This window comes from Enterococcus quebecensis, assembly GCF_001730365.1.
Taxonomy (GTDB): Bacteria; Bacillota; Bacilli; order Lactobacillales; family Enterococcaceae; genus Enterococcus_L; species Enterococcus_L quebecensis.
Map to the genome: position 1 here is coordinate 346,029 of NZ_MIKB01000013.1, position 41,130 is coordinate 387,158.

The following is a 41,130-nucleotide window of genomic DNA, read 5'->3' on the forward strand; positions in this document are numbered from 1 at the left end:
ATATGCACTATCACAAATATTTACGAGCATCACCATTAAAACTACCGTCAGGCAATACTTAATTGTTTTAAAAAATGTCATCTATTACTCTCCATCTAATTTTCTGCACTTGGAATATCTGCTAATTTCCAAGAGATTGTTGCCGTGTACTCTCTCCCTGCCTTAGCAGTGTTAGGTAAAATATCCAGTGTAATTTTTTTATTTACCCCTTTTTCACTTTTCCATCTTGTTGCCCAAACCCCTTGACCAGCGTTTTTATCTGCTGTCATTACTTTTTGTAAATCCTTGTTCAGTGAAACAGAATGGCTTATGGGCGGAGCCGCATATTCAGAATTGTATTCCTGGATATCTCCTTTTTGTATCGTTAAATTAGCACCACTTAATAAGTATCTTTTTTGATCTTTTGATGTTGGTTCAGAAACAAAATTAGATATTTTTGCATAGAGTGCCCAGCCGCCTAAGTTTCCTCTTAAATCTGACACTTGAATATATGGATTAGAATTGATTGCGTATTCTTCTTGATACAACCCACTTCTAATTACTTTCCCAAAACTAAAATTTGGTACTCGATCAATTTTTAATAAGCCCGAACTGTTCGTACCGTTGTTTGTTGGATCTTCTGGATCTTGACCAAACGATGGGGGGACGGGACTCTCTTTCCCTTCGATAATCACTGCATCAACATCAGATTTTAAAACGTCGTTGTTTTTTGCCAAACTAGTTTCTGCTACAAAGACTGATGATCCAAATAAACTCACTAAAGCGACTTTTAAATATTTTGATTTCACTCTTATCTATCCTCCCATTTTTGATTTACCAACAAAAAATCCTTATCTCAGTTTTAATTTGGTGTATTAGCTAATGTCCAGTTCAGTTTTCCAACATAGCTTGCTTTACGTGCTGTATTAGGAATAGATAACTGAACACCAGTTGTTCTTGTTGGCTCTTGTTTGTCCGCATATCTTTCAAAAATATTTGTATAACGGCCCATCCCTTTACCTTCATCTGCTTTGAAAACTATGCTTGATAAAGTACCTGAAATTCTCGCTTCTTTTCCGACTGGTGTATTTTCAGGACGGATAGACGCACTTTTTGAAGTGACTTCAGCTGTTGGGATTGTTAATTCCCAGCCTTTTAAATCTTCCCCATCATTTTCTCCACCTTTGACTTTAAATGAATCCATTGATACTTTGACATTCCAGCCAGTACCATTTCCTGTAACATCCACTACTTCGATACCATACGCTTTATCTTTGGCAATTGTTGCAGCTCTTGTTTCTCCTAAAGGAACAGATGGATAATTAAAATCGGAAACTGCCTTGATAATGAATTCTCCATCACGTGGTGTTTTATCTGAAATTTCTTCTTCAGTTGGCCCTGATCCTGTTCCTGCATCAACATTTACCGTTATATCGGATTTTAACTCATCAGCTTTGGCTGCAACTGGTAATAATGTTGCACCAAAAGTGATTGTTATCATTAAAATTGTTATTCTTTTTTTGTTCATAAAAATTCCCTCCGTCACTATTTCTCTATTCAACAGCTTACTACGACAACTTCCCTCAAGATTAAAATATTCCGTATTATGTTTTTTTATTTTTTATATGTTTAACTTAAATTGTATCTTCTAAAGACCAGCTAACAGTACCTGTAAATTGTTTACCATTCGTGTCATCTTTTTGACCAGAATTTACAGCTAACTGAACATTTCTAATTTCAGCAGCAAATCCTTTACTTCCAGGTTTTGTTCCTACCATGATATCTGAACTACCTGTAGCTCCAGCTACTAGAGATACTTTAGTAACACCAGTCACTTTATCTTCAGTATATTGTTTTAAATCTGGTAAGCTTGAAATAGTTGTTGGCAATTTACCTGTTTCTTTATCTCTTTGATCTGTTAAATCAAAAGTAGAAATACTTGCTGAATTCATAGTCATTGTTGAAACTAATTTTTTAGTTGCATCTGTTGTACTAACCAGATCAGACAACTTAGCAGTCAATTTCCAGCTTGTTTGTTGATCTGCATCACGATCTTCATATACTGCGATGTATTGTTTTTCTTTTAATTGTTGGTAGTATACAGAGCTAAGTGCGCTTGCTTCATTTTCTGTACCAAATTTGAACGCAGTTGGTTTGTTGATCAAGCTTAATGCTTCATCATACGGTCCAGGGATGATTGTATTATCATCGTCATTGCTAAATCCAATACCTACTCCTGTATTTGCTTCTCTTTCCGCTGCTTGAGCTGCTTGTGGCAATAATACTGCACCAATTGATAGACCTAAAACGAGTGTTCCTAATAATTTTTTATTCATTTATTTTCTCCTAACATATTTTATCTTTGAGGAAGTTACCGTAGTAAACTGTTGAAAGAAAAATGATTTTTAACTCAGATTAAAAATATTGATTTGTTTTTGAATATACATAAATACATAGATCAGCAAAAGAAAACAGATGATCGAAACGGCTAACAAAAGCCAGTTTACTAGTATTTTTGTTTTTTTAAATTTTAGCTTTTTTAATAAGATATTGTCTCTATTCAAGGAGAAGAGAAACATTCCTAAAGAAATTGCGCTACATGCGCCTAATATATATAGCCAGATATAGACTTTCATGACAATTATTCTCCCTTAATCAAACTCAAAGCGACTCTTTTATTTACAAACGGATTAATAGTTACCTATCTTAATTTGTTTCTCTAAAATGACTGCAAAACTAATCACGATTAGAATCATTCCGCTTATCAAAAACGTCAGTTGCTTTACTGTTTCCCCAGTATTTGGAAAACTGACGCGTTTATTGATTGGTTTGCTTTTATCGGCTGTAAGTGTGTTATCACGCAGAGGCGGTGTCACATCTTCTGTTTCTTTAAAAGTGATCCCAACTTCTGCTTCTCCGGCTTCATTAGCAAATACAGATGGTGCTAAAAAGATTGTTAGACTGAAAAAGAACATTATTGTGATCAATCGTTTATATGCTAGTTTGTTAAGACTCGGATTCATTGGATTCACTCTTTCACTCGTTTATTTGCTTTACGCTTAACTTGTTCTGCCTTCTTTCGTTTAGCTTTCTTCGCTTTTCTTTTTTTAGCACGCTCTTGAACCATTTTTTTCCACCGTTTATTTCTAATTGTCAAAATAACAACTACCAATATAAATGAACCTATAGCCAAAATAACAACATAAGGTAACCAATCAGGTGATTCTACTTTAAAAACGGTCTCTTCATTCATTTTCTTCGCTTTTTCTGCTGAAACGCTGAAGTCTTTTTCCCATTTCCAATCTTCTTCATTATTTTGTGCATGAACATTTAGTGTATATTCACCAGGATCGATCGCATCGATGCCCCAATCTACTGAAAATTCATACGTACTATTTGGCGCCATTCGAGCGTTATCCACTGTTTGTTTTTTTAAAATGTTTTTTGATCCTTTTTTACTGACTGTCGCCTCGATTTTTAAATTATCGGCTATTTTAGGTTCTGGATTATGTATAACAGCTGAAACTTGCTTACGCCCAAGTTTTAAACCTAGTTTTGCTGAGGCCAGCTGTAGATTTTTAGCATTTTCGTATTCTTCTCCTGTTTCTGTAGTAATCAAGCCAATTTTGTATTGATACTTACTGGAGATTGTTTGTTTCTTTGTTTTCTCTTCCTCTTCGACAGATTGGAAAACAACTGCACCTAGTTTGATTCCTTCGTAACTGTCTTTGGGTGGAGTCACAGACAATTCAACAATTTTTTCTTCAAAATTTTCTAACGTGATTTCTGGAGCCTCAACATGAACAAATTCTGTTAGTGGATGCTTCAAGCTTTCATCTAATTCTTTTGTTGGTTTGTCATATTCAATATTCCCCGTTGAACCTGTTGTTCCATTGGCTACAAAAATATTGATTTTCAGCGGATCTTTTTGTGTCGATTTCACTTTCACCTTCAGTACTTGTGTCTCTTGCGGTTTTGTTTCAATAAAGAAATAAGATTTGTTCGTTTCAATTTGTGTATCCGGTCTAATCGCTTGAACCACAAAACCTAGCGGATCTGTCTCTTTTTCAGCCGCAATCGAATGAATAGGAGATATGAACAGTGGGAGACAAATAAATAGAACCAATCTGTAATAATTTATAATTTTTTTTAACTGCACAATAATCTTAACTTCCTTTCTTAGTTCTTTAATGATAGAACTACATTGTTTTTTGCTTACGTTATTCATATTTGTTTATCAATGAACTCATTCATAGTACAATTAGCTTATAACAAATAAAACAACAAGCAAGCGCTTACAAATTACATTTCACATTTTTATTTATTAATTTTATTTTTACGGAACAAAAAAATGTCAAGTAAGCGTTCTCTTGTTACATATGCGCTCTTTTTCATTTTTAATCTATTTAAACCTTTCTTTTTCTATCATTCTATTCTAGAATATATTAAAATTATTTATTTTTAATTTTTAACTTTTTTAGGAGGAAAAAATATTGACTTATAATACAACAATTTATGTAGTTGAAGATGATAATCTTTATAGGAAACGTATTATTCATTATCTTGAAAATTATCATTCAAGCCATTTTCACTATAGAATATCCCCTTTGGATAATCACTTACTCTTTATGGAAGAGATCCCAACACTTAACATTTCTGACAATGATATTTTCTTTTTGGATATTGATTTAAAGACGCAGTATTCTGGAATTGATTTAGCTAATAAAATCAGACAGGTTAATTCAAAATGCAATATTATTTTTCTGACTAGTTTTGAAGATAAGGCCATTTCGATTATCAACAGTGATATCTTTCCACTTGGATATCTTGTAAAGAACCCAGTTGACTCAACTGAACTAAAATCAACAATTGAAAGTGTTCTTATGAAAGTTGAAAGTTTGACCAAAACAGCCTGGAGGCAAGATCAAGATATCGCAACTTTTATGAATGGATATGACTCAATTTATATTAATTGTAAAGATATCTTATATATTGAGTCACTGAAAGGATTAAAAGGTCGTGTACTGATTAAAACACTTACGGAAGAACTGATTATAGAAGGAAAAATCGGTAAAATAAAAAATAATTTAAAACAAGGATACTTATTTTCTGCTCTTCAATCTTACATAATTAATCTTGAAAATATCACATTAATCAATCGAAAACATGGCACCATTACTTTTTCAGGTGATCATGAACTTTTTGTAGGAACGAGAATCATTGATAAAGTAAAAAAAGGATTACAGGAGTATCAATATGTTGGATAAACCTTTTTTCATTTCGTTGATTGCACTGAATTTTTTGCAACTTCTTTGGTTATTTGCTTATAAAAAAATTCTATCTTTTAGAGAAACGATGTTGCTCAGTGTTATTTTGATTGTTCAGATCATCGTTGGATGGTTGATAGATGATCATTTTATTCTTTTACTTTTGATTCCTTTTTTTATTCTACAATTTTTATTTCCTGCAAGAAAAGTAAACAACTGGATAATTCCAGCTTTATTTTTAAGCTTTGAAAACGCGATTGTTTTGCTCTCATGGCTTGTGACTTTAGATTTTTGGGATATTTTATTGATCAATCATCAGATATCTCCTGAAACATACTCAACATATCTAAAATTCTTTATTTTTCTGCAACAATTCGTTTTCTACTTGCTTTTGATTTTTGCGAATTATTTAAATAAACGGTTTAAAGTCACTGCAACACTTCATCTTTTACCTAAAAAATATCGCTTGTTGTCTGTTTTACTCTTATTTTTCTTATTTACAACAATTGTACTCCAACAACTTAGTGTTTTAGAAGGCTATCCAGCTTCTTACTTCTATAGTACTTTTATGGTTATTTGTTTCACTGCTTTTCTCAGCTGGAATATTCTACTCGTAGTTAAGCAACAAAATGAACAACAATACATTGCTATTCTCAATAAAAAATATGAACAAGATAAAGAAAAAATTGAACGTTCTAATGAATTTCGTCATGACTATAAACAGCTTTTAATTGGACTCACTTCTTATTTAGAAACAAACGATACACAACAAGCACTGGGTTTACTTCATACGATTATTGATTATTCTAATTCACTACTTACACCGAATTTATATAAAACAATTGCTGTAATCAATAATCCTCCCATTCAAGGTCTTTTGACAAGTTTTCTTAAACGTTGCTCAGAAACTGATATCCAGTTAAAGATTCAAATCACTGAAAAGTTAACAAATATTGATATAAACATCGTTGATTTCATTCGTTGCTTTTCTATTTTATTAGATAATGCTTATGAAGCAGTTCAAGAAACAGATACTAAGCTGATTGAAGTAACTATTACAGGAGATTCACGGTTTGTTAAAGTCACCGTAAAAAATACGTATAAAGAAGTGAAAGATATCTCTTTTCATTCTTTTTTACAAAATAATTTTTCAACCAAAGAAAACCACCAAGGAAAAGGTCTTCATATTTTTGCAAAATTGATTGATAAATACAAAAAAGCAAGTTACCAAATTTCAAAAAAAGAAGACTATTTTATCGTTAGTTTTTCAGTTCCTAAACTAACCAAACAATGACTTTTGACCAAATAAAAAATGTAGGAAAGTGATTTTTACTCACCTTTCTCTACATTTTTTTATTGTCTTCAGGAGTAAATCCCCGTGGTTGCTTCTTCACTCTATTTCAATCAATCATTTTCTGTTTACTATCTATAATTTGAGACTTTCAATACTTTTTGATATGATGAAACAAACCTACGTTTTTTCTAAATTAAGGAGGATCCTGTGCGATGGAACCCTATCTAGCAACCCAGTTATTTGCTATAAATTATCTCCAACTTATTTGGGCGTTGCTCAATAGAAAATATATTGATAAGAAACAATCAATCACTTTGTCCATGCTATTAATTTTAATAATAAGTATTAGTTTTTTTATTAGAACACCCTACATTTTTATGCTATTATTTATTTTTTATGCGACTTCAGCAATCTTTATCCTGCGATATACAACTAGCTGGATTTTAATGGCACTTACGCTTTTTTTGATCAATTCCTTAACCATTCTTTCTTGGCTATTCACTTATGATCTTGTGAATTTTCTATTTCAATTACACTATCTTAATGCAGATCAACGGCAATTTCTTGTTCCTTTTTCATTACTTGGACAGCAAGTGTGTTTCTTTTTACTGATTTTAGGGGTGAAAAAGATTGATAAAATGTATCTGATCTCTGATTCCATTTTACATATTCATAAAAACTATAAACTTCATTCTTTGATCGCTCTTTTTTTTCTTATTCTTTTTGCTTTGATTAAACAACTTGCGATTAATTATTTTTTTGTAGAATCTTTCTTTTACCTTACATTTTTATTACTCACTTTAAATCTAATTGTTTATTCTACTGCTTATTTATATAGTAAATATTATCAGCAACAACTAAAAAAGGATGTTTTATTTGAACAATATAATCAAGAACTAGAAAAAATCACTATTTCAGATGAATTTAGACACGACTATCGAAATATTCTTTTAAGTTTGGCTGATTATATTGAAAAAGGGGAAACAAAGGAAGCACTGAACTACATTTCTTCTATAACTGATTATTCAACAGAGCTTCTAGAGGACGATCCTTATGCTGAACTGAGCAACATCTCGATTCCATCGGTTCAAGGTCTCTTGATTTATCTGATTGAATCTTGCAAGAACGAAGAAATCCAACTTCATCTTTCCATACCGGATATGATTACTGAAAAAGATATTTCCATTCGCTTAATTGATTTTATCAACTGTTTATCTATTCTGATGGATTTTTCTGTAGAAGCAACAACGACAAAAAATTTATATTTATCAATAAAAAAGATAGAACAGCAGCTTATTTTTAAAATAGAGAATACGCTAAAACAACTACCAGCGAACCCAGCAAATTCTAAAAGTCATTTCAAAAAAAAGAAAATCAATACTGTAAAAAAAATCCTCAATCAATATAACGAAGCCAATTTCTTCTTTCATTCCGAAAACGATGATTTCATAGTGGAATTCTCCCTCCATACAACTAAATAAAAAATACGAGATGTCGTTATATGAATAGTTTGGATAACACTAGGCAGAGACAAAACTGATTATGTGTTTCTGTATCAAATAGTAGCGTTCTTTGATTGATCGTTTCATTTTTAACCCTAAAACACTCGTCCTGTTGATTAACTTTAATCTTATAAGGGACGTTTTTTTTCTGTCCCAAAAAATCAAAAAAAGTGGGCAATAATCATTTTTCTTGATTATTTTCCCACGCTTTTATTCTTTAATTTGAAAACTCTGCATTCAACCAACGTTACCAGAAGCCATCACTCGATGTCTTTGCTCCCGCTTGTATTGTTGAATGATTTTTAAGGCTCGTTTTCTCGTTTTTCTATTGGTACACTTCAATCGTCTACGTGCACTTGAAAGATCTTGTTTTTCCATCCAATCACCCCTTTATAATCTTTTACCAGCTTGCTTTGTGAACACCAGGAATCTGTCCTTGGTGTGCTAATGTTCTAAAATTGATTCGTGACATGCCGAATTTACGCATATACGCTCTTGGTCGTCCATCAATCAGATCACGATTTTTCAAACGATTCGGATTGGAATCTTTTGGTAATTTTGCTAATGCTTCATAGTCTTTATTCGCTTTTAATTCGATACGTTGTTCAGCGTATTGTTCAATCAAATCATGTTGACGTTTTGCTTTGGCAATTTTTGATTTTTTAGCCATACTCGAATTCCTCCTATTTTTTAAAATTTAAGAAACTATACCCGATGCAAATCGTAACAATTACGATTTGAACCTTTAAAGAATAACACTAACAGAAGTAAATTTCAAGTATTCTTTCTTTAAATACATAAAATAATGCTGTCTACTTTTTTATACTAATAAAATTATTTTTTTTGATCAATCCTCACTCATTAGTGTATCAATCAGTGACCACGTCAACGGAGCATGGTATTTACCTGTTTTAGTATAAGTTGTAATGGATAATTGGATTGGTGTTTGTTCATCCATAAAACTGATATTATAGGCTCCTAAGCTTTTATCTTTTCCAACAAAAAGATCTGTTTGATTTGTTTTCGATTCATTTATAATAACTTTTTTTCCTTCTGGCAATTTACTTGGATCAGTATTTTTACTAACTACACCGTCTTTAGGAAAACTAAATTCTAACCGCTAGGTATATGCTTCTGAATTTTCTGAAGATGTTTCCAAAAAGTCTGTCATTGAAACTTGAACCGTCCAGCCTCCCCCTGTGCCACAATAATCAGGAATTTACAGACTCTTTTATTTTTTTGTACACCTTTTTCGTAATTTATTGAACTACTATTTTTGACCCTCGATTAATCAGAACTTAAAATTTGCAACTAGTTTATAAACTTGAAGACAGAAAAAATTTAATAAAACTAAAAAAGCTCGCAATAAAACAGGAAAAATGTTTTATTGCAACCCTTTATCTTAATAAACAACGGTAAAAATATAAACCCTTCACAGATAAGCGATTTGATTCCAATTCTCTTTATCTCTTAATCTATTTTAAGTTTCAAACTATCTTACGCTTGTTTCTGTGTTAAACTACCTAACTTTAAACATATATCCTTTAGATCGAATCGTTTTAATAAATCTTGGCTTCGTTGTGTTTTGTTCGATCTTACTTCTTAAATGGAAAACTGTATTGGCGATGCGATAATTCTTATCTTCAATATCCGTTTCACTCTCCCACAAAGTTTCCTTGAATTCTTCATAAGAAATCGCTCTTCCTGGATTATTATATAAAATCTCCATAGCCTGAAATTCTTTTTTCGTTAAAGAAATTTCCTCTGCTCCATCAATAATAACACTCAAATTATTCGGTACTAAAACAAAATCTAAAATTGGTCCAGAATTATCTTTTTTCAGGTTATTTCCTACTAATTGTTTGTTCACATTTAATCTTGCCAGTAGGTTATTTAATGTAATCAATAATTCTTCTGGTTCTATTTTATATGAAAAACAAACCTCTGCTCCTAATTGTAAATAAACAACATTCGCATGAGAATCATCCTCTTTTGAGAGAAGATATATTGGTACTTTGATGTTCTGAGTGAGTTCAATCAGCCAACCACACGTTGTTGGCATATCTTCCTCTTCTATGATAATTGCATCAACCTGTGTTTCTCTTGATATCAGATCAGTTCTTTCTATCAGTGTAACTTCCCAACCTTTTTTCTTTAAAAAATTCATATGGATACCTTCGGAGGATTCATCCGAAGTTAGAAAACCAATTGTATACATTCTGTTCTCCTCCTATTAATTCAATTCAATTTTATTTCATTGGTCCATCAACTAGCGACCAGGTTATTTCTGCTTTATAGACTCCCGTTTTTACATAAGTGGGGATTGATAAGCTGACAGCATTTTCCACAGTTGTTTGATCAGTCATAAAGACATCTGTATAATCTCCCAAACCTTGATCTTTTTCGGCTGAAAAAACCAATTGATTTGTATTTGCTGTTGAAATGATTACTTCATTTGTTTTCGGCGGGTTCTCTAAATCCCCCTCTTCGCTAGTAATCGTTCCTTTTGGAATTTTCAAACGCCAACCTTTAAGGATCGTTTCTTTGTTTTCTCCATCTTCTGATGAAAAATCAGTCATTGTAACTTGAACGTTCCAACCACTACCTACTCCTCGTTTATCTATGACTTCTAAACCAAGGTGTTCGCCTGGTGCTACATAGGCTTTACCTGTCTGACCTAATTGAATTTGATTAAATAAAAATGCTGAGACCCCATTTAGCGTAAAATCATTCGGATCAGCAACTACCTCAACAGTTACTCTATCTGCTCCACCTGTATCCACCACAGGAAATAGATAGTCGTATTTATCTTGATAAACTATTTTATTTTTTTCTGATAATTCATTCATAGCTGCCCAAAGCTGCTGCTTCAATTCAGATTCTGATGCTGTTTTTAGCTCTTCTTGACTATTTATTTCCGCTGCTAATGCATCAATTTTCCCCCTTAAGATCAATTCCGGGTCATTTTTTAATTGCAGATTTTCCAAACCTCTAGTGGTCATTTTTAAGTCATTTGTGTTATTCGCTTTATAAATGATATTATCAGTACTTAGTAGACGAGTTCTTGTTTCTGCATGGAAGATTTTCACTTGGTAGCCAGGAGCAAAAGGAAACGTATCTTCTCCTAACGTATTTTTTGTTCCTTCTAACTCTTTACTATAAATGACCTTCCCTGTTGGATCACTTACTTGTATACTGATGTATTTTTCTCCAGCATAATAGGTATGAGGATCTTTATTTATCACTTTAAAACTTGCTTGTTGAAGGTTTGAATTTGTTTTAAAAGAAGCGGCAAGTACATTTCCTAACCCTTGAAATCGTATTTCTTGGTTCAATAATGTACTGGTATTAATTTTTTTTAATGTAATCGTGTTGGTATTTTCTTTTTCTTTGATATACATATAATGTTGATCGAAGGTATAGCCAAGTTTTAGACTATCCACTAACTCTAAGGTATAGACTCCATTTGGTACATCATCAAAACGGATCGATGCGTCTTGAATCACTTTTTCTTTAATAATCCTTTTGCCCTCTAATAACCGAATTCTTTTCCCTGTGATTTGCTTAAGATCATCTATTTTCACATTCACAGTAAGTGATCCGACCAATCCCAATGGGGCGATGGTTTGATTATCTACAAGCTCAAAATTTGAATTGATCATAATCGGCCCATCAATGCGTTTTCTTGCAGTATCTAGTTGATCTTTTGGCATCACATCCACTAAGGAAGCCACCGCCGGATATCGTCTAGAACGATTTACTTCCCCTTGTCTAGTACTGGTTTTCATTTTCCAGCGATCTAAGGCTGGAGTAAAATCAAATCCACTTGTTTCACTATAATATTTATTCATCAACTCAGGAAGTGGATAATTTGCAGTATTAAATCCAGATTGTTGGGCTAATAAACGGTATCCTTGATACATTTTGGCATAAGCTTCTTTACCCGCTTTTTGTTTTAACATAGTCAATAATACTAAACGTTCTCTAAGGTTTAGATCGTCAACATACCCTTTTTTATCAGTCACTATTTTTTGATATAAGCCAGCATCAATTTGCGTTCTTTTACCAAAGTTAAAAAGCCAACTAAAATTATCAGCAGCTTTTCCAAATCTTTCGTACTGGAATTGCGCTGCCAATAAGTTATTTGATACTTCTCCAGTATAAATCCCTACATTATCAAATCCTGCCTGATACCCATGACCAATTTCATGAAGCGGGCCCCAACCTCTTTTTTCCAACCACATATCCGCACTGTTACTAGTGTTAGCCGTCCAGTTTACATTATAATACGCCCCTCCTGGACCACTGGCATCAGCTTTTAAGAAATAGCGATTATCGCTCTTTTTATTTACTGGCGAAGAGTCATCCAAACCGATATATTGATCAAACGTAACAAGTATGTCATCTATATGTTCAATTAGCTCATCAATCGTTTTAAAATCTTTAAGATTTCTGACTAATTCTTTATCTCTTTTAGGTAAATAAAGCTGAAATCTTGTTCCTTTAATCAATGCGTAATTGCCATCAGCTTTGTCCCAGGTAGCAAAAAAATCAACAGGATTCCCATGTGATTCATAAATCGCCAATTTTTTTTGTGGGCTAGTAGCAACAATTTCATATTCTATGGATGCGTTTGTTTGACCATACGGTGTAGTAATAAAAGGAGTAGTCACAAAACTAGAAGAAACTTCTACCCATTGTGCCCCAACTTTTTTAGATACTTCCTCTTTAGAATCATTGGATAATAACCACACAGTCAAATCCCCTTTAAAAGAAGGATTTGTTTGTCTGATTTTCAATGTTGTATTTTCTCTTAACATAAATCCTAAATCTTGGCGGTCATGATATCTTCCTTTGGTGATTCCTGCTTTAAACAACCAAGTGGGTTCTTTTATAGCTGGAATTTCTAACGTCTGCACTTCTGCGGAAGCTAATTGAGTTCCAGAGAATAACATCATGAAGAAAAACCAACTTATTATATAGACATATTTTTTCATTCTCTTTCTCTCCTTAAGTAATAAAAGTAAAAAATGTTCTTTTTATTTTCTGATTACTTCAATATAATTTTTTTTACACTAGATTATCTACTTTCTTCGTGTTTTCTTCTTTGGTAATTAGTTTATAAACTTGATGACAGAAAAAGTATAATAAGTCTAAAAAGCTCGTAACAAAACTGAAAAATATTTTATGTCGAGCTTTTTATCTTAATAATAATGGTAAAAAAATTCAAAAATAAGCTCTTTTCTTTCAGTTGCCTTTACCTCGTATTCTATTTTAAGTTTCAAACTATCGCCATGCGTTTCCGAGTTAAACTACCTAACTTTAAACATGTATCCTTTAGATCGAACCGTTTTAATAAATCTTGGCTTCGTTGTGTTTTGTTCAATTTTACTTCTTAAATGGAAAACCGTATTCGCAATGCGATAATTTTTATCTTCAATGTCTGTTTCGCTTTCCCATAAGGTTTCCTTGAACTCTTCATACGAAATCGCTCTTCCTGGATTATTATATAAAATCTCCATTGCCTGAAATTCTTTTCTTGTTAAAGAAATTTCCTCTTCTCCATCAATAATGACAGCCAAATTATTCGGCACCAACACAAAATCTGAATCTAATCCAGAATTATCTTTTTTCAGATGGTTACCTACTTTCACCTGCTGTTTATTTACAGTTACTCTTGCTAGTAAGTTATTCAATGTTATTAAAAATTCCTCTGGATCTATTTTGGATGAAAAACAAATCTCTCCCCCTAATTGTAAATAAACAACATTCGCATGAGAATCATCCTCTTTTGAGAGCAGATAAATGGGTACTTTGATCTTCTGAGTAAGTTCGATCAGCCAGCCACATGTTGTCGCCATATCATCCTCATGTATAAGAATCGCATCGAACTGTGTTTCTCCTTCTATTGGGTTAGCTTTTTTTATCAGCGTAACTTCCCAACCTTTTTTCTTTAAACAATTCGTATGGGTACCATTCGTCGTTTCTTCCGAAGTTAAAAAGCCGATTTTATACATCTTGTTGTCCTCCTATTAATTACATCTTATTTTGTCGGTTCGTTGATCGTTCAATACGTGCCCAAGTAAAATCCACATTATATTTGCTAGCCTTGGCATAGATTGGAATGGGGCATTTCCGATGAAGTTTTATTATACATACATAGAAAAATCCATCATCGCTACTTGACAATCAAACTGCACTATTTTCACTTTATCGATAGGCTTACACGCTGAATCGTTCACTGGTTACTAAAGACGCTTGACCTGCCACGCTAATTTTTACTTGATTACTTCTTAGATGAGTCAGCTAATGCTAAATTTTACTGAACCAAGTGGTTTGATTATTTCTTTACTTTTTAGTTAAAATGTATAATGTGATTTAAATTGGTTCTATAACCTTGTATGTATATCAAAATTTATTTTATAAACGTACGTTTTTATGTTTGAGTTTTTTATAATAAAAATATTCCCAGCTCTAATTCGAGCTAGGAACATCCTCTAGCGTCCAAAGAACACTGCCTTCATATTTATCTAAATAGTTTGAACCATTCATTTTATATTGTAAGCCTTGTTTATCATTCCAAGTACTTGAAATGGGAATGACTTCTTTGTCCGAGTCACTTGTACCAGTTTCAATGACGATTTTTTGACCAGATATAATTTCTTTTTCAATACCTTTACTGTCACTGTACGTGTACGCACCTTTAAGATCTCTTAAACTTGATTTCAAAGGACTTGGTGTTAAACTCAATTGCCAATTTCCCTTATCACGATTATCAAATACAGCAACATCTCCAGTTAATTGAACCGGTTTAGTCAAATCTGCACCTAACGGGATAGTGAATGACATCGCTGTTGGAACGCTGTCTAATTTTAATTCAGCAATTTTTGAACTAATTTCAAATTGATTATTGGGATTTAGCTCTGCTTTATCCAGTATTATCTTATAAGAAATACCTTTAGTATAAGGAATAGAAACAGATTTATCTGCTAAACCTTCGTATAAAACATCATCTGACTCACCATTTTTAATTGTAAAGGTATGTCCAGCGTATAATGCTGAATTTTTCCCTTTCGATAGAACTTGAAGTGCAAAATTACCTTGATCGGTTTCATCAAACGGCTTGATGCTTGCTAAATTACTATCACTTATATTAAGAGCAGCCTTCCCTACTAATTTCAGTTCCTCACTTCCTTTAAAGAAAGTATTAGCAAAATTTTTCGCTACAGCGCTTGTTAAGAAGCTTGGTAGCTCAGCTGAATTATAAGTTAATTGTGTATTGTTGATATTCAGAACTTTAAATCCATCGCTTAAAGTCACCAGATTCCCTACAAATTGATTATCATTCAATCCTAAAGTACTAAGATTTTTCAATTTGTTTAGTTCAACTGGTATTGTTCCAGTCAATTTATTATTAGATAAATCCAATGTCTCTAGATTTGTTAAACTTGTCAAACTATCAGGGAATGGTCCACTAAACGAATTTCCAAAAATTTGCAAATCTTTCAGATTAGTCAAACTTCCTAACTCGGTAGGTAGATCACCTGTCATTTTCTTGTTTTTCAAATATAAAAGATTTAAATTTTTCAGCGCTTTTATATTTTTAGGAATATATTGTCCAGAAAAATCACCGGTTGTTCCAGTATTAAGTTGGGTTATTTTATCTAAATCTTCCATATATACATCTTTATCAATTTGCTTTGGACTCAGTTGTTTGTTTATCTCATCAATGATCCAAGCTTGATTTTCAAAGAAGCTTGACGTAACTGGTTGAGGCATAACTGTTACAGGTACAGATATTATCGCCTCGACTCCCTTCATTCTTGTACTCTCAATTTTCACATCAACTGAGGTTGCCCCACTTGTGTTAAAATCTTGGGCTTTGACAAAGCCAACGACCCTTGCAGTATCAATAGATAGAGAACTTTTTAGTCCACTTACTAGCTTAGACGCATCTAAATCTTTTGTTGAACTTCCAAAAGCAACTTTCTGAGAGATTGGATTTGCCGAAACTGTAGGGATTATTTGTGCGGTTCCTTTTCCGGAAACCGAGTTTACACTAGCAGCCCCTTTCAGCCTTGTATTGAAAGCACTTATCGAAAAATTCATCCTACGGTCTTTTTCATTGTATACAGCCAAAGCAGAAGATTCAGAAATGCCTGTATTACTAACTTTGATACTGACGTTACCGCTTTGCAATGTTTTTAATAATGCGTTTGGAAAGACTACTCCTTTTCCGCCAGTAGATAAATTCGTAATCCTTGTTTGACTAGTAATGTCTGTTCCCCACTCATCCAATACTTTAATTGATGATTTTGCAAAAGATGAAAAATTCCCTCCATCATCCTTTAAATTAATAGTTAAGCTATCCGGAAATAATGAATCATAGGTATCAACCAATCTCTGAGTGATTGTGTAATCCGCTTGAAGCGTAGAGAGTTCTGAACCTTGGATATTTGGTTGTACATAAGTAGGTAATCCTAGTGACTTTACCTTCGCTGAAAATGGAACAAGTTCTGATGTATAGGCAAATCCATTATACCAACCAACTCGTAAAGGTACACTATTATCTTGTATATAAATATAATCTGCCCAATCCCCTACAAAATTATTCATACTACGACGAGGAACCTGAATTCTCATCATTTGCCTAGCACTTAATGAAGAAGTAGCCTCTACTAAAGTTGCTGCTTTAGTGCCAATCCTACTTAAAATAACTTTTTTTAATCCAGGATTTAATTCAATAGAATCATACGTTTGACTATTTTCATTTTCATATAGTCTAGTTAGTAAAGAACTTTGAGGATACTGGAGGTAAACATTTGATACAGGTGCTTTTGTATCTTGATAAACAAGTTGAAGGTCAAAAAAACCATCTTTAGCAAAAGAACTTGCGGCAGCAGCATTAATGCTCCCCGAACTTGTTAGACGAATTTCCCCATAAAATTGACCTTTTATAAGCATAGTCATCTTTAAACTTAGCTTGCGTCCGGCATAATCTCCAACATTTTTATAATATAAAGTGTCACCTTTAGTGATTGGATAGCCACTGTTCAAGCTTTTAAAGGCTTGCTCTCCTTTTTCATTTACGATGTCCTTCGGTATTTGTTCAAGTGTTCCTTGATATTGCGGCCGTATTTCCGGCTTATCTGGAGTAAAACTCGTTCCCCTAACAACAGTCCCTTGTTCATCAATTTCCATAAAATAACTTTCAAGATCAGCTGCTAAGGTCTTTTGAGTATTAAACAGAAATAAAACTGTAAGAAGTACACTAAAAATCAGCATTGACACTGATCTGCGCTTTATTTTCATGTTTCATCCTCCTTTTTATATTACTGTGTATCAGATTTTGTTTTCTTTGCATTTTTTTTTCGTTTTCTAGCTTTTCTTTTTCTTTCAAGTTCCAGCTTCTTTTTCCTTGAGTTATATAAGTAAATCGTGAAAGCTATAGCAAGAATTACTAAAAGTACCACTCCTGCAATAATCCCGCCGATTGCCCAATAGTTTGGTTCTTTTTTAACTTCAATTGCTTCTTCTGTTAATTTCTTCGCTTCTTTGCTATTGATTTCAAAATCTTTTGAAAACTTCCACTCATTATCACTTGTATTGGCAACTAACTCTAAAGTATATTTTCCAGCCGTTAGCTCCTGATTATCCCAACTAATTGGAAAATCAAAGTTTGAGTTTGGTGCCATTGCCATACCTTCTTTGGTCGTTTGGTGGATAACCTCTGTTGAGCCTTTTTTGCTTACTTTTGCTACAACTCTTAAATCATTCACAAAAGTTGGCTGTGTGTTTTGTAAATTAGCAGTTACGGCCGTTCTATAGTTCAGTAAGCTTGGCTGAATCGTATTCAATTTTAATTCAGGAGCGACAGGATCATCTTTTTCGGTTAATTGAATACCAACGACCATCGCATATCTATTGGTGATTTGGACGCCGCCTTCTGATTTTTTATCCTCTTCATCTGATTCATCTTTATAGACGTAGAATCCGCCGACGATTTTACCAGCTAGTTCTTCTTCTGGCATTTGTAAGCTAAAAGAAACCTCTTTTTTCTCTTTAGGGGCTAACGTTACTTTTTGCTCTTTGGATAAAATTTTAGTGAGAGGGAATTTCAGTGTAGAGTCTATTACCTTATCTTTTTCACTAAAATCAACTACACCATTTTGGTTCGTTGTTGCCACATTTGGAATGATATTTAAGGTAATTTTTTTGTTCCCAGAATTTGAAACATTCAGAGTTAGCTCTTGTTTTTGACCTGGTTTCATTCGTAAATCAAAGTAGGTTTGGCTTTTATCTACTTGATTTTCTGGGATATTAGCACTAACTGAATATTCCATATCAGCCGCTGAAACGGATGTTCCTATAAAAAATAATGTAATTAAAAATAAACTATAAATCGTTGTTTTGACGTTACGCATCGTTTTTCCTCCTGTAGTAAATGAGCTTGGGCTAACCTAAAACTTTTGAGACACCCAACTTTTAAAACAGATGTTTTAACGTCTGTGGTGAATAAAAAAACAATTAGTTTATTTAAGTGTGATCAATAGTTAGAAAATAAGGTGGGGTGAACGCAGCTTACATCATAGATGTAAAGCAACTGTTTTCTTCCACCATCTTAGATAGAACCCTTCCTTATTTCCTTAGTATCAATCGATTTTTGCCTTGCTCTTACTCATTTTTATTTCCCAGGTGCGTCTTGAAGCTCCCAGTAAATTGTTGTTGTATAAGTTGTATTAGCTTTAGCTGTACCAGCTAAGATTGCTAATTGGATATTCTTATTTTTTGCATCTGCATCCGCTTTTGTCCATTTTTGCATCCAAGTACCTTCGCCAGATTTTGCATCTGCCATCAAGATTTTTTGGTTTGTAGCTGTTAAGGATACATCAAAACCATTTGGTGCAGTGATTACTTTCCCTGAACTTGCTGATACAACAGCACTATTATTTAATGATAATGTCGCACCTTTTAGTTCATCTTTGTCTGCACTTGTAAATGGATCAGCTTTGGCATAAAGTGTCCAACCAGCAGAAGTTCCTCGAACATCTGTTACCTGAGCATACGGATTTTCATTCATCGCATATTCCACTTGATCAGAACCGCTGATATTTACGTCACCAAATTTTATGTTTGGTACACGATCAATTGTTAATCGACCTTTGTTTCCTGTTCCTGGATTTTCAGTCTCTGGGTCAGTCGGATCTTCTCCTCCACCTGGCGGATGAGTTTCTTCCTCGCTTCCTGCCAACATTTGAATGTTGATTGATGAAGCTGCATCTGATGCTTTTTCTGCCTGCACATTTGTATTAAAGCTGCCAACAGCTAATACACCTAATACTAGTGATGAAAACAAAACTAGACTTTTTTTCATTTGTAACTCTCCCTTTTCTTAATAAATTATTTTACTGGTGCGTTCGCCAATGTCCAAGTTAAATCAGCTTTATATTTACCTACTTTTGCATAGCTAGGAATTGTCAAACGAACACCATCTGCTGCTGCAGTTTTGTCATCCATAAAGACGTTTGTATATCTACCTAACCCTTTATCTTTTGCTGCAGAAAATACATTTTGTGCTGTACCAGCAGTATCAAGCGTTACAGCACTTGTTTCTGGAGCATTTGCTAAATCTCCTGCTTTACTTGTTACTGTTCCTTTTGGAATTTCTAGTTTCCAGCCTTTTACGATAGTATCAGTATTCCCATCAATTGTTGATGAAAAGTTTGTCATCGCTACTTGGACATTCCAACCAGCACCCGTTCCACGGTTATCAGCAACTTCTATCCCTAATTTTTTATCAGTTGCAACTGTTGCAGTACCAACTTCACCAATTTTGATTTGTCCAAAGGCAAAATCAGAAACGGCATTGATAGTAAAGTCTCCTGTTCCTGTTCCTGGTCCAATTGGTTCTTCTGGCTCACCTGGATCGACTGCGCCAGATTTAGTTACTTCAACTTCTGCTTTAGTTGTTTTTTCTGTTGCTGTATCTGCTGCAAATGCGCTTTGTCCATTGACAAATAAAAGTCCTGCCAAAGCCACGCCAGCTAATAAATTAATTTTTTTCATTTTTGTTACTCCTTTTCCTTTATCTGATTATTTTGTTCCTGTTGGGGTATCAATCAATGTCCAAGTAATTGCTGCTTCATAATTACCAACAAGATTTCCTCCTGGAATTGTTAATTCAACGTCTCCTGCCCAATCATTGACCCAAGAACCTAAACCTGTATCTTTTGCTGCTGTGATAAGTTGTGTTTCAGCTGTTCCAATCACTGTTCCTTGTGCATTTGAGGCTGTTGGAGCAGCTTCTGTATCTCCACCTGCAGTTGTTATGAATGTTCCTACAGGAATCATTACTGTAGCACCTTTTAATATTTTTTTATCATCTGTTTTATCTTTAAAATCACTGATTTTTGCTTGAACATTCCAACCAGCACCTGTTCCACGTTTGTCTGTTACTTGAATTCCTAATGTTTCTCCAGCTGGAATTGCTGCGTTCGCTTTTGTTTCACCACCTGAAATAGTTGCTGAACCAAAGTTAAAGCTAGAAACAGCATCAATTGCTAATAGTCCTTTTTGACCTGTAGGTGGAGTAACTGGTTTATCTTTATCAACAGGAGGGTTTACCTCTGGATTTTCTGGATCTTCTGTTTTAAATTCAAATGTTGCTTTACTATCAAATGGTACTGTGCTTTCTGCATGAGCTGCTTGTGCACCCATTGCAAGTGATGTTAATACGATTGCGCTTGTTAAAATAATTGTTTTTTTCATTTAAGTTTCTCTCCTTTTATTTGTTTCCTGGTGTATCTGAAATTGTCCATGTTAATTCCGCTTGATACTCTCCAACTAATACATCTTGAGGAATCGTTAATTCAATTTTATCTTTTCCAAATTGATTTATCCATGCACCAGCACCAGTTCCTTCTTGTGCTTCAAAAACAGTTTGTGCTTTCTCGTTTACTTCCGTAATTTCTCTTGTTGATGGTGCTGTAGAAGCAGTTGTTCCACTTGCTTTGGCTGTTCCCAATGGTAAGTGTAAAGACGCACCCTTCATAATAACTTTCGCATCTGCTTTTTGTTTAAATTCTGTCATAGATACCTGAACGGTCCAACCTTTAGCTGTTCCACGGATATCTCTAATTTGAAGACTTGGATCTTCATTTTTTGCAGCTACTACTTTTTCTTTACCAGTTAATGAAACTTCTCCAAAATCTAGTGGAGAAACATATGTGATCGCTAGAAGTCCAGTATTTCCAGTTTCTCCTGTACCGCCGCCTTCTTCACCGGGCTCCTTTTCATCACCAGGTACTTCAGGTTCGCCAGGTGTATTGTCGTCTCCTACTTTTAAGCTCACTGAACCAAATGATGTTGCATCTTTCTTCCCTTCGTCGTCTCCAGATGTACCATCTACTGCAAATGAGACACTTGGTGCTGCAATACTACCTAATAGTACTGTTGTTAATAACATTGATTTCCATAATTTCATTTTTCTTCCCCCTAGTTAAATACTTTGATGCACTGATGACAATAAGTATTCCAATTATTAAGTAGCCACTCGCTATCAACATAATCATTTTTACTTCACCAGTGTTTGGCAACCTTTTTCCTTGACCAAGACCTAAGTCACCTAAGATTTTTCCCTGATTTTTGGAATCATCATTGCTTTTTGGTGGCGTATTGTCATGGACAAATGTTATGCTTGCTTGACTACTTGCTTGATTGCCGACATTTTGTTCTTCTGCATTACCAGTCTTCGGACTAACACTCAAACAAATAAATACAAGCAATAATACAAGTAATCTATTTTTCCCCATAGAACTCCTCCTATATTTAATCACTCGTATTAAAATAATCCTTTAATACTTTTTAAATAATACCTATACTTTAAATCTATTGAAATAGAATGTAAGCGGTTTTTTATTCATATTATGTTTTTTCAAGAAAAATAATCGATAAATACTTCTTTTTATTGGAAAAATATCTTATCATGTATTAGTATTGTATGATTAAAATTTATATATATATATTAAGGAGATCTAAAATATGACATTACGTTCAAAAGTGTATATAATAGAAGACAATTACGAGTATCGAAAAAAAATTCTTCAATCATTAAGTGATTATCAGTCTAATTTCGTTGATTTCGATATTTCTTCTATGGATAATCACTTACTTTTTCTAAATTATTTACAAACATTATCAATATCAGATACTGATATTTTTATTTTTGATATCGATCTAAAAACTACTTTTACAGGAATTGATCTTGCTAAAGAAGTCAGAAAAAAAAATGATAACTGTTCAATTATTTTTTTAACTAGTTTAGAAGACAAAGCTATTTCTATCATTAATAGTGATATATTCCCAATTGGCTATATTGTGAAAGACTGTTTCTCAGCAAAGAATCTGAATAGCTCAATGCATAAGTTATTAACGAAAATAGAACATCATCTAAAAGAATTCTGGACAGACAATCCTGATATCGTTACGTTAAAAAGTGGTGCTGAAAATATCTATATCAATTGCAAATCTATCCTTTTTATAGAATCTATCAAAGGGGTTAGGGGTCAAATTCTGATCAAAACAGTTTCGGAAGACATCATCCTCACAGGTAATATTGGTAAAATAAAAAAACTTTTACCTCAGCCATATTTAATGACTTCTCTACTATCTTATATCATCAATCTATCTGCGATTACATCATTAGATAGAGCAAGTGGCATAATCACTTTTTCAAATGGTCAACAATTACATGTGGGTATTTCAATTATTGATAAAATAAAAAAAGTTTTATAGGGGTCTGACTACATTGGATAAAACTATTGTTACTTCAATACTAGCTGTTAATTATTTTCAACTTATTTGGTTTGTTACATATAAAAAGCTTCTGACTAAACAAGAAAGCTTTGTTTTAACATTTTTAGTTTTATGCCAATTTATTTTAGGGTTCCTTCTTAGTAACGCCTATGTCGCTTATTTTCAATTGCCGTTCCTTTTTTTACAGTTTATTTTTGCTGCTAAACGATTAAATAATTGGTTCACACCGGCCTTATTAATCAGCTTTGAACTTTCTTTGGTCGTTCTTGCTTGGATTCCAACTCTAGATACTTGGGATATCTTGCATTATAATCAGCAAATTTCTTCTGCAACTTACTTTAACTATTTCTATTTTTTCATTTTTTTACAGCAGCTTTTACTCTTCTTGATTCTTATGCTAATGAATTATTTGTGGAAACGATTCTTTCCTAAAAATACTCCTGCATTCCTTCCAAAAAAATATAAACTGTTGTCTCTCATTCTTTTGCTATTTTTGTTTTTAGCTGTATCAATTAAACAAATCAATGTTCTAAGTGGAGATACTTTTTCTCTCATGTACAGTCTATTTATTATCGTTGGGTATACTATTTTGATCACTTGGAATCTGATGATTGTGTTTAAGGCTAATAATGAAAGACAATATATCTCACTCTTGTCTGAAACCTATAATCGTGAAAAAAATAAAATTAGTCTTTCTAATGAATTTCGACAAGATTATAAAATGTTTCTACAAAGTTTAACAACTTATTTAGAAGCTGGTGATCAAAAAAAAGCGATTGAGTTATTACATAGTATCATTCAATATTCAGATTCGTTGCTTACTCCGAATTTGTTTCGAAAAATTTCTATGATAAATAATCTACCTATCCAAGCGCTATTGACTAGTTTTTTTAATAAATGCCTTGCTGCTGATATTCAATTGAATTTGCATATAACTGAGAGTTTGACCAATGTGGATATGAATATCGTCGATTTTATTCGATGTTTTTCTATTCTATTAGATAATGCCTATGAAGCAACAGAACAAACCGCTGCACCTTCTATTGAAATATCCATAACTGGCACAATGGATACAATAACAATTGAAGTAGATAACACCTACAATAATAATACTCAAATTTCCTTCTCTTCTTTTTTACAAAATAATTTTTCAACAAAAGAAGGTCATCAAGGAAAAGGGTTGTACATTTTTATTTCTATATTAAAAAAATACAAACAAAGTAGTCATAACTTTACAAGTAAGAATGACCACTTTATTGCTAAATTTACGGTTCAAAAAAAGAGAGCATGAAACAAAAGTAAAAATACTTTTTCACAAAAAGAACCGAATAAATACTTTTGTTCTACCATCGCTAGTCTACAGTTGAAAAGGAGATTTTTATGGAAAAATATATGTTATTCAGCATGTTAATTTTGAATTTTTTACAATTCATTTTCCTTTTAAAAACTAAACAATTTATCTCTCGGCGGCAAATGATTGTTTTAGTCCTTTTACTGATTTGTCAGTTTCCTCTCTATTTAATGTTTCACGAATCATACTTATTATTGGCTCTTTACTCTCTCTTACAGCCTATTTTTATTCTCCGTAATTTAAAAAGTTGGTTGGCAATGGTTCTTTTTCTTTATTTAGAGAATTCATTGGTTCTTTTTTCTTGGCTGTTTACCAATGATCTATTGACATTCTTACTTAGATTAGGAAAAATTTCAGATTCTCTTTACCAACAATTATTGCCCATTTCATTGATTGGGCAACAATTGTTACTTCTCCTATTAATATTGATTGCAGAAAAAATGGATCAAAAATTCAACATATTCCATGCTATTCTACAACTCCAAAAAAGTTATAAAATGCCGGCCATTTTATTGACGATTCTTTTTTTTGCTCTAGAAATTTTTAAACGTGTTGCTGTTTACCTTGGTTCTTATATTGATTTTTACTATATTTCATTTCTATTAGCAACATTAAGTATTATTTTGTGCTCCATCGCTTATTTCTATAGCCACTACTACCAGCAGCAAGTAAAGAAAAATGTCTTGTATCAACAATATAATAAAGAGATGGAAAAAATCACGATGGCAGATGAATTCAGACATGATTATCAGAATATCATGCTAAGTTTGATGGGATATATCGAAAAAGGGGATCTGGATAAAGCTTTGACCTTCATTTCTTCTGTTGAAGATTACTCTCAAAATTTACTAGAATTTGATGAATATGATCAAGTTAACCATTTAACCATACCGGCTGTTCAAGGGTTATTGATTCATTTTATTGAAGCTTGTGAAGAAAAAAATATTCAACTCAAGATTTCGATTCCTCAAATGATTCAAGAATCTGATATTTCGATTCAATTGATCGATTTTATCCGATGTTTGTCAGTTGTTCTTGACTACTCAGTTGATGTCCACGATAATCATGATGAAGAAGCCTTCTTTTTATCTCTGAAAAAAGAAGATAGTCAGCTTTATTTTGAGTTGAGAAATACTGAGGAACAACAATTAGCAACAATACAAAATACAAATTATTCTATTCATGATAAAAAACAGCTAAAAAAATATGGGCTGTATACTATAGAAAGTATCCTTAAACAGTATAAAAAGACGTCTTTTTCTTTTTACACGTATCAACAAAAGTTTTTAATTGAGATTCAGTTATGATAAATCGAGTAGTTCTGTGTAAAAAGACCTTATGTAATGATGACTATTGTCATTTTTTGATTTTAAAATCTAAGAATAACCAATCAGTGAACACAATTCATTCACTGATTGGTTATTCTTTATCATTTGCAGCAATTCATAATAGTCCCCCTATGCGTCAATCAAACACATGCAAATACCCATTCACACTAAACTCACTTTTCATTTCATCACTAAAATAACGTTTTAATAGCCTTCTCAATTCTTACCTACTGGATCTAATATTTCTAACTAGCAATTTAAATCAAGAAAAGTACTTATTCTATAGTATACTAGTAGATGAAATAAAAAGGAGGTTGATTTAATGGATTACAAAATGACAAAAGACACGGTATTTCCATTAGTTGAAGTGGATTTAACAACTGGTGAAAGTATCCAATTAGAAAGTGGTGCCATGGTTTATCACAATGGGGAAATCTCTCTTGAAGGTAAAATGAACAGCAACGGAAAGTCTGGTTTAGGCGGTGCCATTCGTGCTTTAGGACGTTCAATGTCTAGCGGTGAGAGTTTCTTTATTACAAAAGCATCTGGCTTAACAGATACAGCAAAAATTGCATTAGCACCCGCAACGCCTGGAGCAATCAAGGAATTGCAAGTTGGTACTGAACACTGGCGTTTAAACACAGGCGCATTTTTAGCATGTGATGCCACTGTTTCTTATAATATGAAACGTCAAAAACTTAGCGGAGCCATTTTTGGTGGAACTGGCGGATTGTTTGTAATGGAAACTACTGGTTCAGGATCCTTATTAATCAATAGTTATGGCGATATCGTTGAAATTCAATTAGATGGGACTAAGCCATTTGTGGTAGATAATCAACATGTTGTCGCTTGGTCCGAATCTTTAGATTATAATATAAAAATAGCCTCAGGAATGTTTGGTTTCACAACAGGTGAGGGAGTAGTCAATGAATTTCACGGCCGTGGAACGATTATGATTCAAACACGAAATCTCGAAGGTTTAGCTGGTTTAATCAGCCCTTTTGTTAGCTCCGGTTCATAAAAAAAGTCGTATGAAAATCTCCAACAAGATTTTCATACGACTTCTTTTTATCTATTTTTAGAAATCAGCAAAACCAGCTTCTTTTTCCTGTGAGAATAAATAATGTTTTCCTTCAATAATTTGGTCGAAAAACATCGCTTCTGTCACACTATAGTATGGAATAACATAAACACTAGCTAAACCAAAACTAAAGGATACAGCAAATTGCCAAAAAATAAATGAATACGAGAAAATTAAATACTCTAGCTTATACCCCTTCATCAATTCTTGACTCAGTGCCATGGCTTCTTTAGCCGTTAATTCTGGATCTTTTTTCAATAAATAATTGGTCATACCATAAGACAACTGCTTAATCACACCTGGAATAATGAACAACAACGACCATAGGAAAGTATAAAGTGTCACTAAAATATTGGCCACTACCGTCCGTCTACCATTTACTAAGACAAACTCTGTAAAGACTGACTTCAGATTAAACTCACGTCTCTCTACATTATCAACTGCTGCCCACTGAATCATTCCTCGATATAAAATCATCGCAAGTATTGCGACTAAACCAAATAAAAAGGCAAAGAAACTGCTGATACTCGACTTAATTGTCGTGGTTTGCTGGTAAGTAACACCACGAGTTGTATTTTTTAATGAAACGATTGATGAAGTATTTGATAGAGAATGCAGATTTTTTCCGTTATTTCCAACTTCATCTTCATAATCATAAGAATCATCTTGATAAGCACCATCATCGTAACCATCTGAATAACCATCTTCATACCCTTTTTGATACTCATTTGTATAGCGATCGGACTTTTTGGTGTAATCGTCTTGCCAAGATTTATAATCATTGGAAGAATCTACAACTCCTGTAGATGATTGAAAAAATACGATGGTAAAAAATAAATAGATAAACAATGCTACGCATGGTAAAATCGCAATCCAACTCCAATTTCCATAATGCCCATGCAAATGTGCTTGCGCCTTTTTCTTTAATTCACTTCGACTCATACTCTTCTCCTTTTAGCTTCACTATAGCAACACTTAAGCTGCCACTATGTATTTTTCATTTCTTTCTTAATTATACCTTTTTATAGATTAATATAGCCACTCAATTCTTTTTATAATTAGTAAAATTAATGAGAAATAGAGCGAATCATATATAGATTCTACAACTTCAGATCTCTGATTAACAACCTATAACCTAGAACCAAAAACACTTTCCTGAATTTTTACTAAATATACATAATAGTAGCACAAATGGAATAGCTTAGAACGCCATACAATACTTAAAGAGCAGGTAAATTGATTTCCTACCGAGAAACAGTTACAACTTTTTCCTTATATTTTATATAAGGATTTTCTATCATTAATATACAAATAACATCAAATAGATATTATTTGTATTCTAAAGAAATATTTATTGACTATTTTGTAATATAATGTTATCTTTTTAAGATAATTATCATTAAATTTAAAGAAAGATTAAAGGTGAATTATGAAAAAGAGTTCGAAATTTATTGTAGGGTTACTTTTACTAAGTATGCTGTCACCAATTAGTGCAGCTGCTAACGAAAATGTTGTTGTTATTGGGGAAGATAATCAAGTTGAAAGTCAACCGGTTCGTACCAACAGAAGTATTGTACAGGAACAACCAGATGAACCATTTGAAGCCAAAACAACGGCTGAAAGAGAGCAATTACCGCAAAAAGAGCAAGAAATCATTAATCGAATGGAACAATATCTAAAGGAAAATTCTAATCCTAACGCACGTAATTTTGGACCTGTGTTAAACAAGTTGATTGCTTCATTAGCTTTTGATGCGACAGTGAGAAGAGAGAATACGATTTTTAGTATCGCTGATCTATTAGGAATTACAGGAACAAGTGAGACAAGCTCTTGGTTTGAAAACGTTGCGGGTAAAAGTGAGCGCTATATTACAGTATTTGATGAACCCACTCAAACAAATCTGAAACTCCATTCTTATTATGTAGATAACCAATCGGATAAAACAGCTGTTGTCCACCACGGTTATCGTTCTAATTCAATGAATATCATGGAGGAAGCTCAATTTCTTTACGAATTAGGATACAATGTAATTATTCCAGATGCACGCTCTCACGGGAAAAGTGAAGGAACATATATTGCATTTGGCGCTTATGAAAGAAATGATATCAATGCGTGGATTAATCAAGAATTAGAAGTAAAACCGAATCAAAAAATTGTATTATTAGGGGTTTCGATGGGAGCTGCAACAGTTATGATGTCTCAAGAAACACCCCATCCTAATGTAGAAGCAGTCATTGAAGATTGCGGTTATTATTCTATCGAACAGCAAGCACGAGACGTCATGCGCCTAATTACCTCTAAGCTACAGTATATTCCTTTAGTTAATAAGGTAGATTGGTATAATTGCGAAAATGAGTTGATTGATTCACTGAATAATCAATTTGTAAAACCTATTTTGAAGGTTGATTTATTTTCAATTGCACCACTGAATTCGGTTTCCAAATCTAATGTGCCAAAACTATTCATTCACGGATCAGCAGATTGGTTTATCCCACCAGTTGCTAAGGACAAATTATATACTGCATCACTAGGTTATAAAGATCAACTAACCGTACCAAACGCTGGCCATGCAGTAAATTTAAAAGTCGGCGGCAATTTATATAAAGATAAAGTCAGCTCATTTTTGAAAACAGTCAACCAAATGAAGTCACTCCGTCCTCAACTTGCCGAAGATAAAAATTTACTCTTCAATACTGAATTCAAACGGAACACTGCTCAAACAAGCTTTGACGGTTGGAAATTAAGCAATAATGGGAGTAAATTTAATAGTATTACTGCCTCTAACCCATACGAGTTTGTATTGAAAAAAAGCGGTGGAGAAATTCTTTCAGCGCTATCGACTGATCGTAATGGCTTAAAGTTCTATAAAAAACGGACAGGATCAGCAGCTTATGCAGCACAAGAAGTTAGCTTAACCAAAAATCAACCTTATGAGTTGAGCTTTGACGCTTATAATCCTAATCCAAAAGAATACAGTGAACAAGTTATTAAATATGGCTTCGGGAATTCACTGAAGCAAGAAAAACAAATCGCTAAAAATAAAGTTAATAAAAAAATCGCCTTTACTCCTCAAACCACTGGACCTCAAAATATTATTTTAGGTTCAGAAATGACCTACTCTAGCTTATTTGGGCGTAAAGATACTGTTATGTATTTATCGAATGTAAAATTAATCAACACTGATAGAACAGCACCAGAACCAGTAAAAATAACTCAAGTCAGTGTCACGCCAAGTGAAACTTTCTTGACTGGTCAAGGAGAACCTGAAACACTCATTCAAGTTGTTTCTACAACTAATGAAGTGATTTTAGAAGTTACTACAGATAGTAACGGCTATTTTAATTTAGCAGTTCCTAAACAACAAACGGGTACCCTTTTACACATGGTCAATAAAGATCTTAAAGGAAATACCAGTGCTTCGATTGTTTTAGTTTCTAATTAAAAAAGAATTGTTTCTGATTTATTTAAATAAGCTAGCGAAAGAAAACTATTAGTAGTCGTTTTCTCTCGCTAGCTCTATTTTAACAGTAAGTTGGTTTAATACATTGCTATTCTAAACCAAGATCGTGCTTTAAATCTTTTATGGCAGATTCCAAAAGGATACTTAATCCTAATAAATAATCAATTCTCTCTTTAGATGCTTCAATTTCTTCCCTCAATGCATCATTAATTTCAGCTTGTTTCTCTAAGGCTTTTTGACATAATAATTCCTTTGCTCTATCAAGTCTCTTCTTTTTATGCTTCATTGAAATCGACACTGCACCTATTCCCAACACAATAGCTGGTGTTGCTAGAACTGCAATTCCAGCAACCATTCCTCCAGATAATATCCCCCCAGCGGCAGCTAAGCCACTTGTTATTCCAGCCGCACTTACCCCAACGACAGATCCTCCAAACCAAAGACCCGCAAATCCAATTCCCGTACCAATTCCAATTCCAATAGCACCAGAAATCACTTCTGTCAGTGGTGAATCTTTTAGTTTTCTTGACGTATCCTCTAAAGCTAGAGCAGCATCTTCAATCACATCCTGTACCATTTTCAATGAGTCAAAACTTTGGAATTTCATCTCTTTTTTAGTTCTCCTAAAATTACTCACATAATACCCTCCTTTTAGATTACTAGCAATTAGAATTAGAGTTAGACACCTTCACCAAACGCGTAATGTGCTTTAAAACTAATAGGTTCTAAGCTTATACGATCTTCATTCTTATCCGTAAATGGAGACGGAATACAAACTAATTTAGGATTCTCACTTCTAGCGTCAAAAACTAGATAGATCCAGAAATTTGCCAATTCTCTTGCTTTTTCAAGTTCATTCTTACTTATATACAAACTACCTTCACTATTAAACGATTGAACGGTTGATTTTACTTCAATATATCGTTTGCTCCCATCATTATCAAAAGATAAGATATCATAACCCAATTTATGATCTTTCAGAGATTTGCGCTCCACCTGTTGTTGTAAATTTTTATTTGATTTTAGTCTATCCTTCTCATATTTTAAAACAATTTCTTCTCCACGATTCCCAGTTATAGTATTTTGACGATTTTTTTCTAAAAAATCAACATCACCATTGTTTCTATTATTGTTTGAGCGCTCTCTTTCACCACTACTAGTAAGTAAATTTTTATCTAATAGTTCCACTTGAACAGTCTCTATTTCGCACATTTCATTTTGATTGTATTCACTTTGATAATCATCTTTGTCACTATCATTTGTAGGACTTCCAAAAAAAGAATACAAAAACTTACTATATTTATAAATACTCCACTGTTCCGTGATAACATTCTTTTTTTTCTCTAGTAGAATGAAATGTTGTTTTTCTAAAACACTATTAAATTTTGCCGAATTACTACCTAATTGTGTTAGAAAAAAATCTAAATGTCTGTTCGAAAATATATTCAAATACCTTTCAGGATAATACGTTGACAAAATCTTCCCTCTAACAGTCGGAGGGAGTAGGCATTTCTCGATAAAGTTACTATCATAATTTCCACCAGCTTCAATAAGATGGGAAATTTCCTCTAAGACTTTTTCATACACTTCTTCTTGAGTTACTCCATATTTTTTTGCCCACTTATATGTATTATCGTCTTTACTCCAATAGATACCAAATTTATCAGAATACCCTGCACCAATATATCCAGTTCCACTTAAAGTAATTTCTAATTTATAACAGAAAGAATCAGATCTATTATAACCAATCACATACTTATCTAAAGGTATATTTTTGATGCTTTCTAGTGGAAAATCGGTAATAAATGCTTCTCTCAATTGGTCTTGTTTTACATATTCAGCTTCACTATAATATTTTTCATTAAATATATTCATTTCCTTAAACAACTCATCTAGTATGCTCATTACTTATCCACTCACTCTCATAGTAATTTTTACCCCTTGACGAAAAAGACATTTCTTTATCACTATCAAAACAACGTTTGTCTATGCATATTATCTTGAATAAACTAAATATTGTTCATCGTTTAAGAAATTATCATAAACAAAATCTACTGGATACAGTGTATTATCCGCTAGACAGATTTCTGTAATTTTAGGTCCTATTTCAGGAATGATTTTTTCCGCATTCTCACTGTCTATAAAAACTGCATAACTAAATTCGTTGTTATGTCTCATTAAGCCTAAATAAATAGCTTTAATAGACACTTCTTGTCTAGCATAACTTGACAAGAAATCGATTAATACAACTGGTTTTTCCGCCGGCAACCCAATTTGAATTTCAGTATTTTTCTTAATAGCATGTTTTGAAGTAAATACGGATCGATTTAACTGAATACTATCTGAATTGGGATTTAACCATAGAAAATCAAGATCGGAATTTTCTTCAAAAATCTTCCCTAAGTACTCAAAGCTAACTGTCATAAATCTATCTTCTTTGCGATACGAAGGCACATGTTGGGATACATCCGTATAAGCAGATAGAAACCTTTTCCCCTCTTGTGTAGCGCCTATACTGAAACATTTATTTGAATCTATATCAATAATAATCTCCGAAGAAATTTTGACCCAATCAATTACTTTTTGAACGCCATCATTGTTCCTCTGAAAATTAAAAAAGTTAGTCGGTTTATTTTTCTTTTCTTTTTTAAAAAACTTAAAAATATCCATTAATCGTTCTCCTATTAAACATCAGTATCTAATGCTTTTGCTCTAACTATTATCCTTACAGCTTAAAAGAATTCGTCATTCATCATAAAAACTGAATCACTGCTCGAAATGATCATTCTTTACTATTGCTTCGTCAAGTCGAATGTTACTAAAAAATTCATCTGCATATTCACTCAATAAATCATCTGACCCAACGTATGGAGTAGTAACAATTTCAAGATGATTTTCTTTTACATATTGCGTGTACTCGGTCTCTGATGAGTTATCATTTGAAATCCCTTCCCGCTCACCGTAGTAAGTAAGCATAACATTACTGTCACTGTAAATGATTGAAGATAGTAAACGGCGTGTTTGATCATTGAACCTAATAAAGGAAATGTCTGATTGATTAACATTACGATCATTCGTCATGTAAGTACTTCTAGAAAAATTGGAAGAACCGACCATATAAAAAATTGTCTCACCATTACACTTAATAAGGACTTCTTTGGAATGGTCAGGGTCATTCGTCCCACAAAAACAAGAACTACTTCTAAGATAGCTTTTAAGAGCTTCACAGGTGAAAGAACTACTGAACCTTGGATAATGATTATGTAATAAAATCGTTGTCTTTGATAAATCAACAGCCGCGAATACTTTATCTATTAAATCATACGCTGTATTAACTTTTGTAGACCAACATCCTCCCCGAATATTAATTTCAAAAGAATCATTTATATTATGATTGATAAGACTCTTTAAAATAGTATTTAGGTACCCTGCTAAAAAGTCATTACCTAATTTAGATTTTCTCAAATATTGAATTAAAAATGAACTTTTAGACATCCTTATCCGCTCCATCTTGTTGAGGTCATTTTGTTCCATACTCTTTCAATTAAAATATACAGATACTAAAAAATAGTTAACTAATTATAACAATTTAAAGTAATCCATTCAACGACAAACAATCAGCTGCTCCTCTAAAAAAAGAGAAACAACTGATTATTATTCTAACTTATTTAATCCTACCTACTGATAGCTCTCAAATCAACGTTTTTTTCACTCGAATTTCTGGTTTAAGCTTATATCGATTGACATAATGTTTTTCCAAACGACTTTGCCCCCAGCCAATCGCCACACAAAGGAGCCAGTAAATGATTGCCACTAAAATATACATGGACATATAATCAAAGGTTCTTCCGCCAACGATTTTCGCTTTTTGAAAAATATCAGGAATTGTAATCATGGCAGCTAGCGACGTGCCTTTCAACAAATCCATTGCAACATTACCTAAAGCTGGAATAGAAATTCGGAAAGCTTGAGGCAAAATAATTTTCCCCATCACTTTTCCATAGGGCAAGCCTAATGCGTACGCTGCATCCCACTGTCCTGCCTCCACTCCAGCAATCGATCCTCGGTATATTTCTGCGATAAAAGCACTGCTGGTTAAACTAAAACAAATACAAGCCGCAGTTAGAGCACTTAACTGATACGGCAAACCAAAATACAAAAGAAACAACAATACAAGACCTGGAACACCTCGTAAAAAGGAAATATAAAAACGAACAACTCCTTTGATCACTTTTGAAGGCAACATACCTAATACTGTCAAAAGAATTCCTAACACATTTCCTATAACAAAGGTGACCAATGTGATGCCCAGTGTATAAGGCAATCCTGTCAGAAGAAAAGGAACGGACTCGACCATTAGATGAAAATCAATCGCTGGAATATACATCTACTCTACTGAAACACTTTCTTCTATTTTTTCTTTTGGTTCAACTGAGACATCTGTATTAAAATACTTCTCAGATATTTTTTTAAGTGTTCCATCTGTTTGCATTTCTTTTAGGGTTTCATCAATTTTTTTACTTAATGCAACACTATTTTTTTTCATTAAAAATCCAGTAAAGTTTGCATTAAAATAGACACCTTCTAAAATCTTCACTGGGATATCAGGTAATGCGCCCACTGACATTTTTTGCAAATAATAGTCATTTAAAATCACATCTGTACGACCATTTGCTACATCCGTCAAATATTGATCGTTCGTCGCATTGTCATAGGTAACCAATTTTGCTCCATATTTTTCTGCTATTTTCATATAGTTGGTATTGGGTTCTCCAGCTGCTTTTTTGCCTTTTAAATCCTTAAGAGAGGCAATCCCAGAATCATCACTTTTACGGACAATCATACTGTCAAACGAATACTTGATTGGCGAAGACAAGATGAATTTTTTCTTTCTTTCCCCCGTTAGATTAAAATCATTTGCGGCTAAATCAGCCTCGCCTTTATCCACAGAAGTGATTTGTCCATCTACATTATATTCTTTAAATGCAACCTTAAGATCTAGACGTTTGGCAACTTCCTTGATAACATCCACATCATAACCCGTTAATTCATTTTTGTCATTGTAATAAGACGACGGGAACAATGTTCCTGATGTAGCAACCGTTAACTGCTTCGCCTCTTCTACTTTTTTCCAGCTATCATCTTTTCCTGTTGCCTTGTCTTTTGTTCCACCACACGCAGCTAAAACTAACATCAATACAACAATACTGAAACTAACAAATATCTTCTTCATTTGAACCTCCTATGATTCACGATAATATTTTGGTAATAAGAATTTCTGCTCTTGTTCAAATAGCTTGCCAACTTGGAAAAGTAAATCTTCTCTGCCTTTAGAGGCCATAAATTGAATGCCTAGAGGTAACCCTGATTCTGCTACATGAGTTGGCAAACTAATCGCTGGCTGTCCTGTTAAGTTGGCAAGTTGAGTAAATGGTGTAATCGTCAAACTTTTTTCAAACATATCATAGACCAAGTCTTGTAATTCTGGAAGGGATAAGGATTCTGCTTGATCTAAGTCTTTGCGAATTTGCTCACTTTGCAACTCTGCATCAACTTTAGGCGCAATATCTGCAGTAGTTGGTGTTAAAAATAAATCGTAACGCTCAAATAATTGCTCCATCTTATACGCTGCTTGATCCCATAATTGAAGAGCCCTTACATAATCACTTGCAAGTAATTGTCGGCCATATTGATAAATGCCCCAAGTCATTAATTCCATATCCTCTTTAGTAAGCGGTCTCTTAATCCCTTGTTGAATTCCTTCAAACATTGCGACTGTCTCCGCTCCGTTCATCAGATAATAACTGTCAATCAACTGACGTCCGTTCACTGGATAAGGGATTTCTGTTACTTCATGCCCTTGCTGTTCTAAGAAAGCCGTTGCGTTTTGAATGGCTTTTACAGCTTCTTGGGAAACGGGTGTCCCAACTGGTGACTCCGTTAAAAAGGCAATTTTCAACACTTTTTTTTCTGCGGCTTTTTGATGAGACCACTCAGCTTTTGGCGCTTGATAGGGTGCTGCTTTTTCGGTTCCACGTAAATGATAAAACAGTGTTTCCGTGTCTCTCATAGAAACCGTTAAGGCAAAATCGATCGAAGCTCCTTGCCAACCTCGCCAACCATCAGGACCCACTGGCATACTCCCACGTGTTGGTTTTAGACCAATCAACCCACTAAAGGACGCTGGAATCCGAATGGAACCACCGCCATCACTTGCTCCAGCCATTGGAAATAATCCACTTGCAACAGCTGCTGCAGCGCCGCCACTAGAACCGCCAGGCGAGTAGGCAAGATTCCACGGATTTCTGGCAGATCCATAAATCGTCGGATCAGAAATATTTTTAAACCCAAACTCAGGGGCATTCGTTTTCCCTAGAGGAATGAAGCCTAATCCTTCTAAACCTTTAACAAAATTAGTTGTCGTTGTTGCACGGTTTTCAACAAATAAACGAGAACCTGACGAAGACTTCATACCTGTTTTGTCTTGGCCTAACATCTTTAAAGGAATAGGTAAGCCAAAAAAAGGACCTTTACCTGCTCCTTTGGATTCATATTGTCTTTTTGCTGCTACAGCATCCCAGTCAACAAATGCATTTAACTCAGGGTTTAACTGCTTTACTTGTTTCTCTCGGTCGTCGATCCATTCTGTAACACTTAGCTTTTTCTCCCGAAATTGTGTCGCGTAATACAAACCGTCTTTCATAATCTTCCCTCCTTAGATTCCGACGGTTTTATTATACAGGTTTTTGGCGAATTTATAGGGTTATTTTGCTTGGGTTTGTTTTTTCGTGGTATCCAAAAATAAAAACAGCGAATATCTAATATCGCTTGATTTTGCTAACTTTAATATATATCTTGTGGATTCTTACTTTAAAGGTTACGGATATATCTTCCCTTTGACCCATTAATCATTTATACCTAATACCTCTTGTAATCCTTCACACGCCATAATACCATACCTTAGATAGATTAATTCTAATAACATCTTTATTTGCTTTTTCGTGTAAAAACGTACATTCCATGCAACTATAGTTCCATCCTCAAAAAGAAACTGGATTTCTTGTGATTTATAACTCCCTTTTAATCCATGGATTGTGGGTTCTATTCTTGTTGAACCTATGTCTTTTGGCAAACCGAATTTAACTAACTTTTCCAAATCTAAACAATCAATTTTTCTATCAAAATATTTAGTATTTTTTCTCACATAATAGCGACTTATTATAAGCTTATCTTTCTTCAGAACATAATAAGTATTCATGAATCGCCATGGAATGAACAGGCCAAAAAGAAGATAGATTGGGTTTTGTGGTCTGATTTTTCGCATGTTCTTTCCCTTTCGACAAATTATCTCTAGTCTATTTTCTTCGCTATTCCTTTGGAGCATTTTGAATGGCTAATTCATCTATCTTTTCTTTGTGTAATTGAATCAACTCTTTAAGCTCTTTAATGGTTATACCATTTTTGTCTGTATCAGAATCAATTTCAACCTGATTTTCCCCAACAAACATTTTTCCTTTTGAAATCGTCCCATCGGAAGCCACTAGAACTCTATCGGAATCATTATTCATTTCTAAAAGATTGATAATCTCATCGGCATTTGGGCCGTTAAATATTTTGAAAATCTTTTCGGCATCAGCATTTTTTAAGTCAACTGAAAAGGAATCTCTGGTTCTTTCGTTGTTTTTTTTCTGAGCTATCTTCATTTTTTCTTTGTCTATTACTTGATTCTTATGTTTCGTTTCCTCGCTATTTTGAGAGTGTTCTTTGGTTTTATTATAGATAGTAACCGTTGCAAAACTAGCTAGTAAAAGTAGTAAAAAACTGACTAGATAGACTTTCTTTTTCATATTAAAACATCCCTTCTTCGTAAAAATCAATGAAAACGAGCCTCAACATCAACCTGTTTTATGATTTCAATACTTACGATCCATATAATTATAACTACATGGATCTGTTAAAAAAATATATACTGTCCATTTATAAAGAGAGGTATACGCTAATATACCTCTTCTATGTAGAATCGCTTCATTCGGTAGCAAAGTTATCTCATTTTATAGAAATAGCTGAACTGGCTAAAGTTGACGGTTATTTCGTTTTGTCATTTTTTAATAATTGCATAACTAGTTTGATTAAATCAGATGTATCAACCAGGAAACGGGAACAAGTTATTGTTCCCGTTTAGATATATTTATTTAAGTTCTTTGGTTATTTGACTACCATCTATAATCGTTAAAGTATACACTCCATTCGTTATAGCTATATTGGAATATGAAATTTTCAATTTTTCATTCATCTTTACTCTTTTGAAAACATCATCCCGAATATCTTTAAAAGGAATAAAAATGTAAATTTCACTTCCTTCTGGAATGTCTAAATTATCAGATGTTTGTGTGGAACTTATCTCTGTTAATGTATTTACTACTAGTGATTCTTCTCTAATCGCTTTTATACTTCCAAGTAAATGACTTATATGTGCAAAGCTTTCTCCACTATTCATACTTAAATCATTTTCCTCCTTACTCATAGAACAACCCATAAAAATAAATAATAGGATTGAAAACGTGGTAACTATCATTAATTTTTTCATCATCGACCCTTTTCCCACTTAAATAGTGCTGATTCCCGACCATATAATACCATACGTATCAAGGAAATTTCCTGGATTATAGTTAACATATTTTGCGGCTGCATACCATCCATTAGCTACCAATAATGTGCTAACTCAAATATTATTAAAAACACCTTTAATTCACATCGAAAACCATGATAAATCTAATCTAAAACCAATGATACCATGGAACAATCCTAAAGTAAATTTTTCCCAACAAAAAAATATATTGTATACCTTTCTTTTATGGTTAATTTTTAGAATGATTTCCGGTAAATTACAGTTAGATTGCCCACACTTCCTGCTTGTTCTGGCTTTGGATTTTTTGGCACCCTTACATCTGTAATGATATAGGCTTATTCACCTGTTTCTTTTTCATTCATATTTCCATTTTTTATATTGGTCTTCTCGCTTTCAAAGATTATTTAATTTCTAACAATGAGCATATCTTACTCTTTGAACTTTTAAAATGAACAATTTTACTTTTATAGGGTGGTCATTAGAGGATGAAAATAGGATTTTGAAAAAACTTTTTTTGTTATTTTTCCTTATATATAAGGGAATGATTTTTTGTGTTATTTAATGGAGGTAGTAAGAAAAATTGTATTGCGTGTTCGTATTCTTTTCGTATATACTTAAGAAGTAGAATAGAGCGATGGACAATTCTCTCCCTTCGGTCACCAATTATTGCCCATCATCAGCTTTGTAAGTAACTGCCATGATTTGCAATAAAAAAACAGTTCATATTGACATGAACTGTTTAAATCAGAATATAAGAATAAATTGGCACTTCAAAAGTCCGGCAGCAACCAGACATTTGAAGCCTTGTAAAGACAGCGAACACTGCCCAAACAAGTTGCCAATAGTGCTAGCAACATGTACTAGCTTCTTTCATTGTACCTAAAATCTGCCTGTTTTTCTATAGGTTTCTTAGATTCTCTTTAGGTTACGCTGAATAAGTGGTAGATGATTCTTTGGGACTATTGTGAACGATATTGGGTAATGTTACCTGATATCGTTTTTTTCTATTCTACAAATCTAACAAAAGGAGGTTCAAGATCAAAGTAAACACTCAATTCTAGATATAAAACAAGGATGCAATGTTCACTTCGTTCACCTTGTACTTTGTAGCAGCTGCTCTGGCATCATCAGTCGCAGTGATACGAAACAAAAAAAGGCACTTCACCATCTGACAGCAATCAGGTGATGAAGCCTTGCATAGACAGCGAACACTATCTATACAAGTTGCCAATTGCTAGCACAAAAGCACTAGCACTTTTTATTGTACCTAATTTTACGGGAATTTTCTAGTCTGTCTGGAAATTTTTGGTTGGGATTTTGTATTTTATGGAGGGTTTGAGCTTTTCTAGATGATTGATGACGGTATTGGTGGTTAGATAAAACTCCGATAGCCTTTTTTGTTTTACTTTGAGAAAAAGTGATGTAAACATCACGAGGCTTAGAAAAATCATACACAAGTCGTTTGTATCACTGGTTAAATTGTTGCCTGAGTCAATGTGTAGATATATTAGTTAAGTGTATGAGGCGTTGGATACTGTTTTCAGCGCTTCATATTAAAAGGGGGAAATAGGTTATGAAAAAAGAAGATCAGAGTTTAAAGGTGATTCCTTATCAGGATATTATGGATTTACAGCATACGTTGGATCGGTTGCACTCTTTGGAGGAGCCTCTTGCTGTGTTGGATCATTTTTTTCAGTTTCGGAAAGGGGCGGTTAATAAGAAGCAGGTTGTGAAGGAGTATTATGCTTGTGGGTATTTGTTTCATGATTTTATGGTGAATTTATGAATGGGAATGATTTTTTTAATTTTTGAGATTAAGAAATATTGATAAAATTTAATTCACTAGAATGGTACTTAATAACACAAAATTACACTTGGGAACAGCGTAAGTTGGGAAACATTGTACAAATCACGATGGGGCAATCTCCCAACTCTGAGAACTATACTGAAAAAAAAAGTGATCATATACTGGTACAAGGAAATGCTGATATGAAAAACAATAGAGTTGTTCCGCGTGTTTGGACTACACAAATTACTAAACAGGCAGATAAGGGCGATTTAATTTTGAGTGTTAGAGCACCTGTTGGAGATATTGGAAAGACTGATTATGATGTTGTTCTTGGTCGAGGAGTAGCATCGATTAAAGGTAATGAATTCATCTTTCAAACTTTAGGAAGAATGAAAGAAAATCGTTTTTGGACTAAATTAAGTACAGGTTCGACTTTTGAAAGTATTAATTCTTCTGATATTAAGAATGCGCTAATTTCTCTACCGAATGAAGAAGAACAAAGAAAAATCGGTGCCTTTTTCAAACAACTCGATGGTACTATCGCTCTTCATCAACGTAAGTTAGATGCTTTGAAGCGGTTGAAAAAAGGTCTTTTACAACAACTGTTCCCTGAAAATGGGGAGACGGTGCCTAAGG

Annotated in this window: 40 protein-coding genes (1 of these 40 cut by a window edge); 10 read left to right on the top strand and 30 right to left on the bottom strand. The window is 33.5% G+C overall.

Annotated elements, in window-relative coordinates; all coding sequences use genetic code 11:
- From BCR23_RS07870 to BCR23_RS07900, 6 genes are all read right to left on the bottom strand, one after another.
- Nucleotides 1–81: the 5' portion of a WxL protein host-binding domain-containing protein gene (locus tag BCR23_RS07870; RefSeq protein ID WP_069634938.1), read on the bottom strand. 948 nt of this gene lie to the left of the window's left edge; only the first 81 of its 1,029 coding nucleotides appear in the window; it begins with the start codon at nucleotides 79–81; the stop codon falls past the left edge of the window.
- Nucleotides 82–95: 14 nt separating this feature from the next.
- Complete coding sequence (locus tag BCR23_RS07875) at nucleotides 96–788, bottom strand: WxL domain-containing protein (protein ID WP_069634939.1); 693 nt, start codon at nucleotides 786–788, stop codon at nucleotides 96–98.
- A gap of 53 nt (nucleotides 789–841) precedes the next feature.
- Nucleotides 842–1,507 (bottom strand): WxL domain-containing protein, encoded by a 666-nt coding sequence (locus BCR23_RS07880; RefSeq protein WP_069634940.1) that lies wholly within the window; start codon nucleotides 1,505–1,507, stop codon nucleotides 842–844.
- A 106-nt stretch (nucleotides 1,508–1,613) separates the two neighbouring features.
- Nucleotides 1,614–2,315 (bottom strand): hypothetical protein, encoded by a 702-nt coding sequence (locus tag BCR23_RS07885; protein ID WP_069634941.1) that lies wholly within the window; start codon nucleotides 2,313–2,315, stop codon nucleotides 1,614–1,616.
- A 354-nt stretch (nucleotides 2,316–2,669) separates the two neighbouring features.
- The gene (locus BCR23_RS07895) at nucleotides 2,670–3,002 is read right to left on the bottom strand and encodes a cell wall protein (RefSeq protein ID WP_069634943.1); all 333 of its coding nucleotides are present in this window, start codon (nucleotides 3,000–3,002) and stop codon (nucleotides 2,670–2,672) included.
- Between the two features lie 5 nt (nucleotides 3,003–3,007).
- Nucleotides 3,008–4,138 carry a WxLIP family cell surface protein gene (locus tag BCR23_RS07900; protein WP_240482534.1) on the bottom strand — a complete coding sequence of 377 codons (1,131 nt, stop codon included), beginning with the start codon at nucleotides 4,136–4,138 and terminating at the stop codon, nucleotides 3,008–3,010.
- A 334-nt stretch (nucleotides 4,139–4,472) separates the two neighbouring features.
- On the opposite strand from BCR23_RS07900, the gene BCR23_RS07905 reads away from it, so the two are divergent.
- The 3 genes from BCR23_RS07905 to BCR23_RS07915 all read left to right on the top strand — a co-directional run bounded on the left by BCR23_RS07905 (nucleotide 4,473) and on the right by BCR23_RS07915 (nucleotide 8,021).
- Entirely contained in the window at nucleotides 4,473–5,246 is a 774-nt protein-coding gene (locus BCR23_RS07905; protein WP_069634944.1) for a LytR/AlgR family response regulator transcription factor, read from the top strand.
- Nucleotides 5,236–6,540, top strand: coding sequence for a sensor histidine kinase (locus BCR23_RS07910; protein WP_069634945.1), 1,305 nt, complete (start codon nucleotides 5,236–5,238; stop codon nucleotides 6,538–6,540). Before BCR23_RS07905 ends, BCR23_RS07910 begins: the two co-directional genes overlap by 11 nt.
- Nucleotides 6,541–6,752: 212 nt before the next feature.
- Entirely contained in the window at nucleotides 6,753–8,021 is a 1,269-nt protein-coding gene (locus tag BCR23_RS07915) for a hypothetical protein (RefSeq protein WP_069634946.1), read from the top strand.
- Nucleotides 8,022–8,279: 258 nt separating this feature from the next.
- On the opposite strand, the gene BCR23_RS14740 is transcribed toward BCR23_RS07915, so the two are convergent.
- The 13 genes from BCR23_RS14740 to BCR23_RS07975 all read right to left on the bottom strand — a co-directional run bounded on the left by BCR23_RS14740 (nucleotide 8,280) and on the right by BCR23_RS07975 (nucleotide 21,853).
- Nucleotides 8,280–8,420 (bottom strand): putative metal homeostasis protein, encoded by a 141-nt coding sequence (locus BCR23_RS14740; protein ID WP_010763172.1) that lies wholly within the window; start codon nucleotides 8,418–8,420, stop codon nucleotides 8,280–8,282.
- 22 nt (nucleotides 8,421–8,442) lie between these two features.
- Entirely contained in the window at nucleotides 8,443–8,712 is a 270-nt protein-coding gene (rpsN, locus tag BCR23_RS07920; protein ID WP_069634947.1) for a 30S ribosomal protein S14, read from the bottom strand.
- Between the two features lie 177 nt (nucleotides 8,713–8,889).
- Complete coding sequence (locus BCR23_RS07925; protein ID WP_069634948.1) at nucleotides 8,890–9,102, bottom strand: hypothetical protein; 213 nt, start codon at nucleotides 9,100–9,102, stop codon at nucleotides 8,890–8,892.
- Nucleotides 9,103–9,561: 459 nt separating this feature from the next.
- On the bottom strand, nucleotides 9,562–10,260 hold the full coding sequence (locus BCR23_RS07930; protein ID WP_069634949.1) for a winged helix-turn-helix domain-containing protein: 699 nt from the start codon (nucleotides 10,258–10,260) through the stop codon (nucleotides 9,562–9,564).
- A 31-nt stretch (nucleotides 10,261–10,291) separates the two neighbouring features.
- Entirely contained in the window at nucleotides 10,292–13,039 is a 2,748-nt protein-coding gene (locus BCR23_RS07935) for a putative mucin/carbohydrate-binding domain-containing protein (protein WP_069634950.1), read from the bottom strand.
- Between the two features lie 315 nt (nucleotides 13,040–13,354).
- The gene (locus BCR23_RS07940) at nucleotides 13,355–14,059 is read right to left on the bottom strand and encodes a winged helix-turn-helix domain-containing protein (RefSeq protein ID WP_069634951.1); all 705 of its coding nucleotides are present in this window, start codon (nucleotides 14,057–14,059) and stop codon (nucleotides 13,355–13,357) included.
- Between the two features lie 457 nt (nucleotides 14,060–14,516).
- Nucleotides 14,517–17,354, bottom strand: coding sequence for a leucine-rich repeat domain-containing protein (locus BCR23_RS07945; protein ID WP_069634952.1), 2,838 nt, complete (start codon nucleotides 17,352–17,354; stop codon nucleotides 14,517–14,519).
- A 20-nt stretch (nucleotides 17,355–17,374) separates the two neighbouring features.
- The gene (locus tag BCR23_RS07950; protein ID WP_069634953.1) at nucleotides 17,375–18,466 is read right to left on the bottom strand and encodes a WxLIP family cell surface protein; all 1,092 of its coding nucleotides are present in this window, start codon (nucleotides 18,464–18,466) and stop codon (nucleotides 17,375–17,377) included.
- Nucleotides 18,467–18,726: 260 nt separating this feature from the next.
- The gene (locus BCR23_RS07955; protein WP_069634954.1) at nucleotides 18,727–19,416 is read right to left on the bottom strand and encodes a WxL domain-containing protein; all 690 of its coding nucleotides are present in this window, start codon (nucleotides 19,414–19,416) and stop codon (nucleotides 18,727–18,729) included.
- Nucleotides 19,417–19,442: 26 nt separating this feature from the next.
- On the bottom strand, nucleotides 19,443–20,108 hold the full coding sequence (locus tag BCR23_RS07960) for a WxL domain-containing protein (protein WP_069634955.1): 666 nt from the start codon (nucleotides 20,106–20,108) through the stop codon (nucleotides 19,443–19,445).
- Between the two features lie 27 nt (nucleotides 20,109–20,135).
- Nucleotides 20,136–20,810, bottom strand: a complete 675-nt coding sequence (locus tag BCR23_RS07965; RefSeq protein WP_069634956.1) for a WxL domain-containing protein — start codon at nucleotides 20,808–20,810, stop codon at nucleotides 20,136–20,138.
- 16 nt (nucleotides 20,811–20,826) lie between these two features.
- On the bottom strand, nucleotides 20,827–21,525 hold the full coding sequence (locus BCR23_RS07970; RefSeq protein ID WP_069634957.1) for a WxL domain-containing protein: 699 nt from the start codon (nucleotides 21,523–21,525) through the stop codon (nucleotides 20,827–20,829).
- Nucleotides 21,479–21,853, bottom strand: a complete 375-nt coding sequence (locus BCR23_RS07975) for an LPXTG cell wall anchor domain-containing protein (protein ID WP_069634958.1) — start codon at nucleotides 21,851–21,853, stop codon at nucleotides 21,479–21,481. Before BCR23_RS07975 ends, BCR23_RS07970 begins: the two co-directional genes overlap by 47 nt.
- Nucleotides 21,854–22,082: 229 nt before the next feature.
- Here BCR23_RS07975 and BCR23_RS07980 point away from each other — a divergent pair, with 229 nt between their 5' ends.
- The 4 genes from BCR23_RS07980 (at nucleotide 22,083) to BCR23_RS07995 (ending at nucleotide 26,556) form a co-directional block, all read left to right on the top strand.
- Nucleotides 22,083–22,835: a LytR/AlgR family response regulator transcription factor gene (locus BCR23_RS07980; protein ID WP_069634959.1), complete on the top strand. Its 753-nt coding sequence runs from the start codon at nucleotides 22,083–22,085 to the stop codon at nucleotides 22,833–22,835.
- Nucleotides 22,836–22,848: 13 nt separating this feature from the next.
- Nucleotides 22,849–24,147 (top strand): sensor histidine kinase, encoded by a 1,299-nt coding sequence (locus BCR23_RS07985; protein WP_069634960.1) that lies wholly within the window; start codon nucleotides 22,849–22,851, stop codon nucleotides 24,145–24,147.
- A gap of 89 nt (nucleotides 24,148–24,236) precedes the next feature.
- Complete coding sequence (locus tag BCR23_RS07990) at nucleotides 24,237–25,514, top strand: GHKL domain-containing protein (protein WP_069634961.1); 1,278 nt, start codon at nucleotides 24,237–24,239, stop codon at nucleotides 25,512–25,514.
- A gap of 343 nt (nucleotides 25,515–25,857) precedes the next feature.
- Nucleotides 25,858–26,556 (top strand): TIGR00266 family protein, encoded by a 699-nt coding sequence (locus tag BCR23_RS07995; RefSeq protein ID WP_069634962.1) that lies wholly within the window; start codon nucleotides 25,858–25,860, stop codon nucleotides 26,554–26,556.
- A gap of 57 nt (nucleotides 26,557–26,613) precedes the next feature.
- Here BCR23_RS07995 and BCR23_RS08000 read toward each other — a convergent pair whose 3' ends face one another.
- Nucleotides 26,614–27,558, bottom strand: coding sequence for a DUF975 family protein (locus BCR23_RS08000; RefSeq protein ID WP_069634963.1), 945 nt, complete (start codon nucleotides 27,556–27,558; stop codon nucleotides 26,614–26,616).
- A 487-nt stretch (nucleotides 27,559–28,045) separates the two neighbouring features.
- Between BCR23_RS08000 and BCR23_RS08005 the strand changes: the two genes are divergently transcribed.
- Entirely contained in the window at nucleotides 28,046–30,058 is a 2,013-nt protein-coding gene (locus tag BCR23_RS08005; protein ID WP_069634964.1) for an alpha/beta hydrolase, read from the top strand.
- 106 nt (nucleotides 30,059–30,164) lie between these two features.
- On the opposite strand, the gene BCR23_RS08010 is transcribed toward BCR23_RS08005, so the two are convergent.
- The 10 genes from BCR23_RS08010 to BCR23_RS08055 all read right to left on the bottom strand — a co-directional run bounded on the left by BCR23_RS08010 (nucleotide 30,165) and on the right by BCR23_RS08055 (nucleotide 38,666).
- Nucleotides 30,165–30,713 carry a hypothetical protein gene (locus tag BCR23_RS08010; RefSeq protein WP_141706714.1) on the bottom strand — a complete coding sequence of 183 codons (549 nt, stop codon included), beginning with the start codon at nucleotides 30,711–30,713 and terminating at the stop codon, nucleotides 30,165–30,167.
- 41 nt (nucleotides 30,714–30,754) lie between these two features.
- Complete coding sequence (locus tag BCR23_RS08015; RefSeq protein ID WP_069634965.1) at nucleotides 30,755–31,981, bottom strand: protein NO VEIN domain-containing protein; 1,227 nt, start codon at nucleotides 31,979–31,981, stop codon at nucleotides 30,755–30,757.
- Between the two features lie 90 nt (nucleotides 31,982–32,071).
- On the bottom strand, nucleotides 32,072–32,746 hold the full coding sequence (locus BCR23_RS08020; protein ID WP_069634966.1) for an enhanced serine sensitivity protein SseB C-terminal domain-containing protein: 675 nt from the start codon (nucleotides 32,744–32,746) through the stop codon (nucleotides 32,072–32,074).
- Between the two features lie 96 nt (nucleotides 32,747–32,842).
- Nucleotides 32,843–33,571: a hypothetical protein gene (locus tag BCR23_RS08025; RefSeq protein ID WP_069634967.1), complete on the bottom strand. Its 729-nt coding sequence runs from the start codon at nucleotides 33,569–33,571 to the stop codon at nucleotides 32,843–32,845.
- 196 nt (nucleotides 33,572–33,767) lie between these two features.
- Nucleotides 33,768–34,463, bottom strand: coding sequence for an amino acid ABC transporter permease (locus BCR23_RS08030; protein WP_069634968.1), 696 nt, complete (start codon nucleotides 34,461–34,463; stop codon nucleotides 33,768–33,770).
- Entirely contained in the window at nucleotides 34,464–35,309 is an 846-nt protein-coding gene (locus BCR23_RS08035; protein WP_069634969.1) for a transporter substrate-binding domain-containing protein, read from the bottom strand. It abuts the gene before it with no gap.
- Between the two features lie 9 nt (nucleotides 35,310–35,318).
- On the bottom strand, nucleotides 35,319–36,779 hold the full coding sequence (locus BCR23_RS08040) for an amidase (protein WP_069634970.1): 1,461 nt from the start codon (nucleotides 36,777–36,779) through the stop codon (nucleotides 35,319–35,321).
- Between the two features lie 201 nt (nucleotides 36,780–36,980).
- The gene (locus BCR23_RS08045; protein WP_069634971.1) at nucleotides 36,981–37,400 is read right to left on the bottom strand and encodes a hypothetical protein; all 420 of its coding nucleotides are present in this window, start codon (nucleotides 37,398–37,400) and stop codon (nucleotides 36,981–36,983) included.
- Nucleotides 37,401–37,443: 43 nt separating this feature from the next.
- Entirely contained in the window at nucleotides 37,444–37,923 is a 480-nt protein-coding gene (locus BCR23_RS08050; protein WP_069634972.1) for a hypothetical protein, read from the bottom strand.
- A gap of 341 nt (nucleotides 37,924–38,264) precedes the next feature.
- A complete protein-coding gene (locus BCR23_RS08055) occupies nucleotides 38,265–38,666 on the bottom strand; it encodes a hypothetical protein (RefSeq protein WP_069634973.1) in 402 nt (133 codons plus the stop codon).
- A 1,612-nt stretch (nucleotides 38,667–40,278) separates the two neighbouring features.
- Between BCR23_RS08055 and BCR23_RS08060 the strand changes: the two genes are divergently transcribed.
- Both BCR23_RS08060 and BCR23_RS08065 read left to right on the top strand, forming a co-directional pair.
- Nucleotides 40,279–40,491, top strand: coding sequence for a hypothetical protein (locus tag BCR23_RS08060; RefSeq protein WP_240482535.1), 213 nt, complete (start codon nucleotides 40,279–40,281; stop codon nucleotides 40,489–40,491).
- Nucleotides 40,492–40,595: 104 nt separating this feature from the next.
- The coding region (locus tag BCR23_RS08065) for a restriction endonuclease subunit S (protein ID WP_240482536.1) at nucleotides 40,596–41,130 on the top strand (535 nt) is incomplete at its 3' end.

Excerpts from the sequence above, each read along its gene's own strand:
- BCR23_RS08025 (WP_069634967.1), bottom strand. The coding sequence starts at position 33,571 with ATGTCTAAAAGTTCATTTTTAATTCAATATTTGAGAAAATCTAAATTA.
- BCR23_RS07980 (WP_069634959.1), top strand. The coding sequence starts at position 22,083 with ATGACATTACGTTCAAAAGTGTATATAATAGAAGACAATTACGAGTAT.
- BCR23_RS07880 (WP_069634940.1), bottom strand. The coding sequence starts at position 1,507 with ATGAACAAAAAAAGAATAACAATTTTAATGATAACAATCACTTTTGGT.
- BCR23_RS14740 (WP_010763172.1), bottom strand. The coding sequence starts at position 8,420 with ATGGAAAAACAAGATCTTTCAAGTGCACGTAGACGATTGAAGTGTACC.
- BCR23_RS08000 (WP_069634963.1), bottom strand. The coding sequence starts at position 27,558 with ATGAGTCGAAGTGAATTAAAGAAAAAGGCGCAAGCACATTTGCATGGG.
- BCR23_RS07945 (WP_069634952.1), bottom strand. The coding sequence starts at position 17,354 with ATGAAAATAAAGCGCAGATCAGTGTCAATGCTGATTTTTAGTGTACTT.
- BCR23_RS08030 (WP_069634968.1), bottom strand. The coding sequence starts at position 34,463 with ATGTATATTCCAGCGATTGATTTTCATCTAATGGTCGAGTCCGTTCCT.
- BCR23_RS08040 (WP_069634970.1), bottom strand. The coding sequence starts at position 36,779 with ATGAAAGACGGTTTGTATTACGCGACACAATTTCGGGAGAAAAAGCTA.
- BCR23_RS07990 (WP_069634961.1), top strand. The coding sequence starts at position 24,237 with ATGGAAAAATATATGTTATTCAGCATGTTAATTTTGAATTTTTTACAA.
- BCR23_RS08015 (WP_069634965.1), bottom strand. The coding sequence starts at position 31,981 with ATGAGCATACTAGATGAGTTGTTTAAGGAAATGAATATATTTAATGAA.
- BCR23_RS07960 (WP_069634955.1), bottom strand. The coding sequence starts at position 20,108 with ATGAAAAAAATTAATTTATTAGCTGGCGTGGCTTTGGCAGGACTTTTA.
- BCR23_RS07995 (WP_069634962.1), top strand. The coding sequence starts at position 25,858 with ATGGATTACAAAATGACAAAAGACACGGTATTTCCATTAGTTGAAGTG.
- BCR23_RS07955 (WP_069634954.1), bottom strand. The coding sequence starts at position 19,416 with ATGAAAAAAAGTCTAGTTTTGTTTTCATCACTAGTATTAGGTGTATTA.
- BCR23_RS07915 (WP_069634946.1), top strand. The coding sequence starts at position 6,753 with ATGGAACCCTATCTAGCAACCCAGTTATTTGCTATAAATTATCTCCAA.
- BCR23_RS08060 (WP_240482535.1), top strand. The coding sequence starts at position 40,279 with ATGAAAAAAGAAGATCAGAGTTTAAAGGTGATTCCTTATCAGGATATT.
- BCR23_RS07950 (WP_069634953.1), bottom strand. The coding sequence starts at position 18,466 with ATGCGTAACGTCAAAACAACGATTTATAGTTTATTTTTAATTACATTA.
- BCR23_RS08055 (WP_069634973.1), bottom strand. The coding sequence starts at position 38,666 with ATGATGAAAAAATTAATGATAGTTACCACGTTTTCAATCCTATTATTT.
- BCR23_RS07940 (WP_069634951.1), bottom strand. The coding sequence starts at position 14,059 with ATGTATAAAATCGGCTTTTTAACTTCGGAAGAAACGACGAATGGTACC.
- BCR23_RS07965 (WP_069634956.1), bottom strand. The coding sequence starts at position 20,810 with ATGAAAAAAACAATTATTTTAACAAGCGCAATCGTATTAACATCACTT.
- BCR23_RS07975 (WP_069634958.1), bottom strand. The coding sequence starts at position 21,853 with ATGGGGAAAAATAGATTACTTGTATTATTGCTTGTATTTATTTGTTTG.
- BCR23_RS08035 (WP_069634969.1), bottom strand. The coding sequence starts at position 35,309 with ATGAAGAAGATATTTGTTAGTTTCAGTATTGTTGTATTGATGTTAGTT.
- BCR23_RS07910 (WP_069634945.1), top strand. The coding sequence starts at position 5,236 with ATGTTGGATAAACCTTTTTTCATTTCGTTGATTGCACTGAATTTTTTG.
- BCR23_RS08045 (WP_069634971.1), bottom strand. The coding sequence starts at position 37,400 with ATGCGAAAAATCAGACCACAAAACCCAATCTATCTTCTTTTTGGCCTG.
- rpsN (WP_069634947.1), bottom strand. The coding sequence starts at position 8,712 with ATGGCTAAAAAATCAAAAATTGCCAAAGCAAAACGTCAACATGATTTG.
- BCR23_RS08005 (WP_069634964.1), top strand. The coding sequence starts at position 28,046 with ATGAAAAAGAGTTCGAAATTTATTGTAGGGTTACTTTTACTAAGTATG.
- BCR23_RS08050 (WP_069634972.1), bottom strand. The coding sequence starts at position 37,923 with ATGAAAAAGAAAGTCTATCTAGTCAGTTTTTTACTACTTTTACTAGCT.
- BCR23_RS08020 (WP_069634966.1), bottom strand. The coding sequence starts at position 32,746 with ATGGATATTTTTAAGTTTTTTAAAAAAGAAAAGAAAAATAAACCGACT.
- BCR23_RS07935 (WP_069634950.1), bottom strand. The coding sequence starts at position 13,039 with ATGAAAAAATATGTCTATATAATAAGTTGGTTTTTCTTCATGATGTTA.
- BCR23_RS07885 (WP_069634941.1), bottom strand. The coding sequence starts at position 2,315 with ATGAATAAAAAATTATTAGGAACACTCGTTTTAGGTCTATCAATTGGT.
- BCR23_RS07895 (WP_069634943.1), bottom strand. The coding sequence starts at position 3,002 with ATGAATCCGAGTCTTAACAAACTAGCATATAAACGATTGATCACAATA.
- BCR23_RS07930 (WP_069634949.1), bottom strand. The coding sequence starts at position 10,260 with ATGTATACAATTGGTTTTCTAACTTCGGATGAATCCTCCGAAGGTATC.
- BCR23_RS07970 (WP_069634957.1), bottom strand. The coding sequence starts at position 21,525 with ATGAAATTATGGAAATCAATGTTATTAACAACAGTACTATTAGGTAGT.